Below are 57,671 nucleotides of genomic sequence, written 5' to 3' on the forward strand. Positions count from 1 at the left end.
GGTATGTTTGCCTTGGGATTCGATGCTTATATTATTGCTGGACTGGTTCCTGGAATTAGTGATACCTATCAAAAAAGTGCATCCCAAGTTGGGCAAGCTGTAAGTATATTTACATTATGCTATGCAATATCCGCTCCACTGTTTGCCTCTCTCTTAGCAGGTAAACCTATAAAAAAAGTTCTATTGACTTCAATAATTGTATTTGGACTTGCAAATGCATTAACCGCAGTATCTCCAAACTTTTCGATATTCTTAATATCAAGGGCGATTGCTGGTGTTGGTGCTGGATTATTTTCTCCTTTAGCTGTTGCAGGCTCAACTATGTTAGTACCTGTAGAAAAGAAAGGACGCGCACTTGGCTTAACAATCGGTGGCATGAGTATGGGAACTGTATTAGGTGTTCCCATAGGTCTTTATATCGCAGACAAGTTTGATTGGCAATCAGCAATGTGGTTTGTGGTAATACTTAGTTTAATTGCTGCTATTAGTATTCTTAAGTTTCTACCACATGTTCCAGTCACTGCACCACCTGCTATGAAAGAAAGACTTGCAATGTTTTTAGATAAAAGAGTTACTATCACTGTTTTAATAACATTCTTTGCAAGTATTTCAAGTTTAGGTTTATATACCTATCTATCTCCATTATTACAAGATCTTGATAGCACAAGTGATTTAACAATTTATTTATGGGCTTGGGGATTGGGTGGATTATTTGGAAGTATAACAATTGGATATTTAATTGATTACTTCAAAAAACCAAAAACTTTAATGGCTCTTATTTTAATTATTTTAACTGTCTCAGTTGTATGTATTCCTATAATGATTAATCTAACAATTATAAAATACTTACCATTTTTCATATGGGGAGCAATGGGATGGGCATCAGGAGCACCACAGCAACATATTTTATTATCCTATCAACCTAAGCATGGAAGTGCAGCTGTGGCCCTCAATAGTTCGATAAACTATCTAGGAAGTTCCGTAGGTGCCACATTAGGTGGAGTAGTAATTTCTCTTGGAATGGGGACTATGGCTCTAATCTACTTTGCGATAATTTCTATGATTATTTCATTAGGCCTACAATTTTATAGCATGAGAAGTAATACCTTTAAAATAGCCACTACTAAAAAGGCTGTTTAAAATAAATCTATTACATTTATAAAACATAAAAATGGGCATTAATTAATCTGTATCTTTTTATAAAGAAACAAAAAGAAGACGGTTCTTTTGAAACCGTCTTCTTAAAATAATAATACCATCTATCATATAGCTAGTTATTTAATCTTTTTTTATTAGAAAATTTGATTAAACAATTTATATTTCTATCATTCCTCTCTTCTTTCATATTCATCTGAAATAATATTTTCATCCCACTATATTTATAAATTAGCACCGCTTTTTATATTAAATTCTTTATTTTATCTAGTTACCCCGAAAAAAAGTCTCTCAGATTCGTTTGTATCGATCTTTAAATACCACAACAATATAAAAACATGCAAAACAACTTAAAAGTCTATTTTAAGTTGTTAAGGCGTTTAAAAAGATTCTAACTGTTTTCAAACGGTTTTGTTAAGCAATTTCTATATACTATAAGCTAATCTCTCAATTTTTCACCTTTGATTTCTTCTAAGCCTTTTTTTAATCCCATTTCTTTCGTAATATGCTTCATTTTTAATTATACTAGGCTTAAATATAAACCGACATCTTCTTCATTATTTATCAAATGATTTTCAGGTATGACCACTACTTTATTCTGCGTATTAATTTTTACTCATCTGATTACAACAATTCGTTGTACAGGTTGTCCATTTCATATAGCTGTAGCAAATACTACTCAATTAAAAGAATTTCCATATGATTGAGTGTTTCTATAAGCACTTCATTAATATATATTAAATGGTAAAAGTATTAATTTAAAACCTCTTTGGATGTTAGTCTTTAAACTTTAATTAAACCTTCATTTTCTTAGAAATTTATAAGTCAGTTGAAATATTTATATCAAATTCATCTGGTATTTTAGCATCTATTTTTTTCCCATCTATTGTCATCCTTATTTTCTGTTTCGGATTTGCTGTTACCACCCAAGCATTAGGTAAATAACGATCTTCATGTGATAATGTAGAAGGTGAATTTATAACCTTTCCTCCTAAATATAGAGTAGCAGAAGAACCACCATCCATAGCCATTGCATTTATAGCACCTTTTTCATATAGAATATCTTGACACTCTTTTAACGTAGCCCCTATACTATGCGTCTGTCTACCGTCAATGACTAGAAACATAATTGTACCATCTTCTTTTTGGGCCATAATACTTCGCGGAGCAGAACCCCAACCACCGTCTCCTTCTGTAATCATTTTTTCTCCATTTACAATTAACTGTGGCATAAATCCTGCTGCTGAAACGACTTGTTTATCCAAAAGTTGTTGTGTAGAATAATTTCCTGTTATCATTTGTCCAAACTTTGTTAAGCCTGTAATAATTGTAGGGGTATTTCTATCCATATTCGTATCAATAACTTTCCCATTTTCTATTACAATTCCAGTAGCAACATTTCCTCCACCCCTTCCTGTTTCATCTGCAAATCCACTTGCATTCACAGCAACAAGTGCATGATTACGCTTTGCCATTACGCTAATTTTTTCCCCTCTGTTAGCGCCCTGTGTTCCTTGATGGCTAACAAGTTTAACATTGAAGGGATTGCTAATAGTAACTAATTTTCCTTCAAAAAGAAAGCGACTATCTTTGTTACTTTTAATCGTTTCTACATCAATTTCTAATGGCTGATTTTTAAATTCTTCTAATCTTTTTCCTGCTATTTTTTTATAAATATGCTCATCACTATTTGACCATTTCGGATGATTAATTCTATCTTGCAATTTATCTAGTTCCTTTTGGGATAGGAATGTATATTTCGCATATTGCGGATGCTGAGAAGTTAGTATACTCCCAGCCATTGTTATGCGAAGCTCTCGGCCATAGCTAGTACCAAATAATATGCCTATGCCAATAAGCATGAAAATAGACAATAGAAGCAAAATTCGTTTGAAGATTTTTCTGAGATGTTTCATAGTTTTATCCTCCAGCATTCATTACATTCAATAAATCCATTAAAATATTATTTATCTAAATACAAAAGTGTTTGATTTCCTCATGTCTGAATTCCCCACTATACTTTAGCAATTCAGGCAAAATACTTATTCCGAATTTCATTTTTTAGTGTATATTTATAAATTTAATAACGTTTTTGCAACTATGAAATAAATTAATAATCCTGTTCCGTCAACAAATGTTGTAATAAATGGACCTGAAACAACTGCAGGATCTAGTTTTAATTTTCTTAGAATTAAAGGTAAAACAGCTGCTACAAGAGAGGCCCAAATAACAATAAATAATAAAGTAATTGCTACAACTTGTGCAACTTCTGTTCCAACTCCTAACATATAAGCACGAGTGAGCCCAGCTATTCCAAGTGCAAGTCCGAGAAGCATACCTATTGCAAATTCCTTTTTCATTACACGGAAAATGTCTTTAAATTTGACCTCTCCAATACCGATTGCACGAGTAATTGTTGCTACAACCTGTGTTCCTGTATTCCCACCAGTACCTACTAATAACGGAACAAAGAAAGCAAGGGCAACTACAGTTTCAATTTCATCTTCAAAATATTTTAATACTGTACCTGTATATGCCTCAGCAACAAAAAGAAGTAATAACCATGGTAGGCGTTTTAAGAAGATGCTCCAAATGCTAGCTTCAAAGTAAGATTGATTCAATGGCTCACTTCCGCCTAACTTTTGAATATCTTCTGTAGCTTCTGCTTCCATAACACTCATTACGTCATCAAAAGTGATAATACCAATCATTTTATTATTTGCTGTTGTCACAGGTATTGCTGCTAAATTATAATTCAGTAGCTTTTTTACAACTTCTTGCTGGTCAACTTCAGCTTGTACTGAAATTACCTCTTGAACCATAATAGTAGATAATATCTCTTCATCTGCTGCTAGTAATAACTCATGTATGGAAACGATTCCCTCAAGATAACCATGACTATCAAGAACATAACTATAAGATATTGATTCTACATTTTCAGAATGTTCCCTAATGTACTTCAATGTCATTTTTACTGACCAATTTCCTCTAACTGCAAAAAAATCACTTGTGACAAGACTTCCTGCCGTTTCAGGTTTGAAATTCATCAATTTTTTTACGTTATGTTTTGTAATTTTGTCTAGATACGCCATTAATTTAGCTTGTTTTTCAGGATGAACCGCTAGAAGTAAATCTACTAATTCATCAATCGGTTGTAAATTTAGTAACTTTTTAGCTTTGTTTTCAGATAAGTGAATTAAGATATTATATTTTTCTTCTGCACTCATATATTGAAGAATTTTAGAGCTTTTTAATACGGGAATCGTATTTAGCAATATGATTTGATCTTCAATTGAAAATCTTTTTACTTCTTGCGCAACATCATACGACGGAAGACGTAAAACTTTCTCTGCATCCAAATTATTTTTGGTTACAAGTAATTCTTTTAATAATTTCTTCATGTTAACTCCTCCTCATATTGCTAAGGGAGACTCTAGAGTTTCATGAGTGGTTTTGTTTTATTTTATCTGTCTTAGATTTTTTATTAGAGCAATAATAGTTACATTGCAATCAATTCATTATTTAGAATTACCTCCTTTTTGAATATAGACAAGATAAAACAAATAACATTAAACAGAAAAACCTTTACTCAAAAAGGAGTAAAGGTTTTTTACAATACAAATAAATGATTATTAAGACAGCTCTGCCAAAATCACAGAGGTGCCTTTCTATCAAATCGTATACCACTCCCTCGTTGAGTTTTAGCACTGTATAGCATAGGTTTTTATAACCAGCTACATTAAGAAGGGCCTTAATCCGACCGTTCCTGTTGACCCATTGGCGTCTCTCGACATTTTTGGGCAGCAGCGTTTCTCTATACAGGAGCCTCACCTAACAAAGTTTATTGAATTACTTCAAAATTTAAACCAGAATTTAATATTTGTCAACTGACTTTCAATTCCATTCATAAAAAAATCTTTTATGGAAAATGAAATTATATTTTATTATAAATTTAAAATTCCCCTAAAAAAACATAGAATTCAAATAAATTTAATTCGAAGAAACGTTATAAAACATATGAAACTTATTGTTTTTAAACAAATTCCAACTTTATAACAGAAGATGAATAATTAGTCATTCTGTATATCAAACGAACATTCATAAAAAAATCTTCTTTTATGATTAAAATCTTCTTTACTGTTTATCAAATTTATATGGTTAAACTACTTAATCAAACTATACACTACAAGTTGAAAATATATACTTATACAGAATGATTACATACATTTTCTCATATCATTTCTCAAAGGACTATAAAGCAATATAACAGATAAAATTAGCAATATGGTTGCTTGACAAGCAAAAAAAATATATTTATGCTTGCTACACGAAACAAATACATAAAATTTATGTTGCTTAACCTGTTAGGTGAGGCTCCTATGCAAACACAGGCTATTGCCCAAAAATGTCGAAAGACGCCAATGGGTAGAACAGGAATTGTCGGATTAAGGCTCTTCTTAAGATAGCTAAGTAATGAATTTTCATTACTTTACGTTGTATAGTGCCAAAGCTCTACTAGGGGGGAGAAAAGCCTTATTTAATCATGCCATTTTGAATCCCTCTAGTTACATACTAGGGGGATTTTTGCGTAAAAAAAACAGGGAGTTAGTGATAGAATCTTCCTAAACACAAGTCATATTTAGTAATTGACGAGAACAAGATTCTATTCATTAGCAAATGTAATATTATGTTTTGTTTTAAATCAGGAGGATATTAAAATGAAAAAAATATTAAAACTCGATTATCTATTGCTCCTTTCTCTATTCATAACATGTATTTTAGGTATTATCATGATGTATAGTGCAAGCTCCATTGTCGCTGTCCAACATTACGGTTATAACAGTAGACATTTTGTTGATTCTCAATTAACAAAGCTACTTTTAGGAACAATAGGGTTAATAGTTTGTGCTTTACTCCCATATGAAATATGGAAAAAACGAATAGTCTCAATCTGTATTATGGTTGGGGGGATTTTTTTATTAATTATGGTTTTATGGAAAGGAAAAGTGGTAAATAATGCTCAATCATGGATCTTTGGAATACAGCCAGCTGAATTTCTAAAATTAGGAACAATACTTGTAACAGCCCGTTTTTTTGCATTACGACAAGAACAAGCTAAAAATAACTGGAGTGGTATCGGAAAACTTTTATTTTTTTTAGCTACAATTTTTTTTCTTATCTTTAAACAACCAAATTTAGGATCTGCACTTTTAATATTAGGTATAGGTTTTAGCATATTTCTATGCTCAGGAATAAATATAAATCTACTAATCAAAAGAACTATCATCAGTTCTATTTTGTGGTTACCTATTTTATATTTCTTGATTCAATATAGTTTGTCAGAAGTTCAAAAGAAACGTATTACTACGATTTTCAATCCATTTCTTGATGCGCAAGGAAATGGATACCAGCTTGTAAATTCTTTTATTGCCATTGGCTCCGGAGGAATCACTGGTCGTGGATTTGGAAATAGCATACAAAAAACAGGTTATCTTCCGGAACCACATACAGATTTTATAATGGCAATAGTTTCTGAAGAACTAGGATTTATTGGTGTATTTATTATATTGGCTGGAGTTTTGACTATAGTACTTCGCTCCTTAAAAATTGCACAATTATGTGTAGATCCATTTGGCAGTTTTATAGCAATTGGTATAGGATGTATGATCGGTATGCAATCTGTTGTAAATTTAGGTGGTATTACAGGACTATTTCCTCTTACAGGTACCCCATTTCCATTTGTAAGTTTTGGTGGAAGTTCTTTAATGGTCAATTTAATAGCAATAGGAATATTAATTAACATTTCAATTTTTAATAAAATTGAGTTTGATAATCATAATATATAATTTTTATATATCAATTTAAAAATTTTAAAATTCGACCTCATTAATTAATCTATATTTAAAAAATTTCTAATTATTTTTTTAACTGTATAAATATTAATATTAATATTAATATTTATGTTCGTTTTAATACGAAAAAAGGCAGGCATATATATATGCTTGCCTTCCGTTCTCAAAATCAATTACACCTAAAACAACGTGAGGTTAACCAAATCTAGATACTGTCTTCTACGCCCTATTTTTTACTTTTCTAAAACAATTTCTGCTATTTCATTAGCACATTTTTTAGAGTCAAATCCATCATAATTACTTAGTACTACAACAGTCAAATATTCTTTTGGAAACCGCATGAAGTGTGAACGATAACCTGCCCAGCTACCTGAATGTTCCAAGTATCGACAGTTAAAACCTTCTGCAAGCCTTAGCCCAAAAGCATAATCTTCATTGTCAATAATCGTCTCCCCAGTTGGAGAAATTTTCGGACCTATTTCGCTCATTCTTTTAACAAGTTCTTTTCCACCAACGGTGCCTGTAGTTAAATTTTCTCCCCATCTTACAAGATCTTCAACATTTGTATGAACTGCCCCATCACCTGTATGTTCCCAAGGGCTTTCATAGATTTTATATTTTCCTTGCTCATTCTTCGAATACCCACTAATAATTGGTATAGTTGTTGGGTAGCAATCTACAATTGTTGTGTCTCTCATATGTAAAGGATCAAAAATACGCTCCTTTGTAAATTGACGTAGAGACTTGCCACTTACCTTCTCTACCACTTGTGATAATAAAAAATATCCTGTATTGCTATACTCAAATTTTGTGCCAACTGGGAACCTTGCAATTTGATGATTTTTAAGGTGCTCTAACGATTCTTCCACAGTTAATGTATCTGTAAATTTAATATTTGCTGATACAGCCAATTCCATATAATCAACTAGTCCACCAGTGTGATGAATTAGGTGTCTCAATGTTACAGGTTCAGCATATGTTCCTATAGAAGGGACAAACTTTACAATTGAATCATCTAAACCCAATCTTCCCTCTTGTTCTAAGAGTAGTATAGAAAACGCTGTAAATTGTTTAGAAACTGAGGCGATATTAAAAACGCTCTTTGTGGTTATCGGTAGATTTTCCTCTATAGAAGCTAAGCCAACTGCACCTTTATACGTTACTCCACTATCAAAACTAGCAATATATGCAAAGCCAGGGGATTTGGGTGAAAATTTGTTCAATAATTGTTTAATGGGAGTATGTGTCTTTTCATTATATGTATTATTCATCTTAATCACGTACCCTTCGCTTAAAATGATTACAAATATAATAAAGAATACTATATATATAAATATCAGTGTAAGTGTGTAAAAGTTATACCATAAGTCGTATGGCCTATTATAAAAAGCAAACTTAATTAAGTTTGCCTTTTTGATGTTATTCCAAATCTAATTAGTTTTGATAATATATCTTTTGTTTACGCTGAAATGGATAAGTTTTAATTTCATCTGTATCTAAATTTTCATGAAATAGATGTATGGCTATAATTTGTCTACAATCATAGGTATGATAATAATATATGCCAGACTCCATACACATTGCACTTGTATAAATAGTATTATCTATTATACCTTCTTCAGTTATCACTCCACCTTTTGGAAGCTCACAATTTGATAAGATATGAAAAACGGCCGATACCCCTTCCTCTTCGTTATCTCCCCCTTGAATATTTTGTTTGCTATACGCCGCCCGAACAAACCTTGATGGTGGAGTAAAATCCCCAGGGAGTCCCATCGAACCTGAACCTTGTCCAAAAGCACTTAATGATACATCCCCCCATTGGGTTGGTGCATATGGCTGCGATTTAAGACCTATATATTGTCTTAAATTTTGTAAATGCCAGTTAAACTCAGGACTATTGGTCATTACCCCTAGCGGATTATCATAAATTTTTAGCCCCTCAATTGTGGGCTCTAATACAATACATTCTCCCCGCTTATCCGCTAAGATCCAATGTAGCGGTGGAGTAACTCCTAAAACAGATAATGATATATCTAAAAAAGAAATACTCTCTACAGATTTCTTTAACTCTTCGACAGAATTGAATTGTGTGAGACTCCATGCCACAAAATCAAATGGAGCCAGATTTGTTTTATTGTCATCTATACTGTTACTATAAGTAGCGAATCCTGGAAAATAAAGTGTTGCACATGTCATACCTGATTCATTTACTCCATCTGCCAGAATGACCCTTCCTTGATAGTTAATCCCCATCCCGACAACTGCTTGTTTCGCCTTGATATTTTCACCAGTTATATTGTTCCATTGATAACGCCGAGGAATGATTATTACTTCTTGATTGAAATCTAATGTAAAATCCATCGTTCGTGCAAAAAGGTGCTGACCGTTTTTTGTCTGTAATGTCAAACTAGTACACATAAAGAACACCCCTTTATTTAGTTTATATGAACAAAAACTCGTTTAATTTCTACCTTGATAAGCAACCACTTATTTCCTATTCTTTTTTCTTGCCTATATTGATTGACTCTCCTTTCAAAATATTAAATTTTTAATACAGTATGCCAAATACTATAAGGAAAATAAAAATTATCAAAGAGGTTAATAATCTATTTTAAAATTCATCCCTATCAACTTAAAAAGCTATTATAAACAAACTTCAATAAAAAATGCCATCCCCCTCTTTTTTTATAACTCGATTTTTTAATTAGAAGGATGTTAATCAGTATGCATAGATTTCGTATCATCAAAATTATTATAATTATCATTTTGAGAAGAATAACCACTATTAGAATTATTATTAAAATGTGGGTACTGAATAAATTCATTATACAAAAAAAACCACCATTCTTTTCCACAGCCTAATTTAATACCTAAATAATTCATATATTTAAGTTAATTATTTTCCCTATTATTCTTCTTCATGTACAAACAAAAAGAAAAAATTTTTCTAGATCATTTTATCAATAATTAAGACACAGTTATATAGTGAATAAGCCTAGTTAATCCTTAAAATAGGCTCTTCTAATATATTGCTAAACCATCTTAAAGGTTTTCACTGGATACCTTCATAAAAACATAGATAATCAGATAGTCTTGCTTCTTTTTACTGATTTGAATGTCCTTTATGCTCCCTTCTTTATCAATTATTCACTAGAGATAGTTAAACCCGTTTCCTTTAAGTTATAGACCGTATAGCAAAAAAATGCTTAAAATATTAAGAAAATAATCGATTTTTTATTATAAGCACATATATTTTTTTAATCTTTTTAAATTCAAAATTTATATATTGATAAATAATTAATGGAATACCCGAAAAGGAATAATTTACCTTTTATTGGTTAGAATGATGTACGAATCTATCTAATAAAAGGAGTTGGTTTTATGTGCCAAAAGCACAGCAAGTGTAAATGTAGTTTTGTTCCACCATCTATTCTATCTAATATGGCTAGATCCGGAATTGATGGAACACAATTAACAATTAAAAATAGTAGAGACTCTAGGTTAAAGAGAAAAGAAAAAGACATTCATGTGTTGGAAGTTGAAGCTGGAATTAGTAAAAATCCATCATTAGAATTTTCATCAAATGAACAAGCGCAACGTCAAGTATACGATTGTGAAAATCAATGGGAATTGCGTCATAAAATGGTTCGCGCTGAAGGTGATCCTAATACCGCAGATGAAATTGTTAGTCACGCATATGAATATGCAGGTCTTGTACGTGATTACTTTAAGAATGTTTTAAATAGAAATTCCATTGACAATCGTGGATTAGATTTAATTTTAAATGTTCATTATGGTGTGAATTTCTTAAATGCATTTTGGGATGGAGATGAGATGGTTTTTGGAGATGGGGATGGTCAAATCTTCATTAATTTCGCAAACTCTAAAGATGTGATTGGTCATGAATTAACTCATGGGGTTACACAATATACTGCAAATTTAATGTATGAAGGCCAATCTGGAGCTTTAAACGAACATTTCTCTGATGTTTTTGGAACTGCGATTAAACAATATTCTAATAAACAATCAGCAGATGATGCAGATTGGTTAATAGGAAATGATATTATGGGTCCTAAATTATTTGGAGAAGCTTTACGTTCAATGAAAGCACCCGGAACAGCTTTCGATAATCCTTTAATGGGGAAAGACCCTCAACCAAGTCACATGAATAATTACTTTGACGGTCCTGCAGACAATCATGGTGTACATATTAATAGTGGAATATTCAATAGAGCTTTTTATCTAGTTGCAATGGACATTGGGACGGAAAAATCGGCTAAACTATGGTATCATGCACTACAAAACCTTTGGACAAACGCAAATTTCAAAGATGCCGTACAAATATTAGTTAGATCTGCACAAATCCTTACTAAAGATGGAGAATTGCCGTTTGGTACAACACAGACTGTACGTGCTGCATTTAGAGACGTAGGACTCTAAATACTCATTTATTGAAGAATTAAGAATGGAACAAAATAATACTAGGTGGAGAAAAACTTATGGAAATTAATTTTACCTCTCATGGAGGATTTGCCAATTTACAATTAGTTTATAATGTAGAAACAAATAAATTACCAACAAAGATTTCAAAAAAAATACAAAATATAATAAATAAATATCAAATTTGGGAAATAAACGATACTATTACTGAAAAGCACACTTCCCTCCCGCCTAGTATTTTCTATTACGAACTATTGTTAAAGGAAAATGATAAACAAAAAAACTTTATCTGTAATGATTTAAATGCCCCTGTAGAACTTCGTCCCTTATTAACATTTTTACAAGAACTTGCTATAAACCATAAATTAGATTTACAGTAAAGTATAATTGTATTGACCAATACATACTTACAAATATTAAATAAAATTCATCTGAAAATAGTCCAGTATAAAATTAAAAAAAGGAATTTTAATGCACGTACTAATAACTATTGAACTGAAATAACTCCAAAGAGACCTCTATAAATGATCTAAAAGCCTTCCAACAAGTAAGCATAGTAATAACAATCTAAGTTGATGGTAATGGAAATGTACTGGTACTTACCTACCCTTCCATCGCCTACAATGGAATTCTTGCTGATTTGTTGACAGTCAATCCTGGTCAATTAAATTAACCTTATCAAGAATTTATCTAATGAATGTAGGTGAACATGAGTTAAATCTCGCCCTTGGTTTATCCCATTCAAATGTTCGTGATGCACTTATGTTTTCAAGTTACAGTATGGCTCTTAGATCATTAAATAAGGTTGATACAGGAAGAATCCAATCTATTTATTGTCTAAATACCTAAATCTTATTATTAAATTATTAACAATGCATTAAAGGAATATACAAATAACATTATATTTTATCAGCTAATACCACCAAATCCTTTGGTTACAGAGATTCTTACTGTTAAATTACAATTCACATAAGTGTTAATAGGATTTTATACGCATGTGAAATTCCTTATTCTATAAGTATTGAATTACCTATCTAAAATAATATATTTAATCTAACTTTGAAGGACACAATTAATGAATGAATTATCTAAGCTTAACTATTAAATTCTTATGAAAGGACTAATATATTATGACAAAAAATAATTCGAGTATTCCAGAAGATGATTTTTCGACCTTATTCGTGAAAGAAAGTGAACAAGTGGAACTTCTTAATGAACTTAATAAAAATAAAGAAATTATTGGAAAAGATGCAGGGAAATATTTAGATTTGGACTTGGAAAAACACATTTTAGCAACCTATTATGCAGCAATTGATTTCGAGGAATTAAAATCAAATGAATTATTCAAAGCATTACAATCCTTGTTAAAAAATACACATAAACCAGTTAAGTATAACCCTACACAATATTTATATAATTGGGTGGATTTGCAAGAAGACGGAAAATTAAAAAGTATCTACTCAGGGAAGATACGAAACCCAGAAGACATTATTGCTGAAGACTTTGAAATACTCACCAAACGAAAAAATGAATTAAATTTACTTCTTGCTAATCACTCATTAACAAAAAATGAATTAAAAACCCAAAAAAAGCGAATTGAAGAAAACAATAAACTGAACTGTGAACATGTAGTACCACAATCATGGTTTCATAAACAGGAACCAATGAGAGGTGATTTACATCATTTATTCGCATGTGAACCATCCTGTAACTCATTGAGAAGTAACTATCCTTATCATGATTTCTCAGATTATGAAGGAGGTAAAGAACTGAAAATTATTAGACAAGAGTGCGGAAAATTAGAGGAGAATTTATTCGAACCTGAATATGCTAAAGGCATAGTGGCTCGAGCTACTTTATACTTTTTACTAAGATATCCAGATGAAATTACAAACGATAAAGAAAAAAATATAGATATTGAATTATTACTTAAATGGCATGAAGAATTTCCAGTAAGTATATATGAACGACATCGAAATCAAAGTATTCAAGACACCCAAGGGAATAGAAACCCCCTTGTAGATTTTCCTAACTATGCCCGTAAAATTGATTTTTCATTGATTTTATCTTAAGTTTTTGCATAATTAAATAAATATTAATTAAAAAACTTACTACTTACTCACTTACCTTTTTTAAGCAGAAGATTTTTAACAAAATTAACCAAACACAAACTTTTTAATAATAATATACAGAAAAACCATATAGCTTAATTATTTCTACAGTTTTTATTTATCTAAGTTTTTATAATAAACTTGAATCTATATGCCATTTGTGGTTGTTTTGCAAAATTACAAAAAGCGTAAATGGGTAAGTAAATAGGAAACAATGTTTAGAAATTAGCAAGTAATTGTTGAAATTCCTTAAACATTGAAAAGGCGGAGTCTTTTTGAAGACTTCGCCTTTATTTAGATATAGCATGATCGATCACGATACCTTTTGAAGAAGATTTAAAAAACTGTGTATTTGGCAAAACTTCTCTTTCCATGTCTATAATCCTGTTCAACAAGGTTGTTTAAATGTTTGATTGTACAGTGCATTGTAGTTTGAAAAAATCCTTATTTTTCTTCCTTTGTTATATGCATAAAGGAATGCGGGCGCATTGTTTCTATTAAGAACTGTTTGTTCTTTTAAATGTTTTACAAATCATTCTATTAAAGCATAGACGGCCTGGTGTTCCGGTTTTTCACGTAGTTAAATATCCCAAATGTGTGTCCATCTTTATCAATTGCAGAATAGAGGTAACAATACCATCAATTAACCTTGGAATAAATCTCTTCCAAATGACAAAATAATTGTGCAGGTATATTTTTCACTTTCCAATTTAGATACATTAGTTTGCCATATTCATGAATCCCTAGCATGTTGGCTTTTGGGCGAACTGAAATAACACACTTTTTCAGGAATTCAAACACATTGTAATAGATTAAAGAAAAACGTCAGTAGCAACCAACAACCACTAAAATAAATTTTTCGGGTGATTTTTCTTTAAAATATCTCATGCCTTATTCTCCATATTTCTACTTTAAAGAGTATATCTTCATCTGAAAAACTATGCTAAAGAACCATAATTAGTATAGTATTCCAAATATTAATTATACGTATCTTGATTGAACTAAATGAACAAACCAATTTTTGTCTATACCCGTTCCAGGGCAGCTTTTAGGTGGTAGACCATTGATTAAACATTCTCTATGAAAAAGAATTTTTGCACCTTTTTGATAAAAATAACGTGTAATTTTTATTACAGTGTCTAATTGTTTATCTTTTAATTGGTCAAAACCTAAATCAAAGTTCCCTACCATTTCTAACATAAATGGATGGTCATTATCATTTCCATTACAACCTTTGGCGGAAATTGGTTTTTTATTTATATTTCGTCCTGTTATTATTTTACCATCTGGGAATATAGTAATGTGTTGAGCGATATCAGGAAAATGATTTATTTCTGTATGAAATTTTTTCATTTCATTTTGTAGGTAATGATGATTATTACCTTTAAAATGACTATGATTAGGTACGTAAGTATGATGAATATGTATACTTGAGAGTTTTGATTTGATTTGTATACTTTGAAGCCACCTAACGAATTCATCTGAATTATTAAACAAAATTCCATATAACCAATTTCCCATGTATAACTCCTTTCTCTATTCATAATATTTTTAGTTGTTTTTCGAATAATCAATATATATGCCGGTTCAATTCTAAAAATGTCAAAGTTAATTATTTGATTTATTTCAAAATAAATCCATTGGAAATGTATATTTTTAGTAGCTTTTTTAAATTTTTTTGTTATATATTTTTAAATCCGGAGCGTTTATACTACGAAATTCACAAGAGGAGTACCCTCATGCAAACTCCTCAGAGATCACATAAGAAGCGTATTTTTTGTTTAATACATATATTCAATAATAGTTGTAAAAAATATGAAGGATTTTAGAAGTTTTATCAATCTACAATAACTAAGGAGAGAAAACATATTGCAAAAAATAGCAGTTGCAATAATCCACGGTATAGGTGAACAAAAAGCTGAATTTGCTGATAAAATGATTGAAGAAATAAAAAAACGATTTGCAAGTCACCTTAATCATATAATTGATGATCCTACGTCACAGTTAGCATTTAAGCCAATACATTGGGCAGAACTATTCGCTGAAAGAGAAAATAAACTTTTTCAGACAATTGTGTTGAATAAGAATTTACACTTCAATGATTTAAGAGATTTCATTATTCATTATTTGGGTGATGTAATTGCATACCAACCTGTAGAAACAGCCAAGCAGAATTATGAAAGAGTACATGAAAAAATTGAACAGAATCTAAATGACCTTGTTAATGTAGCCGGAGAAAGTGCTCCACTTTGTGTGATCTCGCACAGTCTAGGTTCTGTTATTACAAGTAACTACTTCTATGATTTACAATTCAAAGTAAATCATAAAGATTTAGAAAAAAATAATTTATCACCTTTAGAAAAAGGAGAAACCTTAACATTATTTTATACATTAGGAACAACATTACCACTATGGAGCTTAAGATACTATAATTTTAATCGTCCTATAAATATTCCTTCTGCAAACCTTAACGATTTTTATCCAGGGTTACAAGGTGAGTGGATCAATTTTTATGATAAAGATGATGTATTAGGTTATCCATTAAGAGATATTGATGAAACTTATGCAAAAGCTGTAACTGAAGACAGAGAAATTAATGTAGGAAATGTAATCACAAGCTGGAATCCATTAGCTCATAATGCATACTTTATAGACAATGATGTAATCAATCCAATAGTAGAAGCTTTAGTTCGGGTATGGAAGTATGTGAATAACGTGTAGGTTTTATTAACCTCCCCCTCTTTCACTTTGTTTAGAACTGGGGATTCCTAAGTAACGTGTTCGATAGAACTCTAATTTATCAGGCTATCTCTGCAGCCCTTACGGTTAAGAGCCTTATCGTTTCATTACTATTCTTTATCTGATGTCGATTCATCTCCTACATGCTGTACTGGGCCATGATGATCCTTCGCGTTCTAGAGGAATAAGTTTTCTTAGCTAAAATGATAAAAATATTTTTGATACTCAAAAGCGTTTTTTTAACTTTTAGCAATCTTATAATTGGTGAAAGTAATAAATATAATTGGATTATATTAAAGGAAGGTTTTATTATGCAAAATACACTTACATCCGAATTGCCACGAATAATTTATGCCGAGGCCTCCGTTCACTCCATTGGTGGTCAATCCATATTCACAACTTCAAAAAACATTACAAGTGCAACTGTTGAAAAATTTTATTCTGATAAATCTAAAATACAAAATGCTGTTGAAAAATTGAAGAAACATGGATTTAGAGTACTAAACGTAGGAGAAACATCGATTTCAATTGCTGCTTCCCCTTTAACTTTCGAAAAAGTTTTTCATACTAAAATTGTAGCAAAAGAACTAAAGGTACCAGAAATAACAGGACAAACATCTACAACCATACTAGACTCAATAAATTCGAATATGCTAGGTTTAATTGATACAAAAAATAGTGAATTAGCAGATGTATTAGAGGGCATTGCTATTAACGAAAAAGCGATTTTACATACACCATCAATGGGAAACGTAGAAAATACTAATACCTCTGGAATAATATCTCCTAATCCTCCTAAAAAGGATTATTATTACCTAGAACCTCCACACGATTTGATTAAACTTCTCTTAGCAAAAGAAGCGCATGATATTGGGATTACTGGAAAAGGAATAAAAGTTGTAATGGTTGATTCTGGATTTTATAGACATCCATTTTTTCTTACAAGGCAATACCATATAAATTCAGTTATTTTGGGTCCTGATACCTTTGAACCAATACATGACGAAACGGGGCATGGGACAGGTTGCGCTGCCAATATTTTTTCTTTGGCACCAGAAGTAGATTTAACTGTAGTAAAAATGAACATGTTTATGGCAATGGGTGCTTTTGAAAAAGCAGTAGAACAAAATCCTGATATTATCACTTGTAGTTGGGGATTTCCCACACCACCAAATGCGTTAACAGCCCAACAAACCATTTTTGCAGTTAAAATAGCGGATGCAGTAAAGAAAGGCATTACAGTTATCTTTGCCAGCGGAAATGGAGGACAACCATTTCCAGGGATGCATCCAGATGTCATTTCTGTAGGAGGTGTTTTTGTAGCAAAAGACGGTTCTATGGAAGCAACACCATTTGCCAGTGGTTATAAAAGTGAGATTTACCAAAACCGTCAAGTCCCTGATATATGTGGTTTATGTGGTCTCCCACCAATCGCTGCTTATATAATGCTACCAGTCGATCCTGATGAAAAATATGATCGTGAAAGAGCTGAAATAAAATATCCACTAGGTGACGAGACTTCACCTAGTGATGGGTGGGCAGCTTTTAGTGGAACTTCAACTGCCGCACCACAGATAGCCGGAATATGTGCTTTATTAAAACAAGTAAATAAAAAACTAACTCCATTGCAATTGCGAGACATTTTAAAAGAAACTGCTAGAGATGTAATAAAAGGTCACTCCCAACAGAATAACCCTGCTCAACCAGGGCATGATGTTGCAACAGGGTTCGGATTAGTGAATGCTTCTAAAGCTGTAGAGGTTGCAAAGAGTATGCAGTAAAACAAAAAAATTATATACAAAGCATACTTTCTAATAAATAAAAAATTAAACTATTAAAAACATGTATTTATGTGTTAACTTATTCCACACTTCGACTTTATATCAACAAGATACATTCAATCTTTCCTTAAAGGTTACTGAATAGGGCCTTTTAGGAAAGATTTTTTCTGTACATTTGAAAAGTTTACTACTTTTATTGGAAACTATTTTCCTCTTAAAAATGTTAGTAATTTTCCACCGTTTATTATACCGATGAATTCTTAACTCATCCCTTGACGTCTTGGCTTTTAAATTACAATTTCTAAAAATTCCAACGCCTGTCCTAGCCTTGATTAAACAAAAGAATAGTCATAGTGAATAAAAAATCTATAATAAATTTCATATTAGATATCGTTTCAAACATTTTAAATACTTTTTCTTTTCATTTCTTTTGTTTCGTCTTTTAGATACTCACTATCCAAAGAAACAATATTAGCTACCCTTCAATCTCCTCTCAAACATGGGCTGAATTTCAATTTGTATTCATTTTCTTCATATACTATAATAAAAAATTACTACTAAATATACATATAATCAAGAATTGAGAACTCCAAATAAATTCCTTTGATTTTTCCGTTAAAAGAACATACTTATCTTTAATGATTTTTATCTGAGACAATGCAATATCCTGATTTTATATCAAGCAATTCAGCACTTTCAATTTTATTCTTTTGCTAAATCTAATAACCCATTACCTACTAACCGTTTAGAATAATTAAGAGTCGTTGTCCGTCTAATTAATTGAGCATAAATCTCATTCTCAGATAGTGTTCTATCAAATTCATTGTTATTTTCACAATGTTTAATAATTAATGCAGCACCCCCTGAAATATGAGGGGTTGCCATTGACGTTCCACTTAATTTTGCATAGCCTCCACCTATATAAGTTGACAAAATTTCTACTCCAGGTGCAACTAAATCAACATTCTTATTCGTATTACTGAATGTAGCCACCTTTTTTTCTAGATCAACTGCACCTACTTCTACAACTTCTGGGTAGCAACCTGGATAACTAAGCTCATCTGTATTACCGTTATTATCTCCTTCATTTCCAGCTGCACAAACAACTAATATACCATTATTCACCGCATTTCTTACAGATTGATGTAGTTCTGGAACATCATAAGGTCCTCCTAAAGACATGGAAATAACTCTTACTTTTTCTCCATTAGGCCCTCTCCAACTTACTGCATAATTAATTCCATTTATTATCCATTCATAGACGCCCGAACCATCCGCCCCCCCCAATACTTTTACAATAAGCAACTTAGCTTGAGGTGCTACTCCTAAAACACCTTTATTATTTTCTGTAGCAGCAATTGTTCCTGAAACATGCGTTCCATGTCCATTTAAATCTAAATAATTATCAGGATTGCTATTATCATCAGTAGTAAAATTTCTTCCTCCAATAATACGATCCTTTAAATCAATATGATCGCTTTGACATCCTGTATCTAGTACCGCTACCACAATATCTTTTCCTTTTTCACTTTTATCCCATGCTACCGGAGCGTTTATTAATTGTACACCTTCAGGTATTTCATGAACTTTATCAACAACTTCCAACACTTCAAATGGTATTAATCCTACTTCATTTTTCTTTACATCATTTGAGTTATTATGAATCATTTTTTACCCCGTTTAGTAAATTTAATTTTTAAGATAATCAAAATTAACAACAGCATTATAAGATTTAATATACAGTACCATATATAATGTGCTATATATTTTAGAACCTTTAACCCTTAAAGAACGCTACTTAGTCTCCCCCACCTCTTTGCAGATACTATTACACCTTTATGCAAATTGAGGTGGGGGAATTTTATCAAAAAATGATAAAACATTTTAAAAATATCAGAAATCAGATTTTTATATCTTCAGGTGATTCAATAATATGACCAATTAGACCTTCTACGTGAGCAATTGGATCGTAATTCCGTAATTCTCCAAAATCAAGCCCCGTTAAATCTTCAATTTTTAGCACAGGTACTTGATATGTTTTATATGCACCGTACGCATCTTCTAAATTATCAATTAAATGTTTTTGAGATTGTAAATACGCCGTAGCTGATAATTTCCCATCTTCCTTAACCATAACAGCTACTTTCCAAAATTCTGCAGGTATTTGTACGCCGCGATAAACTATGTCATCACTACGAAATACTGGTCCAGTAAAAACTGTTGCTTTAAATTTAAACTTTGAAGCTTTCTCTAAAATATAATCCTCCAAATCCAGCCATGTCTTCTGGTTAAGGTTTTTATGTTGAGGAGAACAATTTGTAAAATGGAATGTATCTCTTTCTGCTTTCTTGGCTAAGTCTCCCCAAACAGGATCTAACCTACGAACAAGATGCCCTCTGTCGATTTCATTTCTAGCGTACAACTCAGGTCCACACTGGTATTTTTGATCTATCCGTGAATCAAACACCCAACTATCATTCCGTCCCAGATCTACAAGCTTATTTCCATCAAGATTAACTACAGTATAATATGCTAATCGACGGGATTGACTCATGACAATTGAAAAGTGTGTATAATTTAGTATTCTCTCCCCATTTTTAAGAAGTGCTACATCTGTTTCAAGATCAGAACGTAATTTAGGATGGGGAACTTCATAATTATCACCTAAAAACTTCGAGTCATAACCTTTAGAGCCCTTATACCAATCTGGAGCTAGACTCTCTGAAGATAATATTTCAGAATTATCTTCAGCCAATTCCCACCCTTTTGCAAGCTCATCAAGTAGTTTCTTCTTATCATCACTTAAATTTTGTAACTGATTCATAACAAACTGAACTATACTACTAATACGTATACCCTCGTTTGCTATATATTTTGTACTATCTTTTGGATCCGGAACACCTGCATGATGAAGCGCGATAACTATCCATTCATCATTATATACAGCTGATCCAGAAGATCCTGGTTCAGTATCAGTTTCATAATGAATAAAATCATCAAATATGTCTAAGATTTTATTCTCTCTATTTGCTACCATTTTTGGCGCACCAGAAGGATGCTGAATTATTGATAAGTGTTCACCTACCAATATTCCGCCTTTACGTGATAGTAATGGTAGAAAGTTATAATCACTCAATTTTGTACCGTCAGCAGATGTTTCTTCTACGGCAACTAATGTAAAATCAAGTCTCTCATTTGTCATAAAGAAACGATTTGGTGCTAAACGAAAATTTTTTATCTCTTTTTCTTTTAAATCTAAACCCAATTCATAATCAAATTGTGCGAGGCTAAATAATGCATCGTCTTCATCTGTTAAAACATGATTATTTGTTAGTAGCAAAGAAGGCGATACAAGGAAACCTGTGCCATGTCCGCGAACCCTTCCAATTCGATCCCGAACCTCGATTCTACAGACAGGTTTAGCAGCTTTAAGTCCTGCTTCAAAATAAGAAATGGGAAATAAATCACTCGCACCAATTATACGCTCTATCGCTAATCCATCTCGTGGATTAATAATTGCTTTTCGAAAAAAAGCTCGTTCTGGTTTACTTACTTCTAATGGGTTTTTATACTGTAATTCATTCTGCAGGTTCTCACGCTTGTTTGAACGTTCAATATAACGATTCTGGGCTTGCTGTTGTTGCAAAGCTATTAAGTTTTGATTAAAAAGTAAATCTTTTTCAAATCCCATATTAGACATTTTTCATCCTCCTAAGTACACATTTCTTAACATTATTTATATTTTGCCCTTTTCTCTATTTTTATAATGCATTGGTAATATGAATTTTTATCCTTACAGTCTTAAAGATTTCGAATTATATTAAAAAATTCATGTAATCAAATTAATTGTTTTTATTTATTTTAAGGTTAAGTAAACTTCTCTTAATTACTTAAATATTCTTTTTCAAAGTAAACTCATAATGAGGGCATGATTATCAACTTGTGCAAATTAATGTTGAATTGAACTACCCCACACTTTCACTTCGTTTAGAAATGAGGGATTCTTAAGTAAAGAGTTCTATCGAACTCTAATTAATTAGGCTATTCCCGCAGTCCTTACGGTTAGAATCCTTATAGCTTCATTCTTTAAATTGATACTTGCGTTAACATCCCTATCATGGTGTGTAAAGCAAGAAGGGCAGTCTCATTTACGTAGGTTTAGATTTTTAACGTCTTTGTTTTGATATCCACAACAAGAACATAATTGACTGGAAGCATCCGCAAGTTTGCGAACAGACGACTGAATTGCAATACTATCCACTTCTTTTAGCAAAACAAACTCTTTCTTCATGGCAGGAAGTTTGGCAGAGCATGTACCATATATTTCTTTGTATGCGTGATCCCATAGGGATAGGAAATGATTGAATACAAAAAGAGAACATCCAATCGTGTTGTTAATTAGAATTGCTTGTACTCAATTTGGATAGATACGAAACTTATAGGCTTTATTAATCATTTTTTGATTCAAATACATTTCCGTATATAACCACTATAAACAGAACGTACATTCGAAAGGTGATAAAATAACACTTTATGTATGTCGAACAATTATGGTGGCTTCCTGCCATGCCTTGTTCGAATCCAATTCATCTCCCACCTACTCACTGGGTAAGGCCTCTTCACCACTCCTTCAGAAAGGAGTCTAGGAGACTTCTTGGCTAAAAATACTTAAAAATCCTAGTAGCTTTCTATTAACTCCAATAAAAGTAACAATATTTTTTATAATTTTAACTTGAATTAAACTAAAGAAATTAATAAAAACCGAAGAAATTATTTATTCCACGGTTTTATATTTTTTATTTTTTGAGTACTTCAAAATATTATTTCTAAAAATAACACTGTTCAGTTGCCTTTCTAACTTTCCATTGTTACTTATTGATTATAAAAAGTTAATCTCTGATAGTGGATAAAAGGCACGAATTATACTAACATAATCTATCCCTTGATCAGCAAGGTACTTGCTTCCCCATCTACAAAATCTTTCATTTGGATAATTTCTTATCCCACTACTATATACGATTAACATCGGTTCAACACTATATGGTTTGGTAATGTATTGATTAAATATTTCATCAACTAACTCATCAATTTCAAAAAATGTATTTCTACCATAATGATACGATTGATCAAACGAAGGAGTGCTACTGATTGTAAATCCTCTTTCCAAATAATGCGCATTATATATACGATTTAATACAAAAGATGTTATACAAATTATATTAGCTCTAAGAGCTTCTTTTGGCCATGTAGGGTATAGTTCTGAAGCAGCTACGTTTTTTATATATTCCCTAAATTCCACCTTATATCTTGGAGCCGAATCATTAGGATTTCCATCATGAACTATAATATATTGGGGTATATTTAAATTATGCGCATATGAAGAAAAAGCTGAAGGATTAATAAAGGACGACTGAATTTGTCTTTCTAAATACTGTTTAGTTAATGTATGCTGAGGTACATCAATAATTTCAATTGAGTGCAGCTCTTCTGTTCGATTAGCAGGAAGCATATCTACTCTTTGTTTTGCTGTAGTTCCCGCAAAGATTTGTACACCTCTAATTACTTTTACACCATAGTTAGGTGCTTCAATTGTAAGGATATATTCTGAATATGGTTTAGGACCTGAAGGATCCGAGGCATATTCTTTAGGAGGAGCTGATAGAGAAACGACACTTGTTAAACCAATGTCATTTGTTTGTAGTGTGGCAATAATTTGACTACTCTCATCTTGCTTACGAACGAATACCTTTGCACCTTTTATCGGTTTATCTGTATTCATTTCATAAACAGATACAATTAACTTACCAGTTGATGCACGATAAAAATTCTGTGTATCATAATAAGATTGTTGTCCATTCCAGAATGGACATGGTTGATAATAAAAATGCTGTCCTAACTCCAATGGATAAGAAGAATTTTCATTCAAATCTATTCGTCTCCCTTCTATCTTTGTTGATTTTTTCACTTCTTGATACTTTTGAAGCATCCGATAATTAAGGAAATGGATAGTACCTATTATTATTGTAAAATGATTGAGATTGCTGATAAGCGGACGAATTTATTATATTTTCCATGGAAGAAGAATTATTATACATTGGTTTTAGATACTGTGAAGGCATTTGTGTTTTAACATTTAATCCTGTATTAGTTTGCTGTGGAATTGAATTATTCGTTAAAGACGTCCGGGAAGTTCCCACAGTATATTGTATCTCTTCAAGAATTATCCATAGTTCTTTACGCACAATTCCTGTAACTGTAAAACTTTTAATCTTCTGAAATTCTTTCACTGATTTTTCTGTTCCAAGTCCAAAAGTCCCGTCTGATGCCCCTTCGTAAAAACCGTATTTCTTTAATAAATTTTGTAATTTTCTTACACTTTCCCCTTGACTACCATTCTGCAAAATAGGATAAATTCCCGGTAAATTTGTAACATACACATACATATCATTTAGTTTATTCCAAGTTACCTCATCCACAATTCCATTTTCAGGAATTCGAAACTGTTTTTGAAAAACTTTAACTGCATTTGCTGTATTTGAATCAAACATACCGTTTACTCTTACTTCAGGAATGTCTGTATATCTTAATCTAATATGGTATAAATACTTTTGAATAGTTTGAACAGCAGCATTTTGATCTCCTGGCTTTAAATTATATCCCGGGAATGAATCAATTACTTGAATAAATTCAGCTAAACGGACTTCGATGTTTTTATAAAAGTATTTCAAAATCTCTATATAATTCATTCCTTTACTAGCTAAGCAAGCTGTTCCCCATTGATAAAGCATGCCTGGTCGATTTGTTAATAAACAAGTTTGTTTTTTACCACTTCGATATTGTGTAAAAAACGGTGAATTTTCTCCATGTTTTGCAAGATATTGTTTAAATACCTCCTCCACTGCCTCATCGGTTTCTTCATAAGTATTTCTTCCGTGAACATACATTTGATCAAACTGTGTACTACTTGTGATGGTGAACCCTTTTCCTTTATAAGGATTTACATAAATTCGGTTTAATGTAAAGGTCATTATACAGAGTGCATTGGCTAACAACGCATCTTTTTTCCAATTCGGATAAACCTCAGAAGCAAGCACATTTTTCACATAATCTTTAAATCTCACCTTATATCTTGGAGCAGGCGTATTAGGATGACCAGCATGAACGATAACAAATTCAGGTATTACAACATCCTTATCAACATCTTCTCTTGTCTCTTGTTGTTTCTCAAGTTCTTTTTGCAGTTCTTGTTGAGATTCCTGCTGAGGATATTGTCCGATTAATGTATGTTCCGGAATATCAATTATTTCAACAGTATCCCGTCCGTCTGCTCCACTAATGGGGATAAGCTCCATTTTTTGAACAGCTGTAATATCTTCAAAAATTTGCGTACCACGCAGTACTACAGGTGCATAACCTGCAGCCTCGATGGATATAGCATACTCAGAATACGGTTTAGAACCTAAAGGATCAGTCGCATTCTCTTTAGAGGGTGTAGGTAATGCAACTGTATTAGTTTCACCGAATTCATTTGTAAATAAAGTAATAACATCACTTTGGCGGGATGCTATGATACGCCCTTCATTTGTCATTTTATAAATTAATACTTTTACACCCTTAATTGGCCTTTCCGTGTCTTTTTCATATATTTTTGCAAATATTTTGCCACTTGGTTGCCGAAAAGAAGCTTCCTGTCTTTCATCACTCGCCCTTGCTATAGAATATGGTGGTTTCGAACTCCCTGAAAAATATGGATGTGAATTATACAAATTCATCTCTCCTCTCTTTAAAATCCTATTTACATTAAAACTTTCGTATATAAACAAAATAAAAAAGGCCCTTTATCCAAGATATTATGCTCAACTCTATTTTTTGGAAATCATATAATTGCCTATTTTATCTAAAGTTTCTCTAAAATTTTCAAAAATTACATATGGACAACTCTATTAAAACTTCACCCTCTTCTGCTAGTCTATCCGAAATATCCCTTCGATCCAAAAGGTTAATATAGTTATACTTTTGCTACATACTATATAAATTAAATAACCTTATTTATAAAGATAACTTAATGTAATTCAAAACTATATTTGTCTTTTACAAAGAAATTTTTGAATAGAAGATTTAGATTAATTTATAAAAAAATTTTTATAGATTACCTCTCTTAAGTCTATATTTAGAAAATAGCAAAAAACTATTTATAACTATTGAATATAGTAATTTTCACTTTAAAACAAATTTAATTACAAAAATGTTACTTTTGAAAACCATGTAAATATAACAGAAAACATTTGCTATTTCTTCTTTTACTACAGGTGTCTGTCATATTAAAGTTTAAATCATCTATAAATAAGTAACAGCATTCTAAAATCCAGAGGTGACATATGGAGAATTTACCCACTATTAAATTAGGTTCTACAGGATATTATGTAACAATTCTTCAATTAAATCTAAGCGGTTTGGGAGTATACTATGAAAAACTTGCTATTACTGGTTTTTTTGATGAAAAGACAAATAAATACACAAAAATTTTTCAAGAGAAAACTAAATTAAATCCAAATGGAATTGTAGAAATGAAAACTTGGAAATCATTGTTTGAGAACGTAATATTAATACAAAAAAAGCTGCAAACTGAAGGCGTTTATTCGGGACAACTTGATGGAATATTCGGTATATCAACTATTCAATCCACACAAGAATACCAAAAGAAGCAAAATTTATACCTTTCTGGAGATATTACACCTAGAACACGCCACAGATTATTTAACCCTAATTCTAAAAATGAATTTTATGCTAGCTCTAGTCACTTAAACTCCTTACACCCATTTGTTAAGATGTTAGCTAAAGAGTTTCTAGAATTAACGAAAGCTAATGGTTTAGATGTTCGAATATATTCAGTGTTTAGAAGTTGGAGTGAACAGGATCAGTTATTTTCTTTAGGAAGATGGAAACTTGGTAAAAAGGTAACAAACGCTAGAGGCGGGGAATCATATCACAACTGGGGATTAGCCTTTGATGCTGCGCCATATATAAATAATTCTATCCCTTGGGGGGACATCAAAAAATTCAAACAAATGGGGTATATAGGAGAAAAACTTGGTTTAAGTTGGGGTGGGCATTTTACTAGCATAGTTGATTATCCGCATTTCGAATATTCTTTCGGATTAAGTTCTTGGGATCTCCTTAACGGTATTAAGCCTCCTATTTTAGATATATAGCTTTTCATGAAACTTAAATCACATCAATAGGTTTTCAAATCATAAAGGAAAAACATCCACTAGGAAAAACTTTTCATTATATATCGATTGATAATGGACCATAGGATTATGTTCAAAATGATCCATTACATCCTGTACCAGACCAATGAATTCATGTTGTTTTTCCAGTTGCTTCTAGTCTTTTTGTTTTAGCATGTAGTGGCACACGTTTAGAATAAAATAATTAATGAGGGTTTTTACTCAGGACTTTTTTATTAATGGACAATTTACTACATTCCAAAATTAAACATAACATATATGATTAATTCATCTAAATTGGGAGGTGAATTCATGTTTGAACCTATTCTGTACCATTATCTTAATAGATATAATCAATCTCCTTATGATTATTATAATGAGTATTTCAGGCAAATTGATCCTGAAGTAACTCGAATGATAAATCTTCTTAATCAAGCAAGACAAAAAGTAGGACTAAAACCTTTATCTATAAATAACCGCATAACTCAAGTAACCCAATTAAAAGTACATGACGTAGCTACTACTGGAATTTGTCAACATTACAGCCCTACCTTCAACGGAGACGAGGGTAAAATGTTAAAAGACGCAGGTATTTCGGGATTAAAACTTGGTTGGATCCTTTATTGCGGCCAACCTGGAACTGCTAAAGAGGCAATAAACTGGTGGATGAATATCAGCACCTTTGGGCATAGGGCGCAGATTTTAACCCCAGATTTTAATTACTTTGGAGTTGCGACTTCTGTATCACAAAACGGAACGCGTTCTTGGTCAGTAATCTTCCAAAAGGCATAGCAATTTCTGCTGCTTACTCCACCTCCTTCCTCACAATTTCCGCAATAACAATTGATAGACATTAACTCAGCACCTTTTGATTTCACAGCTGATGAAAACTATCTATATCAACTACACAATAATGGTCGTATCTAGAAGCATACATGTACTTCGCTCTCTGGCTGCCAGGAACTAAATAATAAACCAACAATGAAAAAACTACAATGGAAGGTAACTAGCTTTATCAATTTTATAAAAATGGGGTTATTAGTAGATATACATGATAGTTGCGGTGATACTAAACAATGTAGCCATTTCCACATAAAATTTAAAATTCCAATGAGTCTAGTTTTATATCCGATAAGATATAAATCCCCTATTAAAACTCCATTAAAAAATATAATATTAAAATAGACAGTTCTATTGAAAAAAGGCTAAAAGAATGCCTCCTGTATAAATACAGGAGGCATTTTTCATTAATTGCTTAAAGCGTTTATCAAAATTCTCTAGTTTACTTCAAATTTATTCTATATTTTCAACGGTTTTTAATAAACATATGACATTTCCTAGTAAAATTTTTTACGCTTCCTCTTAATTTCAATATTTTACAAACAAACCCTATACTTCACTACCCTAAATATTGAACTCTTATATTTGTTCTATATTGGAAGATAAAGTTAAAAATGGTGTTATTTACATGAAGGCAGGTGAATAGTTCACATGAATAAAATCGATATTGAAAGAATTGATCAAAGATCAGGTATTTGGGATTGGATTTTTGGAGGTACTACTGGAGGAACATAAGATTTAAAAAAGGTGTTTTAGAATTTAATTCTTAAAGCACCTTTTTTAAATCTTATATATTGAGGTGGTTTTTATCATGTTTTATAAAATAAAAGATATACATCCTGTCACTTATATAAGTGATACAGAAATTATTATTGGCAAAGATCGAAATTTTATGAGTGTATTGAAAGATAGCGATGGTTTTCTTAAAGAACTTCTTAATTTATTAGATGGAAATAAGAGCGTGACAGAAATTTTTAAAATATTACACTCTAAATTCCCTTCATTAACCAAACAAGATGTATGGGATACTATCAAAGATTTAACTAATTACGGTCATATAGAACAGTGCTTACCTAATCCTATTATAGATAATAATCGACATTTAACAAATCTTCATTTCTTTTCAAACTTTTCTTCTATGGATAATCCAGCAGGGAACATTTTAAAAGAATTACAAGAATTAAAAATTGGGATTATTGGTCTTGGGGGACTGGGAAGTAATTTATTGTTACAATTGGCAGGGTTAGGCGTAAATACTATTTATGTAGTAAATCCTGATAAAATTAAATATAAAAATTTGAATAGGTAATTTTTATATAAATTATCTGATATAGGTGAATATAAAGTGAAATCAGCTATAAATAATATCAAAGATTTCACTGATGAGATTTCTATAACAGGTTTCACAAAACGCATAAATAGTGTAGAAGATTTATTAGAGATATTCCCTGAGGACATTGTTATCTTAGTTTGTGCAGCAGATTCCCCCCCTATATATATTCAATTATGGTCTAATTTATTTTCACAGATAAGGAAATTTCATCGGGTTTAATCATTCTTCTGGCAACTGCATGTGGTATCATCGTGGCTAATCTTTATTATGCGCAGCCTTTAATTGGGGTAATTAGTAATGAAATTGGGCTTTCTAATAGTAGCGCTGGATTAATTGTAACGCTAACTCAAATTGGATATGTTGTTGGCTTACTATTTCTTGTGCCTTTGGGGGATATTGTTGAGAATAAAAAATTGATACTTATATTGTTATTTTCAAGTGCATTTGCACTCATTTATATGGTTTTTGTAAAAAGCGCAACCTTGTTGTTAATTGCTTCATTCTTTATCGGACTGGGTTCGGTCGCAGCGCAAGTGCTCGTACCTCTTGTATCATATCTTTCATCTGAAAATGTACGCGGTCGCGTAGTTGGCAACGTCATGAGTGGTCTGTTATTAGGTATTATGCTTGCGCGACCGATATCTAGTTTAGTAGCCGGTATGTGGGGATGGAATGCAATATTTGCTTTATCTGCTACTGTAATTATTGTTTTGGCATTTGTATTATCGAAAGTACTCCCTACTAGGAAACCAAAGGCAAAAACAAATTATACCACCTTACTTAATTCAATGTGGCAACTACTACGAACTACTCCAATTTTACGCCGTCGCGCCATTTATCATGCTTGTGTATTTGGGGCTTTTAGTTTATTCTGGACCACTGTTCCATTATTATTATTATCTAGTCCTGCTTTTCATTTTTCTCAGACTGCTATAGCATTATATGCACTTGTCGGAATTACAGGTGCAATAGCCGCTCCAATAGGTGGTCGTCTAGCTGATCTTGGCTGGACACGACCCGCCACTGGGATAGCTCTCACTGTTGTTATTATTTCTTTATTACTACCACTTATTATTCAAAGTAGTTCGCCCATCGGAATAGCTGTTTTAGTAATTGCTGCAATTCTGTTAGACATGGGAGTATCTGCAAACCTTGTGCTTAGCCAACGTTTAATTTTCTCGTTGAGTCCAGAAATTCGTAGTCGATTAAACGGGCTATTTATGGCTATTTTCTTTTTAGGAGGTGCTGTTGGATCCTTTATTGGAGGATGGGCATATGCCTTAGGAGGATGGAATCTAACATTATGGATAGGAATCGCTTTTCCGACCATAGCCTTGCTTTATTTTGCCACAGAAAAATAGTTCTATAATCAAATTATTTACGAATTGTATTGAGCTTTTGGTGCGGATTTCAAGTTTTTAAAGACTTCTAAATTCTAGTTAGAGAAGTATGAAATAGAAGTGATGGGACGTCAGGGGACAGGAAATCAAGAGCCAAAGATGGATGCCGGCTGCAAATGTATATTTTTTGGATCATCATGTAACAGAAAGGTACTTTCTATAAAAATGAAGTGTTTCTGTAGATTTTTTAGTACGAATGGCTCCAACTAAATCTTAGTGAACATTATTCGATTGAGGACATATCAAAAATTCGATTAATGTCAAAAGCTAGTTAACTCAATGTTAGGTGATTTTCTGTAAAAAGATTTCTACATTTCTTTGGTAACGTATCGCTCCTTTCTTACAAAAAACTGAACATTATTACAGCAAAAAGGTTCTTTATCAAAACATGTAGAATTAGCACGTATGCAGGTTTATATAAATGAAGAGGTGATTGTGTTGAATTATTTAACAAAATCAAAAAATTCATCAACAGGTTTGAGAAGGTATTTGGAATTCTATCCGTTAACTTCATTTTTTTTTATGGCATATGTATTCTCGTGGGTTGTATTAATTCCATTTATCTTGTCACAATGGGGTATTTTCCCGAAAACAAAAGTGTTTAATCTTTTCTTTTATGCCATGCATTTGTAGGTCCTATGCTAGCAGCGTGTATTATGTTCCGGATTCTTGAAGGCAAAGAGTCATGGAAAAAATTAGAAACATCATTCTAACTACTAAGGTCGGTTTGAAGTAGTACTTGTTTACCCTCATCGTTATCCCAGCTGCAATGTTTCTGGGGATGGTTATAGTAAATGGAGAGATACCTACTTTCCGTAACCTTAATTTTGAATTTTTTATAACCTATCTCTTCTCTTTTGTAGCAATTTTCTTTCTCGGTGGGCCTCTACCCGAGGAAATCGGATGGCGTGGTTTCGCTCTGCCTCGATTACAATCAAAATTGGGACCGTTAAAAGCTACATTACTACTTAGTGTTTTGTGGACTTTTTGGCATCTTCCACATTTCTTAACGGCTGCACAAAGGGGTGGCCCGGGTTCTGACCTTTCTCTTCTATATATTCATTTACCAATTTTTATTTTACTATGTTTGCCGATCTCAATTATTCTTACTTGGGTCTATAACTGCAATCACGGTAACTTATTTATTGTCATGCTAATTCATGCGAGCGTAAATACGTTTAGTTTAGTACAAACTCATTCCACCAACCCTGTTTTAAAGAATACGGATATATTTGTAGTGATAGGATTGGGATTTGTCGCTTTACTTATTCTTATTTTCACACGAGGCAATCTAGGGTATAAACAAACTTTTACTGAAGTAGAGTTCAGTAACAATGAAAATATAAGTAAATAAAAACAAAAATCATAGAATAATAGGTTGATGACAATAGTGTACAGACACACTGCTATCAAGTTAAAAATCATATTCTTCTCCAAAACAAAAAACGTCATTCTTTATTCAAGGTGAAATATAATTGTTTGCAAAGAGATTCTCCCGATATTTGGTATCATATACCTTGGATAAATTAGATAGAAAAATAGGATATTTTCAACAGGAAAATAATTTATAGCGGAAAGAATATAATTATATCGATTATAATAATGTGTTTTAATTTGTACCTTTAAGGAGGCGTTGTCAATGAGAAAATATTTCTATTTCATTGAGCAAAAAAACAAGAGGATAACGTATCACTAGCCCATAAACTACGTGGTTCCTCCTCAATATTGGAAGGAGAGTATCAGATTGAAGAAAATTTATTTAAAGGCTATTGACAAAAGTAATTGGAAAGAAGCAATTAGACTTTCTGTTAAAAAAGAACAACAAACATTTATTGCATCCAACCTTTATTCTATTGCAGAAGTTCAATTTCTAGCTAATTTCTATGCAAAAGGTATTTATTTTGATGAGAAAATGATAGGGTTTACTATGTTTGGGATAGACCCTGATGATAAAAATTATTGGATTTATAGACTTATGATTGATGAAAAATTTCAAGGAAAAGGTATAGGAAAACAAGCTATATATCTAGTTATTGATGAGATAAAAAGAAATAATAACGCAAACATTTCTATAATAATGATTGGATATGCTCCTGAAAACCTTACAGCTAAATTTGTATATAAAAAAGCAGGATTTATTGAAACAGAGTTATCAGCTTGGGGTGAACAGTTAGCTAAATATTCTTTGTAAGTACTTGAATTCTCCACAATGACTTGTAGACTTATTAAAGAAAAAAATCTGATAGTGGAGCATTATAAGTAGAATAGGATTAAACTTTTTTATAAAAGAATCAACTAACTGAAAATATTAAGAGCGTGTTTTGATTAACTTTTTTCAAAACACACTCTTTTCTATGATTATATATCAAATTTATTAGTATCAATTTGAATAAACTCCATTTAAAAGCAAAAACAATGTTCAAATAAAATTACGTCTAAATTGAACATACAGCCACAATTTGCTGTTTTCTAATCTCAAAGTTTACCTCTCCAATAAGTGGAAATAATAAACTATAAAGCATAATAATGCCATTTTTCCATCTTATTCTTCTTGTAGTTTGCGATAAGCTTTTATTATTTAATTTTGTTATTTTATAAGTATTCAGTTGCAATCCGGTCCTATTTGCGGTTCTCCTATTTGTACAATCTATTTATTTTGTGCAATCTTAGCACCTTCATATAATTTATCCGTATAATTTTTAAGGTCCTGCCAATTATCCTTTGCTGTATTCAGATCTGCTCTTATAATCTCATCAAACAAGTCTAGACTAATGTTGTCAACACTGTCAATCAATGATTTATATTTTTTCTCCACTGTCCCCCACTGAGTCTTTATATTTTCAAGAGCAGTAACAGCTGTACCAACTGTTGCAGCCATATGTTCCGTTTTATTTTTGGCATCAGTCAAAATAACTACTTCTGCCTCTGCTCCAGAAATTCTGGACTTTAATTGTTCTATTTCTTGTTGTGCAGATGCGATATTCTTGTCAGTAGTGACAATCAATGGTATACCAATCGGAGGCATAAATACAGATAAAGCTATATAGCCACCACGTTTATCATAGTTTTCTTTAATTGTATTATTACAATTCTCAATTCGTTGTTGTAGAAGCGGAATACCAGCGTTCGTACTTTCTAGAATATTCTCCAATTGATTAAAATCTTCTTTGAAATTTCTTGTATTTTCTGCTATTTCACCTTGAAAATTTTTCAATTTTTCTAACAGTACATCTAATTTTTGACTATTGTACAAAATACTATTGTACAAATTTTCTAGTTCATATTTTAATTTCTCTGTATCTTTTTGCTCTATAGCAGTTAGTAAAAGCTTATAACTTGCTTGAAACGTATCATTATAATTTACAATATTCTGATGCGTGTACATAATACGAGTTTTCAAATACATGAACCAAAAGTCGGCATTCTCTATTGCATCCCGTTGATGCTTAATCATGTTTGCTTGTAAATCACCATTTATAGAACTTATTTTACTTAAATCTGTCAGCTGTTGATTACTGATTGTATTGGCATATGAGTCCATTGTAAGGATATTTGCCACCATTTTTCCCATTACTTCTTTAAATTCACCTGGACCAAGGGAATAGTTCTTCAAACTTTCTTGCTGTTGGGACACAGTTTGTTCTGCTGCCAAAGTATGAAGTGGAATTACATTACTCGCTGCCATTCCCGTAATGATTGTTGACAAAATAATTTTCTTATATAAATTCTTATTCATCTTTTTCACCTACTCTTTCACATGCATCACATATTTTATTAAATTCATAAGCTTCTATTCTTTACTTCAAATGAATTACGATTATTGTAAATAAAACAACATATTAAAATAGAGATTCTCGTACTTTCTTATTCTATAATCTTTATTAAGTTTCATAACTATATAGGAAGTCTCCTGCTCAAACTTGAACAGGAGACTCACATTATGTGTTCTTCAAAAGAGAAACTCAGTATATTATATTTTTCATTACTTCGGCAATTTCTTGATGTAATATTATTTATTCAAGAATGAAATCTCACTACTTTGAATATTTTCAGCATACTTTCTAATCTGCTCCCAATTATCCTTCGCTGTATCCAGATCTGCTGTTATATCCATAGCAAGGAATTCTGGATCAACAGCTTTAGCACTCTTAATCAATGCTTCATATTTTGTTCCCATTCCATCCCACGCAGTCTTTATATTTTCAAGAGAAACAATAGCTTTATCAATTGTATCTGTTAAATTTTTAATATCACTTTGCACTATCGTTAACCTAGCTGACTGTAGTTGCGCCATTGAAATATTTTGTGTTAGCGTTATAATTTCTTCTTGTGCCTTGATTATCTGCTGCTGCGATGAAACTACTCCGTATATCCCACCTCCTAATATAGGTGCACCAATGGGCGCAAAAGGTGAAAGAATTAAATATGCACCAGCAGCAGTTGCAACCGACGATGCAATATAAATTTTGTTATTCTCATCGATTAATGCTTTATTTGTTTCGATTTGTTTCTGAAACAGTGGAATTCCAGCTTCTTGACCAGTTAAAATATTTACGATGCCTTCAGCATTCCCTTTTAAATTTTGTGTATCTTTTTCTAATTTGCCGCGAAAGTTTTTTAAATCCTCCACTAATTTGGTCACTTGATCTTTATTCTGTGAAATTTCACCATTCAACTTTGTAAGCAAAGCTGTTAGTTTGACTGGATCATTTTTATATTGTAATAAATAACGAGAATAATTTTGGAATTTTGTATCATAACTGATAATATTTTGATTCGTTGTAACTATCCCTGATTTCAAATTATTTAACCAGTATGTTGCATTTTCTCTAGTAAGATTTTGGTTGGCTTTAATGTCTGTTTTTAACTTATCGCCAACTGAAGGTAAACCATCCAAATTAATATCTGCTTGTTTAAGAATAGTTAAAGCATACAGGTCCATTACCAACATATTGGATTTAGTTTCCTTCATCGCATGATCAAGCCCTGTTGGTCCAAGGTAATAACTAGGGTATTTAAGGTCTTGATTTGCATAAATAGGTGCTGGTTCCTCTGCCGAGGCATATGATGGCATAATGCCACCCGCTACGATTGTTGCTATTAATGTAGATAAAGCCATTACTTTATAAGGTTTTTTCATCACATTTTTCTCTCCTTACATTATTAAGAATTATTGTTCTGAATTCTACAAATTTCATCCTGTTACTTTTATTTTTGTAACACTCTCTTGATATTCCGTTGTTTGTTTTTTCAATTCATCCGTAAACTGTTTAAGCTCTTTTAATCGTGCTTGTAATGAATTAGAATCTATTTTCACACCAGTATTAAGACTTGTCCCTGTTTCAATCATTATGTTATTAAAGGTGTACCAACTACTTACTAGATTGTCAAAACTCTGAGTTTGCTTTTTAACTGTTCTTGTAAAGTTATTTAATTGCTGCTCAATAAGTGTCATTTGAGTTGCTTGCACTTCAATATTCGATAAATTTTGTACCAATTGAATTAGTTTCTGTTGCTTTTGAGCAATAGCTTTATTCAGTTCTGTTACTTTATCATTTTTGAGTTGTCCATATTGGTTATAAATCGCTTCCAAATTAGACACGTCTACAGTTTTATCCTTAACTCCGTCTTTTAAAATATTAATAACCGACTTTGTAATATTTAAAGAACCGTCTAGATTTTCTTTTGGTAGAGCTAGAAGTTTTTCAAAATCTTCTTGAATGCCTGCATTAAGTTGTCCCATTTCCGTTCTTAATTTTTCAATGTCTCCGTCTGAACCCTTATAAGATTCAAACGCTCTGCTAACTTTACTAGAAAAATTTTTACTATCTTCAGCCAATTCGTTTTTAGAATTGTTTAAGTCTTCTGAAGTTATTTTCATATTATACTGAATTTTTTGCACGTCACCTTGAAGTAAGTTAAAAATACGTACAAATAATGCTTTTGCTTCCGGATCTTCATTCATTTTTCCAGCTAGTTCAACTAATTTATTGTAATAATTTGCAAATCTTATTCCGAAACTCTGTATGTCTTGATTTACAACGGATAATTTGTGGTTATTTATATCCAGGTAGTCTCGAACATGGTTTCTTATAGTGCCTTGATCAGTAGTTATTCCATATATAGTACTTACATCAAGATCTGGTTGCTGTAATATGATTAGCCCATATCCTTGAATTAATGGCGTCTGTGATCCTAAATTCGTAATCGAATTTGATAACCTATCCATAGCGGGTCCAAGTATACTACTTGGTTGTAAATAAGTTGTATTACTTTCTGCAAAAGTATTTACAGGTGAGAAGCAACTTGTAGATACTGCTGTAACTAATAACCCTGCGACTAACGCTTTTTTCATGGTGATCCCTCCCATTTATTGGTGTCTTTTGATAAAATAGTTGGACTAAATTTTAATTAACTTGAAATCTAACATTATAACTATTAATCTATATAGACTGTTTTAAAGATGTTTTTTTAGGAATATAAATATAGATTGTAAACATTTGTACATAATGCCCTACTATAAACTTAATCCCTAAGTCATTACATAAAAGACATATACGAAAATAATCCTGATTTTATATGTCTTAAAATGCAACTAACATCTTGTGCCCTTATTAAAACATCAAATTTCAAGTGCGTATATAGTAAAATTTTGTAGTTTTTTGTATAATTTTGTCCTTTTTTATTTTTTTATCTTAATTTTTTAATATGTGTACAAATTAAAATACTATACTTCTAAAATTGCTATGCAACTTCACTACTATAATTAAAATAATTATAATTTAATAATGCTGATAAAAAGGTACCCGATTTAATTTAACTAGGTGAATTTTCATCCCTAAAAAATTATTTCAGTATAATTTTTAGTACTCTTCACTTATTTCTTCCTCTATATGGATATGTAAAATTGCATATCCATATAGAGGAAAGTTAATTATTATATATAGTCATAAGTGGTAATTTTCCAAATAACTATTATGTACTACCGCTACATCAATATTAAGTTTCCATAACTTGTTGAAAACGTTAGAGTAACGGAACTTATCCATTACTTCTATAACAATTATTCGTTGGATTCATCAGTCTTGGACAAAAGAATCCGACATGATCTAAAACAACTAAATGCCCCCTATAAAGTCAATGAAACATATATGGGGTACCGTCACATCACTATCAAACTAAGAAAATGCAACTCCCTCCCAGAACAAAATTTTGTGCTAACTTGTAACAAGATAGCTCTTTCGTTTTTAGATTATTAATTTCTTAAGTAGAAATGATAGCGGTACATTATTGGTTACATAAAAAAGTGCCAATCTTATCGATAATTTTATCATTTTAGCCAAGGAGACTCCTTCTTCAAGGAACGCGAAGTGAGTAGGTGGAGATGAATTAATTGGCATAGGACCAAAAATATCAGAATTTTGGGGAGTTCAAAGTGCTTAAGCATGGTATTATTTAAGTTTTTTCATTGAGAATGCATAAATACAAACAAAACCAGTAACACATCTTTTCTGTGCCTTACTGGTTTTGTTAAAGGTCATCTTAAATTGTAGTTAGTTCAACGCAATTGTAAATTCTGAGTTCGGTGCGCCAGCAAATACAACCGTCCCGTTCTCTGGTAGTTTCACTGTGTTGTTGTCACTAACAACCGTAAAATTGACGCATATGCCATTCTCATCATACACCGCGAATGAACTTCCTGATGGCAACTCCACAGTCATCGTTTTCCCTGCTGCCTCTTGCGGGATTGTAAACCATTTCGCATGCCCATTTTTTTGCAGTGTAACTTTCGATAATTGACCTGTATCAAGGGATGTTACGTTAGATTCACTGACGTATAAAAAGCTGGCCATCTCCATATATTCATTACCATCCTCTGTATAGAAATGAGCTTCCTTTGTATCCCTCCCATTCATCACGGGAATCTGAATTTGATGCGTCGCCGTATTCGGACCTGTAATTTTTTTGCCGTCCCAATAGCCATCTTTGAGCGTAATTTGTGTGTTAAGAGGTATTAGCTTTCCTAGATAGTTTATAGAATTAAATTTTTCGTTAACGAGGTAGAACTTGCCGCCCTCGCGCTTCGCCCATGTAGCAGCTGTTTTCTTCGGTAACACATTGTTTTCTAATTTCTGGGCTAAATAGTGAGTCAGCACATTTTGCCCCAATCCCGGTGATAATTCATATGTGCTCTCTCTCAAATAAACTTTTCCATTCTTCTCAGTAACGAAGTTAAGCCTGGAGGTACCCTTCTCATTTATAAAGCTTCCATCCGCCGTATATACATATTTTTCTTCCGGTTTAGTTGGTAAAAACAGTTCTCCCTTCTTCGTAATTTCTATTTTGAAATGACTTTGGATATTTCCATAAAAACCCGCTTTTTTTACCACGTCTTGAGGTACTTTAGCCTTGACTGGCTTGCCGAAGGATTTATCTGGTTTTATATCCTTAATTGTCCCTTTCTCTTTAAGCCTAGCTAACAGTAATTTGTTTGCCAACAGTTGATTTGTCGTGCTGGAGCCGCCGGAGGACAATACAGCTGCTGCCATCTTCTGTTCTGGAAGCACGACCAATGTGGCATGTTGCAGTACCGTATCCCCACCCTTAGTCAACGCTTTTATCCCATATTCACTAAATGGGTATAGTTTCACACTATCCCAGCCAAGACCATAGTTGAACACGTTTTCGCTATCTTCCGGCCACATACCTCTTTTATATTCTTCTTGTTCCATCGCCTTGACTGCTTTATTAGAGAGAATTTCTTTTCCCTGTCCCATAAATATTTGTGAGAATCGCACCACATCTTCTGCAGTAGAAGAGATTCCTCCCGTACCAATCGCATTTACCATTTCACTTGGAAGCTGTCCCTGGTATTTCGGAGAATACTGTCCAGCCCGCTTTTCGTCTTCCCATTTGTTTTGTGATGTTATCGTATGATTCAGTTTTAATGGCTCTGTAAACTTTTGATGTAGAAATTCAGTAAAACTCATACCACTGACTCTCTCTACTAAGATCTCAGCCAGCGTAAAACCATCATTACAATATACTGAGAACGCACCAGGGTCTGCCTTCAAGTTTTGGTTGGACAATTGCTGCAACAAGATATCATGGGCATAAGCATCATTATCTTTAAATAAAAATACATTATTGTACGTGGAACCTTGCAAACCCGAGGAGTGATTCAACAGCATACGCGGTGTGATGCGCTTATATCGTTTATCTTTCATTTTGAACTCAGGAATATAGCGGGCAACAGGGGAATCCAAATCAACTTTTCCTTCGTCTACTAGTTTCATAACAGCCGCAGCTGTATATACTTTACTGGTTGAACCAATTCCGTATAGAGTATCTTTGGTTAGTGGCTCTTTCCCTTCTATGTCGTTCTTGCCTGTCTGCCCCGACAAAATAAGTTTACCATTATCAATCAGCGCATACTGCACGCTAGTAGTCTCATAGGACTTCGTGAGTAGTTCAGCGTTCTCTGCAGCAATCTTCTCCAAATCTTTGCTTCCAACTTCTTGGCTAGATACAACCGGAGTCTTACTGCTAGAAGAGGCTATCGCTCCTGTTGGTAGACTCATCGTTAGAGCCAAAGTAGCGGCTAACACCCCAGATAATTTATTTTCCATAAGAAAAATGCCTCCTTAGATAAATGATTGATTTCATCTTTTATTTGTTCAATTACAAACATCACATAAACTACTATTCCGTCTTTATCCCTACTGTCTAAATTCAACAAGTAAAATACTTTTAAAAAGACCAGGATTCTCAGTTCTACCCATATTGTTCAAATTGCCGTCAACATATGTGTCCCTCCAGCAAAAGTATTAAATCCTGGAATAACACCTGTATGTCCCCCTATCGAGACAACGTTAGGCAGTTTAATTTCATAGATTCCTAGACCATATCTATTGATTCCTCCCTTTCCTGTAGAAACTGTAGTGAATATTTGTTTTAGTTGCTGTTCTTTCTGTAATTTGCCACTAAGCAAATAAGAAAATAATTTGTTTAAGTCGGTACACTTCCAATACAAAAGCAAAAATCTGTTTTCATGGGTTTCTTAGTTCTTATATCCGCTACACCAGCTGCATACCCCACATGTTTCTACCCTCGGAAGTTTTAGCGAGTATCCCTGGGTATTCAAGTTGCAATGTATCTCACATTGCTTGTTCGACAGAGGTACGATCTCGTTGAGTACTTATTTGTAATGAACTAAGTATATTTTGAGTGGAACCTGTTTTTATCATTGCGGTTGGTGTTAGATATAATAAAGAGTTCGGGCAATGAAAAGTGCTAAATCTGCAAATGGGAGTTAATTATATATTTTAATAAGACACTCTTCCCCTCTATTCATATGGTATCGGCGGTTGTATATTATTTCTTACTAATTACACAGAAATCATCTTCATATTAATTATTTTTACAAGCACCATTCTGTCGTAACAAGCGGTAAAACCTCTATTTTTCACATGTATGTTAATACCATAAATGATTTTTTTATTTAGAATGCGCTTATTACTAGTTGATTTTCGTATGAATAAATCCTATTTATCCTCCCTCTTTTGTGCTTCTCTATATTTGTATCCTATACAATAAAAATTTCTTTTTTCTTATGCATTTCTTACAATTTCCTTACGTTCAAATCACTTCTATAATTAGGTAGGTTTTATTTTAAAATCTCCAGGATAATAATTTCTTATATAATCCCACGATTTCATAGAAGATGGATTAATAACCCTGTTCCAAATCATCATGCACATCTCTGATATATCCTTGGATTCCCCCTTCAACCTTTACCACAGTTCCAACCGATATCAACACTTCTTCACGTTCTTATAAATAGCAATAACTAATCAACTTCTTACCAGAAATACCTTAATATAGAAAAAGAGAGATAAGGTTAAAATACCTTTACCTCTCCTTTTTTCTCACATATTATGCGAAGTTTTTTGTTTTGGGTTTATCTCTTTTCTTAGCTTGATAGCGATGTGGTGCTACCCCATATAAGTGATATTTCTAAAAGATAAATTAAGAATTATTTCTTCATTCTCTCTTCAACCCATCTAATAAAACTAGTACTTAGTTGCCGTTCTTGCAACCAGTCTTGTAGTTTTCTATATTCATACTAATATGTTTCCCTGTTCTCTTTTACAGACTCCAGTTGGTTCAATTTAGTTGTAAAATATATAAATTGCTCTTCAGTATATACAGTCATGCTTTTCACTTCCTTTTTAGTTTAACGTTACTTAATATATGGTTTTACTATGTTTGGGATAGATCCTGATGATAATAATTATTGGATTTATAGACTTATGATTGATGAAAAGTTTCAAGTACAAGGTATAGGAAAACAAGCTATACATCTGGTAATTGATGAGATAAGAAGCAATAATAACGCAAACATTTCTATAATAATGATTGGATATGCTCCTGAAAACCTTACAGCTAAATTTGTATATAAAAAAGCAGGATTTATTGAAACTAAATTATCATCTTGGGGTGAACAGTTAGCTAAGTATTCCTTATAAGCACTTGAATTCTGCACATTAACTTTTAAACTTATTAAAGAAAAGAGTCTAATAGTATAGTAATGCAGATAGGAAATAATTAAACTTTTTTCAAACACGATTTTTTTCTATTCTTAATGGTTCTAATATGTAAATAAAAAGTAGGAGGAGCCTATCTTAACAGACTCCTCCTTAAAATAGCCATTCTATACATGTTAGAAACAAATTCATTTTACTAATAATGAATATTCACCGTTTTTATCATCAAATTTATATACATTTAAATAATATTTACCTGGTTTCGCTGTGAATTTCCCCTTTATAACATTTCCTTCATCTTCACCACATGCTACATAATTTTGCATGTCTGATTCATGATAAAGTACCCATGTCATCCCAATATTTTGCTCATTTACCACAGAAATATCTACTTCTTTTGGATCTGTAACATTAAACGTATAAACATCTGTTTGATCAGGAGTAATCAGATTTCCTTTTACAAGCGTATTAAACGGGAGTACCTTCTCCTCTTCATGGGATTCACCTGTTGGCGGATCTTGTTTTACAGTAACTTTTGTTTGTTCTTTGCTTTCTTTTCCTCTACTATCTTTCACTGTTAGTTCCACAGTGTATGTTCCTTTTTCTCCATATACATGGGTAGGATTCGCTTCTGTACTTGTTGTACCATCTCCAAAGTTCCATAGATAAGAAATAACTTTTCCATTTTCACTTTTTGTACCATCACTATGAAATTGAATCTCTTCATTTACTATCCCGCTGTATGGTCCATTCATATTTAAAATAGTATTTGTTTTTTCCTTTTCCTCTGTTGCAACACCATGAAAAACAATATCATATTCAAACTGGTTAGCTGCATTCACACGATAGTTTACAAAATAGGCTGTAACTGTTTTATAACCACTCCACCCTTTTTGGGATAACTGCTCCAAAGTTCGATTTACTTGTTTACTCATCGTTTTCCAATCTTCAGACTCACCTTTTGATGTACCACCTGTGTACTTGCCTTCCACAGTAAATGTATTAAAGAATTGCGACTCATATTTTGTAATTTTGGCATCTTTTATATTTGCTACATTCACAATTTCGTTTTTCACTTCAGCTAGCGGCTTTGGTGCGTGTTGAATTAAATAATCATTTGTTACTTGCGGTACATTATATTTATCTTGATTATCAATCAACTGCTGCATATACGCTTGATATTCTGCATTCAATTGTGTATTGTTGCTCAATGATTCACGATATGAGTCATAATTTTTCACATCGTTTGCACGGATTAAATCTTGAAGCTTATCAAACGTTTCAAATTGATGATTATACAAATATGACTGTAGTGCAAAGGAATACTTATAAAAGTCCCATGATCCATATTTTGAAAACAAAGTTTGCTTTGCTGTATAACGGCTTGCTGGATCAGATGATAAGCCACTTATCATACTTTTACGCGGAACAACATTATTTGTACGTGTAGATCCTGCAAAAAATTCTGCATTCCCTTCTTGGAACCAAGTTAATCGTTCATTTTGATACATTTCTCCGCTTCCAAATAAACCAGGAACCTCATACCTTCCTTGTAAATAATGAGTGAATTCATGACGGAATAACTCTTCTAAACTATAAATACTCTGCTTTGGCGTACGCTCATATGTAAAGAAGGTCCCCTTCTCTTCAATATAAATTCCACCGTTGTTTGTTTCATATCCATATAATTGTCTATTTAATTGATATTCGTCTGGATTATTATAAATTACTATCGTTAGTACATCATCAGCGTTACCCGGTTCTAGTGCTTTATCATTACCAATTACACGGTGATATTGCGCTTTTACTTCTTTGGCTGCCCAATATAATCTCTTAATTTTTTCTTCTGTTACTTTATCTCCCGTCTTGAAGACAATAGATCCGTCATCAAATGTATATGTTTTAGGTAAGTATTGTTGTTTCCCTTCTTCACGTATTTTCTGTAAATCTACTGTATTTCCACTATAATCTTTTCCACCATAGTTTGTTTTCATTTGTTCTACTGCTACAAAATAAGGACCACTTAGACGAGGATACAAGCTCATCGCTTGTGTAATAACTTCTAATCCTTTGCTTTGATTACTATGAAATTTTCCTAAACGTCCTGTATAATAAATGCCATTATTAATTAGCCAACTATTTTCATTTGTTATATTCCCCACGAGAGCAATTCTATTAACCTCATTTATAAAGTTATCAATCTTTCCATACCACATTGTTTCATTAGGTTGCTTATTCGTATCCTGCAAATAAGACTGTATATCATAATCAATTCCTTTTACAATTTCATATACGGCTTGTCCTTTCGCATAATCGCTTTCATACGTAGAAAGATTATCATTATATTGTTTTAAAACATTTACCGCATACTGTACTGTTTCAGTATCACTAGAGGCATTACCAATTAATTTCCCATACGCAGCTACTACTCTATCTTGCTCGGCTGTACCTAATGTAAAGTTTGGATTTTTTGCAAGTGCTTTTAATGCTGGTAAACACTTGTCATGAAAGCCCCGGTCTTTTAAGTAACTTAATTCATTATTATAATATCCCACATAAAAAGCAGAACGTAATATTTCAACAAATGTTTCAATGCCCTTTGAGTCCTCTTTTGTAAATGTCCTTCCTCGTTGTCCTAGTTCATTAATGATAACGTTCATGCGTTCTTTATTCTGATAAAAAGCTTTCGTATCCTGATTGAATTGAAATAAATCAGTAATTTGATTCCAAGAAATTTTTGATAGTGTTTCAATGAGTTCGTTATCAGGCATTTTATTCAATTCTGCCAGAGTGTAGCTTTGCTTTAATTGAATTTCATCACGTTTCATAACCAGAGTAGGACGTTGTGAAAGATCTCCTACTTTTAAACGCTCTTCAAAAGTCAAAGTTTCGTCCGCTTTTGTAGCATGTACAATTTCATCTTTGGAAGTTTCTGTCCCCATTGGTTTCATCTGTAAGATATTATAGGATGCTGTTTCCTCTGCTGATACCTGTGTTTGAATACTTCCAAATGATAATGCCATCGTACTAATCCCAATCATCATTTGAGTAAATTTTAAATTCTTGTTCATTACATTTCCTCCATTTATATATTCCACCCAAAAATATAACATTTTATCTTAATAAATCATTATAATATGTATTATTTCATATTTAATTACATAAATTTCCTTATAAATTGATATTAAATAAAACATTATAGAATTTCTTTCTTTTTTCATTCTTACTCATGAATTGGGTATATCTTTTGTTTGAAATTTACGGGTTCATCACAAGAAACCAAACTCTCTGGCAAGATTTCGTAAGATATTTGGCGATAAAAAGCTTTGAATTTCTTGAGCAAATAGTTGTAATTCATTGGATACAGAAATAGACATACAAAAACGGCACCCTTTCTTATAATTTTACAAAAAGAATAACGTATTTTTTATAAAAAATGCTCGTCAAAGTGTAAAACAAAAAAGGCTATCTCAGCCCTTTTTGTTTTATAAATCTTCTATATCATATTCGGTATATCCCTCATAATAGTAACTAATATTAATACCTTTCATGAATATTTCACGACTATTTATTTCATCTACTAGTGCATTTTGGAGTAAATGCTTAATTTCAATATCTTTAATTGGGCTGCGTTCCATTGCCAGTAAATAATCTTCTTTATCAATTTTATTCCAGTCTACCACCTGATGAATTTCATTTTTAAAGATTAAATCTAGCCATATTCTAGTCGCTCTACCGTTTCCTTCTCTAAAGGGGTGGGCAATATTCATTTCAACATACTTTTCAACAATTTCATCAAAAGTTGTTTGTGGCATTGTGCTAATGTGCTCTAATGAATGGCATAGGTACATAACAGGAGCAAAGCGAAAATTCCCCTTCGCTATGTTGACCTTTCGAATCTCTCCAGCAAAGAAATAAATATCCTCCAATAGGTATTTATGCATGTCAGAAAGCCCCTTGAATGTACCAACTTCTATGTGGTGTATCTCTCCAGAATCATATAAATTTTTGACTTTCATTTTTGATAGTCGTTCTTCCACTCGATTCAATTCCAACTGATTTTTGATACCTAATTTATTTTCTAACACAACCATTCTCCTCTTTTTCTACAATTAATTCTTTAAGCATATTCAAATCTTCTTTTGTAGCTAGATTCTTACTGAAGCTTCTAGCCAGAGTTTTAGAATTGAGTTATTTTGCGTGTTCTTGATTGTATTTTTTATAGTTTTTTTGTAGCTTCGTTTTGCGCCTTGCTGAATGCCATTCTATTCACTCGCTTTAGATCCTATAAGCACATTATATACATTATTTAGTAATATGTTTCAAACAAAAAACAAACTAGAGCCGAAGCCCTAGTCTATAGCCATATCAAATATATATATTTAGTATCTTCCATAATTTTAAACACAACCATTTTTATGGAAATTTTAGGTGATCCTATTGTGCTCAATTCAATTAATAAAGATCGGATTCATGGCTTTTCTTTACTGCATCTTTTGTTGCTTCGTTTGCAGCTAATGATCCTTGACCATATTTTGATTTACTTACTTCACGGCCAAACATGAATTAATAGAACTGGCTTCCCTATACCATAATCTTCATAATATAACTTAATTGATGCTTAATTTTCGATTTATTATCATACCCCCAAAAGTAATTATTGGTAGCCTACCTGTTCTAGATTTAGGAGCTGAAGGTGATAATTTTTGAATTTTATCTGTCCCATAGACAATCTTTCCACCTACTACTATCAATGCAGACTCGATATGCTTGTTTTTTACCTCCAAGACTAAGAGGTTAATAGAAGAAAGTATGGATAAATGTACATATTGTCTCTTTTTGATGTTACCTTGTATTTCTTTTTCTGTAGAGAACCGTGTATTTCCTGCTGTCTATAGGAAGACCTTGTTCTCAATTCAATCGGTTAAACATAAGATTTAAACGATTTTCAAGATAAAACCTCATCATTACCAATATTTTTAAAAATATCTCAAATTCAAGATTATTTGCATAAAAGCCGAAATATTAAGTCAATAATACATTTAAATTTTAACAAACTACCAATATATTATTTCTCAACATAGGAAGTATAGAATTATAAGAAGCCAATTGTTAATATATAGATATCTCAATTGCGTTATTTCTTTTTAAAGAGAGTTTGTGTTTTTACACAAGCTCTCTTTTATTGCATTTCAGATATATTCAACAAGGTGAGTCTTTTCCACTTACAGCAATAGTAAATAAAAATTTGCTTCTAATACAAAAACTCCATACAATTCACAAATAATCTTTAAAACTCAGATATAACAATAAATAAGCATTCCGTATCCTGACTGGTAAAACTAAATTATAGAACTATTTCTCTGTAGCAAAATAAAGTAGAGCTATAGTCGGAAAAGCGATTCCTATCCATAATGTTAGATTCCATCCTCCTAAGGCATATGCCCATCCTCCAATAAAGGATCCAACAGCACCTCCCAAAAAGAAAATAGCCATAAATAGCCCGTTTAATCGACTACGGATTTCTGGACTCAACGAGAAAATTAAACGTTGGCTAAGCACAAGGTTTGCAGATACTCCCATGTCCAACAGAATTGCAGCAATTACTAAAACAGCTATTCCAAAGGGCGAGCTACTTTGAATAAAAAGTGGAAGTAATAAAGAAATAATAACTACGGTGAGAGCTATCCCAGTGGCGGATCGTGTCCAGCCAAGATCGGCTAGTCGACCACCTATTGGAGCAGCTATCGCGCCTGTAATTCCCACAAGTGCATACAATGCTATGGCAGTTTGAGAAAAATGAAAAGCCGGACTAGATAATAATAATGGAACAGTGGTCCAGAATAAGCTGAAAGCCCCAAATACACAAGCATGATAAATGGCGCGACGACGTAAAATGGGAGTAGTTCGTAGCAGTTGCCACATTGAATTAAGTAAGACGATATAATTTGTTTTTGCTGTTGGTTTTCTTGTAGGGAGTACTTTCGATAAAACAAACGCCAGGACAATAATTACAGTAGCAGATAAAGCAAATATTGCACCCCATCCCCAAATATCGGCTACTAGACTAGATATCGGTCGCGCAAGCATAATACCTAGTAACAGACCACTCATGACATTGCCAACTACTCGACCGCGTGCATTCTCAGATGAAAGATATGATACAAGAGGTACAAGCACTTGCGCTGCGACCGAACCCAGTCCGATAAAGAATGAAGTAATTAACAACAAGGTTGCGCTTTTTACAAAAAACATGGAAATGAGTGCAAATGCACTTAAAAATAACAATATAAGTATTAATTTTTTATTCTCAACAATATCCCCCAAAGGCACAAGAAATAGTAAGCCAACAACATATCCAATTTGAGTTAGCGTTACAATTAATCCAGCGCTACTATTAGAAAGCCCAATTTCATTACTAATTACCCCAATTAAAGGCTGTGCATAATAAAGATTAGCCACAATAATACCACATGCAGTTGCTAAAAGAATGATTAAACCTGATGAAATTTCCTTATCAATTGCTTGATTTTTAAAATTAGACATAACTATTTCCTCCCATACTTTTATTTCAAAATTACTAAATCGCCTTATCAAGAACTACTGCGGTGCCATTTTTTATTGTAATAAATTAAGTCTGAACTACTTTCCATTCTGCTTTTAAAAGATCCAATTTCACCTCTTTTTTATCCCCCCTTTTCTAAATGTTTTTTAGCAATTTAATTTTTGAATTTTGGAACCTAAATGTAGCCATACCATTACAAGATGTTAGTTAGTTAATTAATAAACTGTACGTTCAGTTTATTAATTAACTAAAAATATATACTAAACGTTCAGTTTTGTAAATAGGCTATTTCGTTTTTTGTTCGTATTAAGTATACTAAACGTATAGTTTATGTTTTGAAAGGAATGATTAATGTGCAAAGTAGAAGAGGTCGACCACGTAATATTGAAACCCAAAAGGCCATCCTTTCTGCGTCCTATGAGTTATTATTGGAAAGTGGCTTTAAAGCAGTCACAGTCGATAAAATTGCAGAACGTGCTAAAGTCAGCAAAGCTACGATTTATAAATGGTGGCCAAATAAGGCTGCTGTGGTAATGGATGGTTTTCTTTCTGCTGCTGCTGCCAGATTGCCTGTACCTGACACAGGTTCAGCCTTGAATGATATTTTAATTCACGCTACAAGTTTAGCCAGTTTTTTGATAAGTCGAGAAGGAACTATTATCAATGAGTTAGTTGGCGAAGGGCAATTTGATTCGAAACTAGCAGAGGAATATCGTGCTCGATATTTCCAGCCACGTCGACTGCAAGCAAAGCAACTTCTGGAGAAGGGAATTAACAGAGGAGAATTAAAAGAAAACCTCGATGTTGAATTAAGCATCGATCTCATTTACGGACCAATTTTTTATCGCTTGCTAGTAACCGGTGAAAAGTTGGATGAATCCTATGTACATGACTTGGTTATAAACGCATTCGAAGGGATACGTTTGAAGTAATTAACATATAAACAAAGATTTAGATTTCCAACGTTTCCTATACTGATGTAACTCGCATTAACTTGATAAATAAAGTATCTAATGTTTTAAAACTGATGTTTATGGGATTGTCCCCCGTATACATCAGTTTTAAAACAGACTTAATCTACAAGCTAATCACGCTTCCTTTTTGATTTTTGGAAGGTTGTAATATTTATTAGTTATTGATTTTTCATTTAAAAACAGATTAAAACCACATAAGAACCCTGAATTTGTATTTTATACAGTTTACCTATTCTATTTAGTTTGCATCAAATAAATCAATGGTTTTAATTTGTCTACAATCGTAGGTATGATAATAATATGCGCCAGACTCCATGCACATAGTGCTTGTATAGATGGTATTGTCTAATATACCTTCTTCCGTGATTACTCCACCCTTAGGAACTTCGCCATTTGATAAGCTATGAAAAACAGCTGATATTCCCTCTTCTTTTAAATCGTGACATATTTAAGATATTGATGTCATTGGATTAAAGTAATAATTACTTAAAAAATTAATAAATAAAAACCCTCACAACAAGGAGGGCTTAGTATTCTATATAAGTAAATCTTTAAATGGTAAACTTAATATTTTATTGTATTGGTCCTAATAATCCCATAATTTCTTCAGCTTTTTGGTTTTCGATGCTATAGTAAATTTCTAACCCCTGACGATTTCCTCTTAGAACCTTCCCTCTCATTTTAGATAAGTGTTGGGAAACTGTTGATTGTGGAATGTTTAAAATTTCGGTCATTTGGGTTACATTTAGTGTTTTATGTTTAGAAAGCTCATTGATCAGTTTTAAACGCATTGGGTGTGCCATAAGTTTTAAAAGCTCTACATCCTCTTCTAAAATCGTGTTCTCTACATGCTGATTCGCAAATCTTGTCATAGTATACGCTCTCCCTTATTTGTTTTCTTCTAATGTAGTGTAACTTCCATATTACATAATATTAGTATGTTCGAATGTTTATTGTTGAAAAATGATACTTAAAGTATACAACTGTAGTTTGTGCTAGTAGTGGAGTTAATGTGTGGTTTGTATGAAGTTTTCATTTACTATTAATCTAGTCTGTTTAAGCTAGTATAAAAGTTATGCATATAATTAAAAAGACAAACTCTCCAAGATGAGGAGTTTGTCCAAAACCATGATCTCTTTAGTTCAACAATATAGAGTTCAGTTCCGATAAGAATTTTTATTTTTTTCATATCCCATGTTTTTTACATCAGTACTAACAACAGTGGATTAGAATAATGACTGAATACTTGCTAAGACAGTAAGGATACCTATAATAATGACAAAAACATTGCTCGCTTTCCCTTTGTATTTAGCAAGTACTGGTACTTTATGGATCGCATACATTGGTAATATACATAAGATAGCAGCGACTAACGGACCGCTAAGGGCATCAATGATTCCAAGAATACTTGGATTTGTATAAGCAACATACCAACATGTTAATACAACAAAAGTAAGAATCATTGTCTTAACTGTTTTTTCTCCTATATCTTTCCCACGTTTTTTACCGGACTTGATAATCATGTCACGCATTACCTCATACGCTCCTATATAATGGCCAAGGAAAGACTTTGTAATAGCCACAAATGCAATCATAGGAGCTGCAATAGTGATTACTGGCGAATTAAGCTCATTAGCAAGATATGATAGGATTGACAAGTTCTGTTCTTTTGCCACCTTAAGATCATCTGGAGTCAAACTTAAAGTACTGCTCCAAACAAAGAACATAACAACAGCGAATGTCATGATATAACAAACTTTTTGTATTTGAGCACACTTGGCATCAGTAGCGTCTATTCCATAACTAGCTCTCTGCTTCACAACAAATGATGAAATCATAGGTGAATGATTAAACGAGAATACGATAATTGGAAGTATCATCCATATCATTCCTAAATATCCTGTTCCTGTTGAGGCAGTAGAAACACTTGAAAAACTAAGCATTGACGTATTCCACTGTGGAATCAAAGATATTGCAATAAAAAGTAGAGAAGCTATAAAAGGATACACTAGCATGCTCATGATCTTTACAGTTATATCTTGACCAAAATTTAGTATAGCGATAAGACCGAGTACTAAGACAAGTGATAAAATGGCCCTTGGAGGCTCCGGCATGTGCAATTGATGCACGATAAAACTACTAGCGGTATTTGTAAGTGCGACCGAGTACATCAGCACGATCGTATAAATGGAGACGAAATATACAATGTTAAAAATGATACTTGCCTTATTTCCAAAATACTCTCTTATAGTACCTGTAATCCCCTCATCGGCAGAGTTCGAAGCGTAAATCATTTTAGCAAGCGCCCTATGTGAATAATACATAACAGGATAGGCAAGTATGGTAATTAACAGCAATGATAATAAACCACCTGAACCTGCATTAATCGGTAAAAAGAGTACCCCTGCTCCAATTGCTGTTCCAAAAAGGCTCAATGCCCAGGTAGTATCCTGTTTATGCCACTTTTTAGGGTCTAGATATTTCTCATCTTTTACTGCAGTATTATCAGCTTGAAATTCTATGTTTTTTGCAGTATTCCCATTCATGTAATAATTCCTCCTCATGTGCTATTCTTAATTCTCTATTTAAGGTATAGAAATATAGACTGTTCTTGAAAAATGAATTGCTTATATAGTGCATCACAACGAATATCCCTCTTCTAAATTAATCAATAGCGAAGCTGCAACCCTAAGCGTTTGTTACCACTTACAAAATATTTTAATTATATAGTAGTATATTTTATTGATAATTCCCCCAACATACAGACATCCTTAGGCAAACAATAGAGTACATATTGTTAAATATTTCACAATGCTATCGATAGTTGTTTATTGATTTGATTGTTTCTCCCCAAAGATTTTATTTTTAATGGCAATCCCTGTAGGTGTAGCCGCAATTCCGCCTAAACCTGTCTCTCTTAACTCACGAGGCATCTGTCTTCCAACCCTATACATTGCTTCAATAACTTCGTCAGCATTGATGATATTGTTTACGCCGGCTAATGCGATGTCTGCTGCTGCTAAAGCATTTGCCGTTCCAATGGCGTTTCTCTTTACACAAGGAATTTCTACCAAACCAGCGACCGGATCACAAACTAAACCGAGTAAATTTTGTAATGCAATTGAAAAAGCTTCAGAAGATTGCTGTGGGGTTCCACCCGCAGCTTCTACCGCAGCTGCAGCCGCCATCGCTGAGGCACTTCCTACTTCAGCTTGACATCCTCCATACGCTCCTGAAATGCAAGCGTTGTTTGCGACTATCGTTCCAAATAACGCTGAAGTGAATAGAAAATGAATCATATCTTCATGATTTAACTGCAACGTATCTTTAATACTAAATAGGACTCCCGGAATCGTCCCACTCGCACCTGCTGTTGGAGTTGCACAAATAGCTCCTAATGCAGCATTTACTTCATTAACACCGATAGCACTTTGAATCCCTAACACCATCAAATCTCCAGAAAGAGTTTTCCTATTTTCTCGATAGTTTTTAAGTTTTACAGCATCCCCTCCGGTTAACCCAGTTGGAGAAAATACACCGTCGCCTTCAATACTTTTATTTATTGCATGTTGCATAGTCGTTAAATTTCGTTCCATTTTACTCCAAACTTCTTCATAAGAAGTTTTAGTTTGTTTGATTTCCTGTTCGATTGCTAATTCATAAATTGGCTTTTGGCTTTTATTAGCTGCATCCACAATCTCTTTTATGGACATATACATATTTTTCACTCCTTAATGTAACTAAAGAATAATAAGGTTAGCTATATTGCTTAAATCTCCTAATTCCTTCTGAACAGTACCAGGTAATATCGAATCCAAAGCGAATGCATATAAATATCTTGTTTTATCTTCCAAACTATGAAAGCTGTTAATTTCCACATCATATTGTTTAAAGATCCTGCGTAAAACAAATTCAAAGTCAGCTCTTTCCGAAATCGCAATAACAACTGGCAATGGCCCCTGCAAATCTAAGCTAAAACCATCAATTTCAACATGTTTGACTTCAATCAACCCACCACCGACCGAAATACCCATCGTTCTAATACTTCGACTTTCATCCTCTACATATACATCTGCCGTATTTGGATGACCGGCAGGACTATTACCCGATTTTTCAATAAAGGTAATGTCAATTCCCTTAGACTCTGCTATCTTAATAGCATCTGGCACTTTGCTGTCATCGGCAGCAAAGCCTAATATACCAGCAATAATTGCAAAATCAGTTCCATGACCTTTATGGGTTTCAGCAAATGATTCATAATACTTTACCACAACTTTTTTGGGAAGACCTTGAAATAATCTATTAGCAACTGTTCCGATAGCCAAAGCACCTGCAGTATGTGAACTTGAAGGACCTATCATTATGGGCCCAATCACATCAAAACAACTTTTATATTTAACAATCTTTTTTTCTTTAATAGATGCTACATTCATGTTCATATAAACACCCCCATAATTTATTATTTTTAATTACAGTTGAATCTAATTTATTGGAATGACCAATTTAAAATAAAATTTGTTTGATAGCGCTTTCTTTATTGAGTTGAATAAACTTCCCTTCTGATTCACTACCCTCCGTATAGTAATCATATCAATATATCAAATCTTTAAAAATTTCTAGCAAGTTCTTTAGAATTTTCAAACCCAAACGAGGTTTGTTATTTTCTCTAGAGGTATTGAATTATGTCTCGACGCCCTCATTATAACTTGTATATTTATAAGTTTAATCTTTTTTTATTTTTAGAAAGATTGAATAGACAGAATTTTGAATGGGTAATAAATTACACTTAGTATATAGCAATTGTGTCCTTTGTTTGAAGCTGTATTAGTTAGTAAAAAAGCAAAAATAACACAGAGTTCCTTTCATAAACACATTGATTATATTGGAAAATCATTATAAAGATACTTACATTGTCCTTAGTTAGGATATCTTATTTTGAACGGGAAACCTGTTGCAATAAATAATTCATGCAGATGAAAAGGAATACATTAATGAAATATAAAACTCTCACGTATATTAATCACATAATCAGTATAAATATTAATTATCAGAAAAAAGGAACTTTTTGTATGAACCTTATAACATAAAGGATACGTTCCAAATAAAAAGGGGATTCCTAGTAGGCTCCTTTTATGCTGTTTTTATATGAAAAATCCTCTTCAAAACGAAAATAAAAAGGGCTATTTCAGCCCATTTTTATTTATAAATCCTCTATATCATATTCAGTATATCCCTCATAATAGCAACTAATATTAATGCCTTTCATGAATACTTCACGGCTATTTATTTTTATCTACTAGTGCATTTTAGAGTAAATACTTATTTACGCTTTTTATTTAGAATAATCTTTCATATGTAATTAAGATTTTTCACTCTCTGTAAAAAGTGATTTATGTTCTACTGGAGAAGAAAGCACTATTAAGGTTGTAGGCTTTCCATACTCTAAGCACAAATTAATATAGTCTTCGAGTGTATGTACTGATTCTGTCACTACCTTTGTTAAATAACTATATAAACCGGCAATACGATGGCATTCGACTACATCTGGATGTTCCATTGCAAATTTTTTATATTTGTTGCAATCTCTTGGTTCCATTAAAACAAACGCGGTAATATGTTTTTTTAATTCTTTCGGATTAACAATCGTACGATAACTTATAATGACACCCTGTTCCTCTAGTCTTCTGACCCGCTCTGTAACAGAAGGGGAACTCAAACCTACCAGCTTTCCTATTTCAACCATACTTAAACGTGCATTTTCCTGAAGATGTGAAAGAATCTTTAAATCTGTTTGATCCATTAATGTATCTCCCCTTGATTAATTAAGAATACAATTAATAATTCTTAAATTTTTTAAGAAAATTATAATTAATACATAAATTATAGCATGTTATCTTTTTTTAAAACTTTATATAATTGATATCAATTAACGAAAGAGAGGCTGAATATCTTGACACAACAATCATTGAAACGTTCAATTACTTGGGTACAAGGGATTGCATTAACCATAGGAGCTGTGTTGGGTTGTGGAATTCTTATATTACCCTCAATTACTGCAAATAGCGCTGGACCAGCTTCGCTTTTATCTTGGGTTATCATGTCTATATTAGCTTTTCCCATTGTCGCAACTCTGGCGCGTCTTGCTAAAATGATTCCTAGCGCAGGAGGAATTACAGCTTATGTTCAAATGGCATTTAATGTAAATACGAGTGCCATCCTAGGGTGGATTATGTTAGGATCTATTCCTATTGGAGTACCTATTATCGCTTTAACAGGTGCCCAATATATTGACTATGTTTTTCCAATAAGTAATGCAGGAATTATAGGCATCGCGGCAGTAATTTTGATTACTTCTTTACTCTTACATATTAAAGGAATTGAGTTATCATCAAAAGTGAGTGTGTTTGTCATTTGTGTAATTTCACTTCTAATAATTGTGGCTGTTGTCGTTTCTATCCCCTATGTAAAATTAAGTTCTTTTACACCTTTTGTACCAAACGGATGGTCTTCTGTTGGAGCTTCTTCTGTAATTATCTTTTTCTCATTTGTAGGATGGGAGATGATAACCCCATTAGCTGAAGAGTTTAAAAGACCTGCTAAAGATATTTCCATTAGTCTATTTTTAGGGGCAATTTGCATCTCAATTATGTACATTGCAATATCTTTTGTAACAATAGGGACTCACTCATATGGTGATAAGAACCAGATAGCTTCCCTTAGCATTCTAATATCAAAAGGATTAGGACCAATAGGTACATATATAACCACTATTTTAGCAATTTTCATTTCGTTTAGTGCTGTACATGCTAATATTGCAGGTTTTTCAAGAATGATTTACGCTCAGGCTAGAGAAGGACATTTCCCTTCCTTCTTTGCTAAATTACATTCTAAATTCCAAACTCCAACAAGGGTTTTACTAGTTTTAGGCGGAATTTTTAGTTGTATTTTAATTTTTTATGGTATAGCACGACCCAATTTAGAGATGCTTCTAAAAGGCCCTAGTGTAATTTTTATTACCTCGTATATTTTTACAATGCTAGCTGCTCTTAAGTTATTAAAAGTTCAAGATATAGGTTGGTGGATGGCCTTCCTATCGTTAGTTATATGTATTTTTGTATACTCATTTAGTGGTTGGGCGATTTTCTATCCAGTAATCTTATCATTCATAGGTGGGATCTATATACTTATGAATAAAAAGTCCAGCACTGTAATCAATCATCAATTAGATACACCTAATGAAAAATAGTTTCATAATCTCTATAAACTAATTCTACAAACTATATAATGTTATTAACACTATCAAGATTGGAATAGATATAAATTCTGCTAACTTATAATTAGCTCAAATTAACTTTATGAAATATGAATAATTATGTGTATTTAAGAAAAATCAGGATAACTTTTTAAAATCATCCTGGTTTTTTCTGTATAAAATGAATTTCGTTATTTTTATTTATTCCCCTAATTTATATATTTCTTCACAATAAATAAACAAACATATACATTGTTTAATTATGTAAAAAATACATAATTAAACACCTCTATATACTACATAAAATTTAAACCAGCATATCAGCGAAAGTAGATCCAACGTTGTTTTTACGCTTCATATGCTTTTCTAAATAAATTTTAGTTGTTTGAATATTTTCATGGCCAAGTGTTTGCATTAAATGATATAGATCTGCATTACCTTGCTCTACTG

General features: G+C 32.4%; 36 protein-coding genes, 9 pseudogenes and 2 riboswitches (2 of these 47 cut by a window edge). Of the genes and pseudogenes, 17 read left to right on the forward strand and 28 right to left on the reverse strand.

All coding sequences use genetic code 11. From position 1 onward, the window contains the following. Positions 1-1,140 carry the 3' portion of an MFS transporter gene (locus V7S45_RS28565; RefSeq protein WP_000755603.1) on the forward strand. It extends 27 nt beyond the left edge of the window, so 1,140 of the gene's 1,167 nt are visible here — the last part of the coding sequence; the start codon falls outside the window, past its left edge; the stop codon is at positions 1,138-1,140. 833 nt (positions 1,141-1,973) lie between these two features. Here V7S45_RS28565 and V7S45_RS28570 read toward each other — a convergent pair. Both V7S45_RS28570 and mgtE read right to left on the reverse strand, forming a co-directional pair. Next, positions 1,974-3,071 (reverse strand): phosphodiester glycosidase family protein, encoded by a 1,098-nt coding sequence (locus tag V7S45_RS28570; RefSeq protein ID WP_167320055.1) that lies wholly within the window; start codon positions 3,069-3,071, stop codon positions 1,974-1,976. Between the two features lie 156 nt (positions 3,072-3,227). Further along, positions 3,228-4,556 (reverse strand): magnesium transporter, encoded by a 1,329-nt coding sequence (gene mgtE / locus V7S45_RS28575; RefSeq protein WP_342762131.1) that lies wholly within the window; start codon positions 4,554-4,556, stop codon positions 3,228-3,230. Positions 4,557-4,835: 279 nt separating this feature from the next. Next, positions 4,836-5,001, reverse strand: a riboswitch (M-box (ykoK) riboswitch). A 507-nt stretch (positions 5,002-5,508) separates the two neighbouring features. Further along, a riboswitch (M-box (ykoK) riboswitch) is annotated at positions 5,509-5,685 on the forward strand. A gap of 188 nt (positions 5,686-5,873) precedes the next feature. On the opposite strand from mgtE, the gene V7S45_RS28580 reads away from it, so the two are divergent. Next, positions 5,874-7,001, forward strand: coding sequence for an FtsW/RodA/SpoVE family cell cycle protein (locus V7S45_RS28580; protein ID WP_342762132.1), 1,128 nt, complete (start codon positions 5,874-5,876; stop codon positions 6,999-7,001). Between the two features lie 239 nt (positions 7,002-7,240). Here the strand turns inward: V7S45_RS28580 and V7S45_RS28585 are convergent, their stop codons facing one another. Continuing rightward, positions 7,241-8,278, reverse strand: coding sequence for a serine hydrolase (locus V7S45_RS28585; RefSeq protein ID WP_088344697.1), 1,038 nt, complete (start codon positions 8,276-8,278; stop codon positions 7,241-7,243). A 163-nt stretch (positions 8,279-8,441) separates the two neighbouring features. Next, complete coding sequence (bsh, locus tag V7S45_RS28590) at positions 8,442-9,428, reverse strand: choloylglycine hydrolase (RefSeq protein WP_025689978.1); 987 nt, start codon at positions 9,426-9,428, stop codon at positions 8,442-8,444. A gap of 963 nt (positions 9,429-10,391) precedes the next feature. Here bsh and V7S45_RS28595 point away from each other — a divergent pair. The 4 genes from V7S45_RS28595 to V7S45_RS28610 all read left to right on the forward strand — a co-directional run bounded on the left by V7S45_RS28595 (position 10,392) and on the right by V7S45_RS28610 (position 13,522). After that, positions 10,392-11,450 (forward strand): M4 family metallopeptidase, encoded by a 1,059-nt coding sequence (locus V7S45_RS28595; RefSeq protein ID WP_000336537.1) that lies wholly within the window; start codon positions 10,392-10,394, stop codon positions 11,448-11,450. A gap of 59 nt (positions 11,451-11,509) precedes the next feature. Continuing rightward, on the forward strand, positions 11,510-11,830 hold the full coding sequence (locus tag V7S45_RS28600; protein WP_025686814.1) for a protealysin inhibitor emfourin: 321 nt from the start codon (positions 11,510-11,512) through the stop codon (positions 11,828-11,830). Positions 11,831-12,143: 313 nt separating this feature from the next. Continuing rightward, the gene (locus tag V7S45_RS28605; protein ID WP_080478048.1) at positions 12,144-12,299 is read left to right on the forward strand and encodes a matrixin family metalloprotease; all 156 of its coding nucleotides are present in this window, start codon (positions 12,144-12,146) and stop codon (positions 12,297-12,299) included. A 281-nt stretch (positions 12,300-12,580) separates the two neighbouring features. Further along, positions 12,581-13,522 carry an endonuclease gene (locus V7S45_RS28610; protein WP_342762133.1) on the forward strand — a complete coding sequence of 314 codons (942 nt, stop codon included), beginning with the start codon at positions 12,581-12,583 and terminating at the stop codon, positions 13,520-13,522. A 257-nt stretch (positions 13,523-13,779) separates the two neighbouring features. On the opposite strand, the pseudogene V7S45_RS28615 reads toward V7S45_RS28610, so the two are convergent. Both V7S45_RS28615 and V7S45_RS28620 read right to left on the reverse strand, forming a co-directional pair. After that, positions 13,780-14,449: pseudogene (locus V7S45_RS28615) on the reverse strand (DDE-type integrase/transposase/recombinase). 93 nt (positions 14,450-14,542) lie between these two features. After that, positions 14,543-15,082, reverse strand: coding sequence for a peptidoglycan recognition family protein (locus tag V7S45_RS28620; protein WP_025686816.1), 540 nt, complete (start codon positions 15,080-15,082; stop codon positions 14,543-14,545). Positions 15,083-15,430: 348 nt separating this feature from the next. Between V7S45_RS28620 and V7S45_RS28625 the strand changes: the two genes are divergently transcribed. Further along, positions 15,431-16,282: a chemotaxis protein gene (locus V7S45_RS28625; RefSeq protein ID WP_088344693.1), complete on the forward strand. Its 852-nt coding sequence runs from the start codon at positions 15,431-15,433 to the stop codon at positions 16,280-16,282. 329 nt (positions 16,283-16,611) lie between these two features. After that, positions 16,612-18,081: a S8 family serine peptidase gene (locus tag V7S45_RS28630; RefSeq protein WP_342762134.1), complete on the forward strand. Its 1,470-nt coding sequence runs from the start codon at positions 16,612-16,614 to the stop codon at positions 18,079-18,081. Positions 18,082-18,783: 702 nt separating this feature from the next. On the opposite strand, the gene V7S45_RS28635 is transcribed toward V7S45_RS28630, so the two are convergent. The 5 genes and pseudogenes from V7S45_RS28635 to V7S45_RS28655 all read right to left on the reverse strand — a co-directional run bounded on the left by V7S45_RS28635 (position 18,784) and on the right by V7S45_RS28655 (position 25,847). After that, the gene (locus V7S45_RS28635) at positions 18,784-19,749 is read right to left on the reverse strand and encodes a S8 family peptidase (protein ID WP_342762135.1); all 966 of its coding nucleotides are present in this window, start codon (positions 19,747-19,749) and stop codon (positions 18,784-18,786) included. A 232-nt stretch (positions 19,750-19,981) separates the two neighbouring features. Then, positions 19,982-21,781, reverse strand: coding sequence for a DNA/RNA non-specific endonuclease (locus tag V7S45_RS28640; RefSeq protein ID WP_025686820.1), 1,800 nt, complete (start codon positions 21,779-21,781; stop codon positions 19,982-19,984). A gap of 336 nt (positions 21,782-22,117) precedes the next feature. Then, a pseudogene (locus V7S45_RS28645) lies at positions 22,118-22,486 on the reverse strand (zinc ribbon domain-containing protein). Positions 22,487-22,960: 474 nt separating this feature from the next. Then, positions 22,961-24,007: a SpoIID/LytB domain-containing protein gene (locus V7S45_RS28650; protein WP_025686821.1), complete on the reverse strand. Its 1,047-nt coding sequence runs from the start codon at positions 24,005-24,007 to the stop codon at positions 22,961-22,963. A gap of 67 nt (positions 24,008-24,074) precedes the next feature. Next, the gene (locus tag V7S45_RS28655) at positions 24,075-25,847 is read right to left on the reverse strand and encodes a peptidoglycan-binding protein (protein ID WP_025686822.1); all 1,773 of its coding nucleotides are present in this window, start codon (positions 25,845-25,847) and stop codon (positions 24,075-24,077) included. Positions 25,848-26,459: 612 nt separating this feature from the next. Here V7S45_RS28655 and V7S45_RS28660 point away from each other — a divergent pair. The 6 genes and pseudogenes from V7S45_RS28660 to V7S45_RS28685 all read left to right on the forward strand — a co-directional run bounded on the left by V7S45_RS28660 (position 26,460) and on the right by V7S45_RS28685 (position 33,075). Continuing rightward, entirely contained in the window at positions 26,460-27,293 is an 834-nt protein-coding gene (locus V7S45_RS28660) for a peptidoglycan-binding protein (protein ID WP_025689625.1), read from the forward strand. A 330-nt stretch (positions 27,294-27,623) separates the two neighbouring features. Further along, positions 27,624-28,103 (forward strand): CAP domain-containing protein, encoded by a 480-nt coding sequence (locus V7S45_RS28665; RefSeq protein ID WP_025689623.1) that lies wholly within the window; start codon positions 27,624-27,626, stop codon positions 28,101-28,103. 940 nt (positions 28,104-29,043) lie between these two features. Continuing rightward, positions 29,044-29,703, forward strand: a pseudogene (locus tag V7S45_RS28670) (ThiF family adenylyltransferase). After that, on the forward strand, positions 29,670-30,845 hold the full coding sequence (locus V7S45_RS28675) for an MFS transporter (protein ID WP_342762157.1): 1,176 nt from the start codon (positions 29,670-29,672) through the stop codon (positions 30,843-30,845). The pseudogene V7S45_RS28670 and the gene V7S45_RS28675 overlap by 34 nt, the downstream one beginning before the upstream one ends. 444 nt (positions 30,846-31,289) lie before the next feature. Next, positions 31,290-32,238 (forward strand): annotated as a pseudogene (locus V7S45_RS28680) (type II CAAX endopeptidase family protein). Between the two features lie 390 nt (positions 32,239-32,628). Further along, positions 32,629-33,075, forward strand: a complete 447-nt coding sequence (locus tag V7S45_RS28685) for a GNAT family N-acetyltransferase (RefSeq protein ID WP_000725626.1) — start codon at positions 32,629-32,631, stop codon at positions 33,073-33,075. Positions 33,076-33,531: 456 nt separating this feature from the next. Here V7S45_RS28685 and V7S45_RS28690 read toward each other — a convergent pair whose 3' ends face one another. From V7S45_RS28690 to V7S45_RS28715, 6 genes and pseudogenes are all read right to left on the reverse strand, one after another. Next, on the reverse strand, positions 33,532-34,620 hold the full coding sequence (locus V7S45_RS28690) for an HBL/NHE enterotoxin family protein (protein ID WP_242278781.1): 1,089 nt from the start codon (positions 34,618-34,620) through the stop codon (positions 33,532-33,534). Between the two features lie 273 nt (positions 34,621-34,893). Further along, positions 34,894-36,024, reverse strand: coding sequence for an HBL/NHE enterotoxin family protein (locus V7S45_RS28695; protein ID WP_000743455.1), 1,131 nt, complete (start codon positions 36,022-36,024; stop codon positions 34,894-34,896). A 54-nt stretch (positions 36,025-36,078) separates the two neighbouring features. Beyond that, complete coding sequence (locus V7S45_RS28700; protein ID WP_242278779.1) at positions 36,079-37,239, reverse strand: HBL/NHE enterotoxin family protein; 1,161 nt, start codon at positions 37,237-37,239, stop codon at positions 36,079-36,081. A gap of 1,198 nt (positions 37,240-38,437) precedes the next feature. Next, a complete protein-coding gene (locus V7S45_RS28705; protein ID WP_242278776.1) occupies positions 38,438-40,513 on the reverse strand; it encodes a serine hydrolase domain-containing protein in 2,076 nt (691 codons plus the stop codon). A gap of 90 nt (positions 40,514-40,603) precedes the next feature. Next, positions 40,604-41,169: pseudogene (locus tag V7S45_RS28710) on the reverse strand (hypothetical protein). 750 nt (positions 41,170-41,919) lie between these two features. Then, positions 41,920-42,099 (reverse strand): annotated as a pseudogene (locus V7S45_RS28715) (hypothetical protein). 40 nt (positions 42,100-42,139) lie between these two features. On the opposite strand from V7S45_RS28715, the pseudogene V7S45_RS28720 reads away from it, so the two are divergent. Then, positions 42,140-42,412 (forward strand): annotated as a pseudogene (locus tag V7S45_RS28720) (GNAT family N-acetyltransferase); the annotation flags it as partial. A gap of 206 nt (positions 42,413-42,618) precedes the next feature. Here V7S45_RS28720 and colA read toward each other — a convergent pair. The 4 genes and pseudogenes from colA to V7S45_RS28740 form a co-directional block, all read right to left on the reverse strand. Beyond that, positions 42,619-45,501 carry a collagenase ColA gene (gene colA, locus V7S45_RS28725; protein WP_242278775.1) on the reverse strand — a complete coding sequence of 961 codons (2,883 nt, stop codon included), beginning with the start codon at positions 45,499-45,501 and terminating at the stop codon, positions 42,619-42,621. A 414-nt stretch (positions 45,502-45,915) separates the two neighbouring features. Beyond that, the gene (locus tag V7S45_RS28730; RefSeq protein ID WP_242278773.1) at positions 45,916-46,524 is read right to left on the reverse strand and encodes a Fic family protein; all 609 of its coding nucleotides are present in this window, start codon (positions 46,522-46,524) and stop codon (positions 45,916-45,918) included. 361 nt (positions 46,525-46,885) lie between these two features. Further along, a pseudogene (locus V7S45_RS28735) lies at positions 46,886-46,993 on the reverse strand (catalase); the annotation flags it as partial. Positions 46,994-47,785: 792 nt separating this feature from the next. After that, on the reverse strand, positions 47,786-48,976 hold the full coding sequence (locus tag V7S45_RS28740) for an MFS transporter (protein WP_242278770.1): 1,191 nt from the start codon (positions 48,974-48,976) through the stop codon (positions 47,786-47,788). A 363-nt stretch (positions 48,977-49,339) separates the two neighbouring features. Here V7S45_RS28740 and V7S45_RS28745 point away from each other — a divergent pair, with 363 nt between their 5' ends. After that, positions 49,340-49,927: a TetR/AcrR family transcriptional regulator gene (locus V7S45_RS28745; protein ID WP_242278788.1), complete on the forward strand. Its 588-nt coding sequence runs from the start codon at positions 49,340-49,342 to the stop codon at positions 49,925-49,927. A gap of 310 nt (positions 49,928-50,237) precedes the next feature. Here V7S45_RS28745 and V7S45_RS28750 read toward each other — a convergent pair. From V7S45_RS28750 to V7S45_RS28775, 6 genes and pseudogenes are all read right to left on the reverse strand, one after another. Continuing rightward, a pseudogene (locus V7S45_RS28750) lies at positions 50,238-50,402 on the reverse strand (linear amide C-N hydrolase); the annotation flags it as partial. A gap of 139 nt (positions 50,403-50,541) precedes the next feature. Continuing rightward, positions 50,542-50,841: a metalloregulator ArsR/SmtB family transcription factor gene (locus V7S45_RS28755; RefSeq protein ID WP_000196515.1), complete on the reverse strand. Its 300-nt coding sequence runs from the start codon at positions 50,839-50,841 to the stop codon at positions 50,542-50,544. A gap of 354 nt (positions 50,842-51,195) precedes the next feature. Next, the gene (locus V7S45_RS28760) at positions 51,196-52,515 is read right to left on the reverse strand and encodes an aromatic amino acid transport family protein (RefSeq protein WP_342762136.1); all 1,320 of its coding nucleotides are present in this window, start codon (positions 52,513-52,515) and stop codon (positions 51,196-51,198) included. Positions 52,516-52,797: 282 nt separating this feature from the next. Beyond that, the gene (gene sdaAA, locus V7S45_RS28765) at positions 52,798-53,688 is read right to left on the reverse strand and encodes an L-serine ammonia-lyase, iron-sulfur-dependent, subunit alpha (protein ID WP_242278768.1); all 891 of its coding nucleotides are present in this window, start codon (positions 53,686-53,688) and stop codon (positions 52,798-52,800) included. Positions 53,689-53,709: 21 nt separating this feature from the next. Then, on the reverse strand, positions 53,710-54,408 hold the full coding sequence (gene sdaAB / locus V7S45_RS28770; protein WP_001057004.1) for an L-serine ammonia-lyase, iron-sulfur-dependent subunit beta: 699 nt from the start codon (positions 54,406-54,408) through the stop codon (positions 53,710-53,712). Between the two features lie 920 nt (positions 54,409-55,328). After that, on the reverse strand, positions 55,329-55,769 hold the full coding sequence (locus tag V7S45_RS28775; RefSeq protein WP_000372880.1) for an Lrp/AsnC family transcriptional regulator: 441 nt from the start codon (positions 55,767-55,769) through the stop codon (positions 55,329-55,331). A gap of 150 nt (positions 55,770-55,919) precedes the next feature. Between V7S45_RS28775 and V7S45_RS28780 the strand changes: the two genes are divergently transcribed. Further along, a complete protein-coding gene (locus V7S45_RS28780; RefSeq protein ID WP_342762137.1) occupies positions 55,920-57,215 on the forward strand; it encodes an amino acid permease in 1,296 nt (431 codons plus the stop codon). Positions 57,216-57,528: 313 nt separating this feature from the next. Here the strand turns inward: V7S45_RS28780 and V7S45_RS28785 are convergent, their stop codons facing one another. Next, on the reverse strand, positions 57,529-57,671 hold the 3' end of the coding sequence (locus V7S45_RS28785) for a tyrosine-type recombinase/integrase (protein WP_025689510.1). Its footprint extends 1,030 nt past the window's final position; only the last 143 of its 1,173 coding nucleotides appear in the window; its start codon lies beyond the right edge, outside the window; its stop codon occupies positions 57,529-57,531.

Source organism: Bacillus sp. BR3(2024) (assembly GCF_039134555.1).
Taxonomy (GTDB): Bacteria; Bacillota; Bacilli; order Bacillales; family Bacillaceae_G; genus Bacillus_A; species Bacillus_A cereus.

Coding starts and splice junctions, on each gene's coding strand:
- V7S45_RS28570 (WP_167320055.1), bottom strand. CDS start 3,071: ATGAAACATCTCAGAAAAATCTTCAAACGAATTTTGCTTCTATTGTCT.
- V7S45_RS28585 (WP_088344697.1), bottom strand. CDS start 8,278: ATGAATAATACATATAATGAAAAGACACATACTCCCATTAAACAATTA.
- V7S45_RS28595 (WP_000336537.1), top strand. CDS start 10,392: ATGTGCCAAAAGCACAGCAAGTGTAAATGTAGTTTTGTTCCACCATCT.
- V7S45_RS28690 (WP_242278781.1), bottom strand. CDS start 34,620: ATGAATAAGAATTTATATAAGAAAATTATTTTGTCAACAATCATTACG.
- V7S45_RS28745 (WP_242278788.1), top strand. CDS start 49,340: ATGATTAATGTGCAAAGTAGAAGAGGTCGACCACGTAATATTGAAACC.
- V7S45_RS28620 (WP_025686816.1), bottom strand. CDS start 15,082: ATGGGAAATTGGTTATATGGAATTTTGTTTAATAATTCAGATGAATTC.
- V7S45_RS28635 (WP_342762135.1), bottom strand. CDS start 19,749: ATGATTCATAATAACTCAAATGATGTAAAGAAAAATGAAGTAGGATTA.
- V7S45_RS28740 (WP_242278770.1), bottom strand. CDS start 48,976: ATGTCTAATTTTAAAAATCAAGCAATTGATAAGGAAATTTCATCAGGT.
- V7S45_RS28610 (WP_342762133.1), top strand. CDS start 12,581: ATGACAAAAAATAATTCGAGTATTCCAGAAGATGATTTTTCGACCTTA.
- sdaAB (WP_001057004.1), bottom strand. CDS start 54,408: ATGAACATGAATGTAGCATCTATTAAAGAAAAAAAGATTGTTAAATAT.
- V7S45_RS28580 (WP_342762132.1), top strand. CDS start 5,874: ATGAAAAAAATATTAAAACTCGATTATCTATTGCTCCTTTCTCTATTC.
- V7S45_RS28705 (WP_242278776.1), bottom strand. CDS start 40,513: ATGGAAAATAAATTATCTGGGGTGTTAGCCGCTACTTTGGCTCTAACG.
- V7S45_RS28755 (WP_000196515.1), bottom strand. CDS start 50,841: ATGACAAGATTTGCGAATCAGCATGTAGAGAACACGATTTTAGAAGAG.
- colA (WP_242278775.1), bottom strand. CDS start 45,501: ATGAACAAGAATTTAAAATTTACTCAAATGATGATTGGGATTAGTACG.
- V7S45_RS28605 (WP_080478048.1), top strand. CDS start 12,144: ATGAATGTAGGTGAACATGAGTTAAATCTCGCCCTTGGTTTATCCCAT.
- V7S45_RS28660 (WP_025689625.1), top strand. CDS start 26,460: ATGGAGAATTTACCCACTATTAAATTAGGTTCTACAGGATATTATGTA.
- V7S45_RS28695 (WP_000743455.1), bottom strand. CDS start 36,024: ATGAAAAAACCTTATAAAGTAATGGCTTTATCTACATTAATAGCAACA.
- V7S45_RS28665 (WP_025689623.1), top strand. CDS start 27,624: ATGTTTGAACCTATTCTGTACCATTATCTTAATAGATATAATCAATCT.
- V7S45_RS28600 (WP_025686814.1), top strand. CDS start 11,510: ATGGAAATTAATTTTACCTCTCATGGAGGATTTGCCAATTTACAATTA.
- sdaAA (WP_242278768.1), bottom strand. CDS start 53,688: ATGTATATGTCCATAAAAGAGATTGTGGATGCAGCTAATAAAAGCCAA.
- V7S45_RS28760 (WP_342762136.1), bottom strand. CDS start 52,515: ATGAATGGGAATACTGCAAAAAACATAGAATTTCAAGCTGATAATACT.
- bsh (WP_025689978.1), bottom strand. CDS start 9,428: ATGTGTACTAGTTTGACATTACAGACAAAAAACGGTCAGCACCTTTTT.
- V7S45_RS28700 (WP_242278779.1), bottom strand. CDS start 37,239: ATGAAAAAAGCGTTAGTCGCAGGGTTATTAGTTACAGCAGTATCTACA.
- V7S45_RS28640 (WP_025686820.1), bottom strand. CDS start 21,781: ATGTCTAATATGGGATTTGAAAAAGATTTACTTTTTAATCAAAACTTA.
- V7S45_RS28775 (WP_000372880.1), bottom strand. CDS start 55,769: ATGGATCAAACAGATTTAAAGATTCTTTCACATCTTCAGGAAAATGCA.
- V7S45_RS28630 (WP_342762134.1), top strand. CDS start 16,612: ATGCAAAATACACTTACATCCGAATTGCCACGAATAATTTATGCCGAG.
- V7S45_RS28730 (WP_242278773.1), bottom strand. CDS start 46,524: ATGGTTGTGTTAGAAAATAAATTAGGTATCAAAAATCAGTTGGAATTG.
- mgtE (WP_342762131.1), bottom strand. CDS start 4,556: ATGAAGAAATTATTAAAAGAATTACTTGTAACCAAAAATAATTTGGAT.